58 protein-coding genes (2 of these 58 cut by a window edge) are annotated in these 57,671 nt (G+C 43.5%); 33 read left to right on the forward strand and 25 right to left on the reverse strand.

The features are described 5' to 3' along the window. The 8 genes from CJD36_RS15875 to CJD36_RS15910 form a co-directional block, all read left to right on the forward strand. Positions 1 to 250, forward strand: the final stretch of a protein-coding gene (locus CJD36_RS15875; protein WP_105040181.1) for a Gfo/Idh/MocA family protein. It extends 737 nt beyond the left edge of the window; only the last 250 of its 987 coding nucleotides appear in the window; its start codon lies beyond the left edge, outside the window; the stop codon is at positions 248 to 250. Between the two features lie 35 nt (positions 251 to 285). After that, positions 286 to 1,140, forward strand: a complete 855-nt coding sequence (locus CJD36_RS15880; protein ID WP_105040182.1) for a hypothetical protein — start codon at positions 286 to 288, stop codon at positions 1,138 to 1,140. Between the two features lie 79 nt (positions 1,141 to 1,219). Next, positions 1,220 to 2,068, forward strand: coding sequence for a hypothetical protein (locus CJD36_RS15885; protein WP_133162667.1), 849 nt, complete (start codon positions 1,220 to 1,222; stop codon positions 2,066 to 2,068). 3 nt (positions 2,069 to 2,071) lie between these two features. Further along, the gene (locus CJD36_RS15890; RefSeq protein WP_105040184.1) at positions 2,072 to 3,496 is read left to right on the forward strand and encodes a sugar transferase; all 1,425 of its coding nucleotides are present in this window, start codon (positions 2,072 to 2,074) and stop codon (positions 3,494 to 3,496) included. A gap of 117 nt (positions 3,497 to 3,613) precedes the next feature. Further along, a complete protein-coding gene (locus CJD36_RS15895) occupies positions 3,614 to 4,210 on the forward strand; it encodes a TetR/AcrR family transcriptional regulator (RefSeq protein WP_105040185.1) in 597 nt (198 codons plus the stop codon). A 36-nt stretch (positions 4,211 to 4,246) separates the two neighbouring features. Beyond that, a complete protein-coding gene (locus tag CJD36_RS15900) occupies positions 4,247 to 4,471 on the forward strand; it encodes a hypothetical protein (RefSeq protein ID WP_105040186.1) in 225 nt (74 codons plus the stop codon). 78 nt (positions 4,472 to 4,549) lie between these two features. Then, positions 4,550 to 5,794 carry an MFS transporter gene (locus CJD36_RS15905; RefSeq protein WP_105040329.1) on the forward strand — a complete coding sequence of 415 codons (1,245 nt, stop codon included), beginning with the start codon at positions 4,550 to 4,552 and terminating at the stop codon, positions 5,792 to 5,794. Positions 5,795 to 5,964: 170 nt separating this feature from the next. After that, positions 5,965 to 7,095: an acyltransferase family protein gene (locus CJD36_RS15910; protein WP_105040187.1), complete on the forward strand. Its 1,131-nt coding sequence runs from the start codon at positions 5,965 to 5,967 to the stop codon at positions 7,093 to 7,095. Positions 7,096 to 7,361: 266 nt separating this feature from the next. Here the strand turns inward: CJD36_RS15910 and CJD36_RS15915 are convergent, their stop codons facing one another. The 4 genes from CJD36_RS15915 to bshB1 form a co-directional block, all read right to left on the reverse strand. Further along, positions 7,362 to 8,543, reverse strand: a complete 1,182-nt coding sequence (locus CJD36_RS15915) for a lytic transglycosylase domain-containing protein (protein ID WP_105040188.1) — start codon at positions 8,541 to 8,543, stop codon at positions 7,362 to 7,364. Between the two features lie 104 nt (positions 8,544 to 8,647). Beyond that, complete coding sequence (locus CJD36_RS15920; RefSeq protein ID WP_240609368.1) at positions 8,648 to 8,884, reverse strand: Sec-independent protein translocase subunit TatA/TatB; 237 nt, start codon at positions 8,882 to 8,884, stop codon at positions 8,648 to 8,650. A gap of 189 nt (positions 8,885 to 9,073) precedes the next feature. After that, complete coding sequence (locus tag CJD36_RS15925) at positions 9,074 to 10,162, reverse strand: RluA family pseudouridine synthase (protein WP_105040189.1); 1,089 nt, start codon at positions 10,160 to 10,162, stop codon at positions 9,074 to 9,076. A 256-nt stretch (positions 10,163 to 10,418) separates the two neighbouring features. Then, positions 10,419 to 11,150, reverse strand: a complete 732-nt coding sequence (gene bshB1 / locus CJD36_RS15930) for a bacillithiol biosynthesis deacetylase BshB1 (protein ID WP_105040190.1) — start codon at positions 11,148 to 11,150, stop codon at positions 10,419 to 10,421. Positions 11,151 to 11,258: 108 nt separating this feature from the next. Between bshB1 and CJD36_RS15935 the strand changes: the two genes are divergently transcribed. The 4 genes from CJD36_RS15935 (at position 11,259) to CJD36_RS15950 (ending at position 14,110) form a co-directional block, all read left to right on the forward strand. Then, positions 11,259 to 11,669, forward strand: coding sequence for a hypothetical protein (locus CJD36_RS15935; protein ID WP_105040191.1), 411 nt, complete (start codon positions 11,259 to 11,261; stop codon positions 11,667 to 11,669). Positions 11,670 to 11,674: 5 nt separating this feature from the next. Beyond that, a complete protein-coding gene (locus CJD36_RS15940; RefSeq protein WP_105040192.1) occupies positions 11,675 to 12,640 on the forward strand; it encodes a hypothetical protein in 966 nt (321 codons plus the stop codon). Positions 12,641 to 12,708: 68 nt separating this feature from the next. Further along, entirely contained in the window at positions 12,709 to 13,584 is an 876-nt protein-coding gene (locus CJD36_RS15945) for an SDR family oxidoreductase (RefSeq protein WP_105040193.1), read from the forward strand. Positions 13,585 to 13,684: 100 nt separating this feature from the next. Then, positions 13,685 to 14,110: a hypothetical protein gene (locus CJD36_RS15950; RefSeq protein WP_105040194.1), complete on the forward strand. Its 426-nt coding sequence runs from the start codon at positions 13,685 to 13,687 to the stop codon at positions 14,108 to 14,110. Between the two features lie 82 nt (positions 14,111 to 14,192). Here the strand turns inward: CJD36_RS15950 and CJD36_RS15955 are convergent, their stop codons facing one another. Then, complete coding sequence (locus CJD36_RS15955) at positions 14,193 to 15,296, reverse strand: T9SS type A sorting domain-containing protein (protein ID WP_105040195.1); 1,104 nt, start codon at positions 15,294 to 15,296, stop codon at positions 14,193 to 14,195. Between the two features lie 101 nt (positions 15,297 to 15,397). Further along, on the reverse strand, positions 15,398 to 15,739 hold the full coding sequence (locus CJD36_RS15960) for a hypothetical protein (protein ID WP_133162668.1): 342 nt from the start codon (positions 15,737 to 15,739) through the stop codon (positions 15,398 to 15,400). A gap of 107 nt (positions 15,740 to 15,846) precedes the next feature. On the opposite strand from CJD36_RS15960, the gene CJD36_RS15965 reads away from it, so the two are divergent. The 4 genes from CJD36_RS15965 (at position 15,847) to CJD36_RS15980 (ending at position 20,545) form a co-directional block, all read left to right on the forward strand. Then, positions 15,847 to 16,041, forward strand: a complete 195-nt coding sequence (locus CJD36_RS15965; RefSeq protein WP_105040197.1) for a YqaE/Pmp3 family membrane protein — start codon at positions 15,847 to 15,849, stop codon at positions 16,039 to 16,041. Positions 16,042 to 16,108: 67 nt separating this feature from the next. Further along, positions 16,109 to 17,104, forward strand: coding sequence for a tryptophan--tRNA ligase (trpS, locus tag CJD36_RS15970; protein ID WP_105040198.1), 996 nt, complete (start codon positions 16,109 to 16,111; stop codon positions 17,102 to 17,104). 141 nt (positions 17,105 to 17,245) lie between these two features. After that, positions 17,246 to 17,881: a deoxynucleoside kinase gene (locus tag CJD36_RS15975; RefSeq protein ID WP_105040199.1), complete on the forward strand. Its 636-nt coding sequence runs from the start codon at positions 17,246 to 17,248 to the stop codon at positions 17,879 to 17,881. Between the two features lie 123 nt (positions 17,882 to 18,004). Continuing rightward, complete coding sequence (locus tag CJD36_RS15980) at positions 18,005 to 20,545, forward strand: DUF5686 and carboxypeptidase regulatory-like domain-containing protein (protein ID WP_105040200.1); 2,541 nt, start codon at positions 18,005 to 18,007, stop codon at positions 20,543 to 20,545. A 131-nt stretch (positions 20,546 to 20,676) separates the two neighbouring features. Here the strand turns inward: CJD36_RS15980 and CJD36_RS15985 are convergent, their stop codons facing one another. Then, on the reverse strand, positions 20,677 to 21,396 hold the full coding sequence (locus CJD36_RS15985; protein WP_105040201.1) for a (Fe-S)-binding protein: 720 nt from the start codon (positions 21,394 to 21,396) through the stop codon (positions 20,677 to 20,679). Between the two features lie 141 nt (positions 21,397 to 21,537). Between CJD36_RS15985 and CJD36_RS15990 the strand changes: the two genes are divergently transcribed. After that, a complete protein-coding gene (locus tag CJD36_RS15990; protein WP_105040202.1) occupies positions 21,538 to 22,023 on the forward strand; it encodes a GNAT family N-acetyltransferase in 486 nt (161 codons plus the stop codon). Positions 22,024 to 22,512: 489 nt separating this feature from the next. Here CJD36_RS15990 and CJD36_RS15995 read toward each other — a convergent pair whose 3' ends face one another. From CJD36_RS15995 to CJD36_RS16010, 4 genes are all read right to left on the reverse strand, one after another. Continuing rightward, positions 22,513 to 23,043, reverse strand: a complete 531-nt coding sequence (locus tag CJD36_RS15995) for a hypothetical protein (protein ID WP_105040203.1) — start codon at positions 23,041 to 23,043, stop codon at positions 22,513 to 22,515. A gap of 249 nt (positions 23,044 to 23,292) precedes the next feature. Further along, positions 23,293 to 23,811 (reverse strand): hypothetical protein, encoded by a 519-nt coding sequence (locus CJD36_RS16000; RefSeq protein ID WP_105040204.1) that lies wholly within the window; start codon positions 23,809 to 23,811, stop codon positions 23,293 to 23,295. A 126-nt stretch (positions 23,812 to 23,937) separates the two neighbouring features. Continuing rightward, positions 23,938 to 24,768, reverse strand: coding sequence for a glycosyltransferase family 2 protein (locus CJD36_RS16005; protein ID WP_105040205.1), 831 nt, complete (start codon positions 24,766 to 24,768; stop codon positions 23,938 to 23,940). Between the two features lie 224 nt (positions 24,769 to 24,992). Next, positions 24,993 to 30,617 carry a S8 family serine peptidase gene (locus CJD36_RS16010; protein WP_133162669.1) on the reverse strand — a complete coding sequence of 1,875 codons (5,625 nt, stop codon included), beginning with the start codon at positions 30,615 to 30,617 and terminating at the stop codon, positions 24,993 to 24,995. A gap of 229 nt (positions 30,618 to 30,846) precedes the next feature. Between CJD36_RS16010 and CJD36_RS16015 the strand changes: the two genes are divergently transcribed. Together CJD36_RS16015 and CJD36_RS16020 are read left to right on the forward strand one after the other, a co-directional pair. After that, entirely contained in the window at positions 30,847 to 31,341 is a 495-nt protein-coding gene (locus CJD36_RS16015) for a hypothetical protein (RefSeq protein WP_105040207.1), read from the forward strand. Positions 31,342 to 31,397: 56 nt separating this feature from the next. After that, positions 31,398 to 31,991, forward strand: a complete 594-nt coding sequence (locus CJD36_RS16020) for a GNAT family N-acetyltransferase (protein ID WP_105040208.1) — start codon at positions 31,398 to 31,400, stop codon at positions 31,989 to 31,991. A 156-nt stretch (positions 31,992 to 32,147) separates the two neighbouring features. Here CJD36_RS16020 and CJD36_RS16025 read toward each other — a convergent pair whose 3' ends face one another. Further along, on the reverse strand, positions 32,148 to 34,103 hold the full coding sequence (locus CJD36_RS16025; protein ID WP_105040209.1) for a tetratricopeptide repeat protein: 1,956 nt from the start codon (positions 34,101 to 34,103) through the stop codon (positions 32,148 to 32,150). 167 nt (positions 34,104 to 34,270) lie between these two features. On the opposite strand from CJD36_RS16025, the gene CJD36_RS16030 reads away from it, so the two are divergent. Next, positions 34,271 to 35,242 carry a PAS domain-containing protein gene (locus CJD36_RS16030; protein ID WP_105040210.1) on the forward strand — a complete coding sequence of 324 codons (972 nt, stop codon included), beginning with the start codon at positions 34,271 to 34,273 and terminating at the stop codon, positions 35,240 to 35,242. 47 nt (positions 35,243 to 35,289) lie between these two features. On the opposite strand, the gene CJD36_RS16035 is transcribed toward CJD36_RS16030, so the two are convergent. Both CJD36_RS16035 and CJD36_RS16040 read right to left on the reverse strand, forming a co-directional pair. Beyond that, positions 35,290 to 36,057, reverse strand: a complete 768-nt coding sequence (locus tag CJD36_RS16035) for a Bax inhibitor-1/YccA family protein (RefSeq protein WP_105040211.1) — start codon at positions 36,055 to 36,057, stop codon at positions 35,290 to 35,292. Positions 36,058 to 36,171: 114 nt separating this feature from the next. After that, positions 36,172 to 37,053, reverse strand: a complete 882-nt coding sequence (locus CJD36_RS16040) for a hypothetical protein (protein ID WP_105040212.1) — start codon at positions 37,051 to 37,053, stop codon at positions 36,172 to 36,174. A 501-nt stretch (positions 37,054 to 37,554) separates the two neighbouring features. Between CJD36_RS16040 and rplS the strand changes: the two genes are divergently transcribed. From rplS to CJD36_RS16075, 7 genes are all read left to right on the forward strand, one after another. Next, positions 37,555 to 37,941: a 50S ribosomal protein L19 gene (rplS, locus tag CJD36_RS16045; protein WP_105040213.1), complete on the forward strand. Its 387-nt coding sequence runs from the start codon at positions 37,555 to 37,557 to the stop codon at positions 37,939 to 37,941. A 144-nt stretch (positions 37,942 to 38,085) separates the two neighbouring features. After that, positions 38,086 to 38,772, forward strand: a complete 687-nt coding sequence (locus tag CJD36_RS16050) for an SDR family NAD(P)-dependent oxidoreductase (protein WP_105040214.1) — start codon at positions 38,086 to 38,088, stop codon at positions 38,770 to 38,772. Positions 38,773 to 38,779: 7 nt separating this feature from the next. Continuing rightward, the gene (locus CJD36_RS16055; protein WP_105040215.1) at positions 38,780 to 39,415 is read left to right on the forward strand and encodes a flavin reductase family protein; all 636 of its coding nucleotides are present in this window, start codon (positions 38,780 to 38,782) and stop codon (positions 39,413 to 39,415) included. Beyond that, the gene (locus CJD36_RS16060; protein ID WP_205685623.1) at positions 39,412 to 40,848 is read left to right on the forward strand and encodes an FAD-binding domain-containing protein; all 1,437 of its coding nucleotides are present in this window, start codon (positions 39,412 to 39,414) and stop codon (positions 40,846 to 40,848) included. The genes CJD36_RS16055 and CJD36_RS16060 overlap by 4 nt, the downstream gene beginning before the upstream one ends. Then, positions 40,845 to 41,321: a TspO/MBR family protein gene (locus tag CJD36_RS16065; RefSeq protein ID WP_105040217.1), complete on the forward strand. Its 477-nt coding sequence runs from the start codon at positions 40,845 to 40,847 to the stop codon at positions 41,319 to 41,321. Before CJD36_RS16060 ends, CJD36_RS16065 begins: the two co-directional genes overlap by 4 nt. Positions 41,322 to 41,472: 151 nt before the next feature. Beyond that, entirely contained in the window at positions 41,473 to 41,622 is a 150-nt protein-coding gene (locus CJD36_RS23995) for a DUF2256 domain-containing protein (protein WP_105040218.1), read from the forward strand. 178 nt (positions 41,623 to 41,800) lie between these two features. Beyond that, positions 41,801 to 42,094, forward strand: coding sequence for a TIGR03643 family protein (locus CJD36_RS16075; RefSeq protein WP_105040331.1), 294 nt, complete (start codon positions 41,801 to 41,803; stop codon positions 42,092 to 42,094). A 33-nt stretch (positions 42,095 to 42,127) separates the two neighbouring features. Here CJD36_RS16075 and CJD36_RS16080 read toward each other — a convergent pair whose 3' ends face one another. Further along, positions 42,128 to 42,538 (reverse strand): DoxX family protein, encoded by a 411-nt coding sequence (locus CJD36_RS16080; RefSeq protein WP_105040219.1) that lies wholly within the window; start codon positions 42,536 to 42,538, stop codon positions 42,128 to 42,130. 103 nt (positions 42,539 to 42,641) lie between these two features. Here CJD36_RS16080 and CJD36_RS16085 point away from each other — a divergent pair, with 103 nt between their 5' ends. After that, entirely contained in the window at positions 42,642 to 43,046 is a 405-nt protein-coding gene (locus tag CJD36_RS16085) for a winged helix-turn-helix transcriptional regulator (RefSeq protein ID WP_105040220.1), read from the forward strand. A gap of 62 nt (positions 43,047 to 43,108) precedes the next feature. Further along, positions 43,109 to 43,405, forward strand: coding sequence for a YXWGXW repeat-containing protein (locus tag CJD36_RS16090; protein ID WP_161499339.1), 297 nt, complete (start codon positions 43,109 to 43,111; stop codon positions 43,403 to 43,405). A gap of 647 nt (positions 43,406 to 44,052) precedes the next feature. On the opposite strand, the gene CJD36_RS16095 is transcribed toward CJD36_RS16090, so the two are convergent. After that, positions 44,053 to 44,940 carry an exodeoxyribonuclease III gene (locus CJD36_RS16095; protein WP_240609369.1) on the reverse strand — a complete coding sequence of 296 codons (888 nt, stop codon included), beginning with the start codon at positions 44,938 to 44,940 and terminating at the stop codon, positions 44,053 to 44,055. Between the two features lie 274 nt (positions 44,941 to 45,214). Between CJD36_RS16095 and CJD36_RS16100 the strand changes: the two genes are divergently transcribed. Continuing rightward, the gene (locus CJD36_RS16100; RefSeq protein WP_105040222.1) at positions 45,215 to 46,567 is read left to right on the forward strand and encodes a hypothetical protein; all 1,353 of its coding nucleotides are present in this window, start codon (positions 45,215 to 45,217) and stop codon (positions 46,565 to 46,567) included. 20 nt (positions 46,568 to 46,587) lie between these two features. Here CJD36_RS16100 and radC read toward each other — a convergent pair whose 3' ends face one another. Next, positions 46,588 to 47,277 (reverse strand): RadC family protein, encoded by a 690-nt coding sequence (gene radC, locus CJD36_RS16105; RefSeq protein WP_105040223.1) that lies wholly within the window; start codon positions 47,275 to 47,277, stop codon positions 46,588 to 46,590. Positions 47,278 to 47,472: 195 nt separating this feature from the next. On the opposite strand from radC, the gene CJD36_RS16110 reads away from it, so the two are divergent. Further along, complete coding sequence (locus CJD36_RS16110; protein WP_105040224.1) at positions 47,473 to 48,288, forward strand: DUF3658 domain-containing protein; 816 nt, start codon at positions 47,473 to 47,475, stop codon at positions 48,286 to 48,288. Between the two features lie 9 nt (positions 48,289 to 48,297). Here the strand turns inward: CJD36_RS16110 and CJD36_RS23495 are convergent, their stop codons facing one another. From CJD36_RS23495 to CJD36_RS16130, 3 genes are all read right to left on the reverse strand, one after another. Continuing rightward, entirely contained in the window at positions 48,298 to 49,749 is a 1,452-nt protein-coding gene (locus CJD36_RS23495) for a coiled-coil domain-containing protein (RefSeq protein WP_205685624.1), read from the reverse strand. A gap of 217 nt (positions 49,750 to 49,966) precedes the next feature. Continuing rightward, the gene (locus CJD36_RS16125) at positions 49,967 to 50,455 is read right to left on the reverse strand and encodes a hypothetical protein (protein ID WP_133162670.1); all 489 of its coding nucleotides are present in this window, start codon (positions 50,453 to 50,455) and stop codon (positions 49,967 to 49,969) included. A 127-nt stretch (positions 50,456 to 50,582) separates the two neighbouring features. After that, positions 50,583 to 51,815: a NupC/NupG family nucleoside CNT transporter gene (locus CJD36_RS16130; RefSeq protein ID WP_105040226.1), complete on the reverse strand. Its 1,233-nt coding sequence runs from the start codon at positions 51,813 to 51,815 to the stop codon at positions 50,583 to 50,585. Positions 51,816 to 51,939: 124 nt separating this feature from the next. Here CJD36_RS16130 and rimM point away from each other — a divergent pair, with 124 nt between their 5' ends. Both rimM and trmD read left to right on the forward strand, forming a co-directional pair. Next, positions 51,940 to 52,446: a ribosome maturation factor RimM gene (gene rimM / locus CJD36_RS16135; protein WP_105040227.1), complete on the forward strand. Its 507-nt coding sequence runs from the start codon at positions 51,940 to 51,942 to the stop codon at positions 52,444 to 52,446. A gap of 74 nt (positions 52,447 to 52,520) precedes the next feature. Continuing rightward, positions 52,521 to 53,204 carry a tRNA (guanosine(37)-N1)-methyltransferase TrmD gene (gene trmD / locus CJD36_RS16140; RefSeq protein ID WP_105040228.1) on the forward strand — a complete coding sequence of 228 codons (684 nt, stop codon included), beginning with the start codon at positions 52,521 to 52,523 and terminating at the stop codon, positions 53,202 to 53,204. A 40-nt stretch (positions 53,205 to 53,244) separates the two neighbouring features. Here the strand turns inward: trmD and CJD36_RS16145 are convergent, their stop codons facing one another. From CJD36_RS16145 to CJD36_RS16165, 5 genes are all read right to left on the reverse strand, one after another. Further along, positions 53,245 to 53,895 carry a hypothetical protein gene (locus CJD36_RS16145; protein ID WP_105040229.1) on the reverse strand — a complete coding sequence of 217 codons (651 nt, stop codon included), beginning with the start codon at positions 53,893 to 53,895 and terminating at the stop codon, positions 53,245 to 53,247. Between the two features lie 44 nt (positions 53,896 to 53,939). Continuing rightward, positions 53,940 to 54,935 carry an acyl-CoA reductase gene (locus CJD36_RS16150; protein WP_105040230.1) on the reverse strand — a complete coding sequence of 332 codons (996 nt, stop codon included), beginning with the start codon at positions 54,933 to 54,935 and terminating at the stop codon, positions 53,940 to 53,942. 182 nt (positions 54,936 to 55,117) lie between these two features. Next, entirely contained in the window at positions 55,118 to 55,642 is a 525-nt protein-coding gene (locus CJD36_RS16155; protein ID WP_105040231.1) for an RNA methyltransferase, read from the reverse strand. Between the two features lie 206 nt (positions 55,643 to 55,848). Beyond that, positions 55,849 to 56,589 (reverse strand): formylglycine-generating enzyme family protein, encoded by a 741-nt coding sequence (locus CJD36_RS16160; RefSeq protein ID WP_105040232.1) that lies wholly within the window; start codon positions 56,587 to 56,589, stop codon positions 55,849 to 55,851. A gap of 222 nt (positions 56,590 to 56,811) precedes the next feature. Then, positions 56,812 to 57,671, reverse strand: the 3' portion of a protein-coding gene (locus CJD36_RS16165; RefSeq protein ID WP_105040233.1) for an Mrp/NBP35 family ATP-binding protein. Its footprint extends 238 nt past the window's final position; the window shows 860 of its 1,098 coding nt (coding positions 239–1,098); its start codon lies beyond the right edge, outside the window; its stop codon occupies positions 56,812 to 56,814.

A 57,671-nucleotide genomic window follows, 5' to 3' on the forward strand; every position in this document is an offset into this window, starting at 1 on the left:
TACAGATGTGCCGGAGGGGATGATGGATTTCCCTATTGAGGTAGGAAATGGTGAAAAGAAGATCATATCGGTGCAGATGCCTGAAGTGAGTAACCTGAACGCAATAAGAACCGAGTTGGAGGAATTTGCGTCTGCCATTGTTAATAACAAACCTGTGCGTGTTTCTGTGCTCGACGGTTATCATGCAATGGATGTTGCGCACCAGATCTTGAAAAAAATGAGTTTACACAATGAAATGCACAATGTTTAGCGCTATACTGCGTTATACTGAGTGAAGTAAAAATTATGACAGGTATTTACACTACATCAAGATATTTATTACTGATAGTTATATTAGGTTTAGCAGGGGCAAGTTGTACTAAAAAGGATGCAAGTCTTATACCTACTTACGTGCATATTGACTCATTTGCATTCAATCCGGTAGCGTCATTGCCTGCGGATGTTGCCAATACCCACCAGATCAATTCAGTATGGGCTTTTTATAACAATAGCCCTATTGGCGTTTTCGATCTTCCTGCTAATATACCGGTGATTACCAATGGCAATGGTAAACTCACATTGAGGCCAGGCATATCTGTATCAGGGTTGAATAATTTTCTGGCAACTTATCCTTTTTATACAAGCGATACAAGTACTTTGATTCCACAGCCCGGCAAAACGTTGACTTACTTGCCCAAGACGTCTTATTATACTTCAACCAAGTTCAGTTTTATTTCAAAATTTGAGCCGTCAACCGGTACTCGTTTTAAGTTGGTTAGTGGCTCAGTTCCAATGACTATCAATAGCGATAAAAATGGAGTTATAACGCTTACTGCACCTAACGATACATTGTCTGAAGATAGCTCATACACGCAGTTTGCTATACCTCTTAATAAGGATGCCTATATAGAGTTTGACTATAAATGCACTGTTCCTTTCGCTGTAGGGTTGAGGGCTAATCTGGCATCTATTTTTACAATTTATTATATGGCCGGTATATACCCGAGCGATCATTGGCAGAAGTTCTACTTATCGGTAAAAGACTTTGAGGCACAATACCAGGCTACCAATTACAGCTTTTACATAAAGACAGCTTTACCAGCCGGAGAAACAACGGGGACGGTAATGATTGACAACATTCAATTGGTATATTTCGATTAGGTGTTGGTGAATTGTATTTGTACAAATACCGTACAATGTTTACGATAATATTGCGTTATTAGGGAGTGAAGTAAAAAATATGACAGGGATCTATACCAGATTAATATACTTATTGCTTTGTTTTGTACCGGGTTTCGCCGTTATGAGCTGCAATGCAAGTAAGGATAAAGGGTCGATACCTACTTATGTACATGTAGATTCATTTAAATTCAGTGCTCTTCCTCCATCATTGAAGCATATTGCAACATCTCATCAAATAAACTCCGTATGGGCATATTATAATAACAGCCCTATTGGCGTCTTTGATCTTCCTGCAGATATTCCGGTTTTGGCTAATGGTACAGGAATACTGACACTTAGACCTGGTGTGTCGGTTTCTGGTCTGAATAATTTTCTTGCTACTTACCCCTTTTACCTGAGTGATACCAGCTCTCTAATTAGTCAACCTGGTAAGACCATACATTATAGTCCTACGACTACCTGCTATCCGTCGAGCAGGTGTACTGTAATTGCCAATTTTGATTCTGATCTGGTAACACCTTTTAAGGTGGATGCAGGTACAAAAATTGAGCGCGTGGGTGGAACAGGAAGTGTTACATTAAACGCGAAAGATTCGTTGTCTGAGATAGGATCAATAGCTCAGTTTGCAATTCCACTTGGTAAAGACGCATACATTGAATTTGATTATAAGTGCACGATTCCATTTTCGGTGGGATTGAAAGCCAGCCTAGGAACGCTCTACACAAAATATTACCTAGCCGGCATATACCCGAGCGATCATTGGCAGAAATTCTACTTATCGGTAAAAGACTTTGAAGCGCAATATCAGGCCACAGGCTACAATTTTTATATAAAGACTGAACTCCCCGCAGGACAGTCTTCAGGCACAGTATTAATAGACAACATTCAATTGGTATATTTCGATTAACCCATGCAGTTAAGCCCTGTTAAAAAGAACGCTATAAGGCAGTTGATACTGCTGGATTATGCTGCCTCGGCGCTGGCATGGTTTACCTTTTGGGTATACCGTCAGAATCTGTTGCTGAAGATCGATTATGTAGAAACATTAAAGATCTTCTTATTCAGAGACGTTCTTAACACGCTTGTAATAATACCTATAGGTTGGTTTATTCTCTACCTGCTTTCAGGTACTTATTTCGACCTGTATAGAAAGTCGAGACTTAATGAGATCAACCGTACGCTTATATCTTGCATACTGGGCTGCACACTTGTTTCCGTTATAGTGTTTGCAGATGATAAGGGCGATTATTCCTACTTCACCAATGCCATAGGTCATTATCTGCTGATACAAACAGTAATTACGCTGGTGTTCAGGTTGTTTATTCTCTACAGAGTAAAGGCCAACCTCGTAAAGGGCAAAGTTGGATTTAATACTTTGATCATTGGCGGTAATCAACAAGCCATCAATATTTACAAACAGGTATTAGAGAATCCCAAAGTTTTGGGTAATATTTTCCTTGGCTTTATTTATTCAAATAAAGAAGCCAGCAATGGCATGAGCAAGTTTCTGCCGCAGTTGGGGCATTTGTCTGAGCTGGAAAGCATAATAGATAAACATGAGATAGAAGAGGTAATAGTAGCCGTCGACTCTTCAGAACATCACCTGCTGGAGAATATACTCACCCGCCTATGTTACAGGCCAGTTGTAGTAAAGGTCCTGCCTGATTATTATGATATATTGAGTGGATCGGTAAAGACCAGTAACGTATATGATGCGGTACTGATACACATTCACCCCGACCTTATGCCCGATTGGCAGCGTGTTTGCAAGCGGGTAATAGATATTATTATTTCAAGTTCCGCACTCATAGCATTATCTCCTTTCCTGATATTTACTGCTATTATGGTGCTGCTCTCATCTAAGGGGCCAATCATTTACAAGCAGCAACGCATAGGTCTGTTTGGCCGTCCCTTCTATATTCTTAAGTTCAGATCAATGTTTGTTGATGCGGAGAGCGGTGGTCCTGCATTATCCAGCAAGACTGATAGTCGGATTACCAAGTGGGGTAGATTCATGCGTAAATGGCGCATAGATGAGCTGCCACAATTCTTCAACATTGTGAAGGGGGATATGTCGCTGGTTGGCCCAAGGCCAGAACGCAAGCATTACATAGATATTATCAGCCAGGCACATGCTCACTACAAGTATTTGCATAAAGTAAAGCCGGGACTTACTTCATGGGGTATGGTGCAATTCGGCTATGCCGAAAATGTGGATGAAATGATAGATCGTATGCGTTACGACCTGCTCTATATTGAGAATTGCTCCCTGGCACTCGATATCAAGATCATCCTCTACACCTTTATTGTTATCTTCCAGGGTAGGGGCAAGTAGTTTCACTTCTTTATTGTCCTCGTTTTCAACCTTCAATTGTTATTGTAAAAAATAATATTGCTCTTTTCTTTAAGTAAGCGAACGTTCACTTATCTTTGTTCGAGCTAAATTATTTGGATGAGGGTAAGGAACGAGGAAAAGGTACAGTTAGTAAAGCAAAAGGCCATGGAAATGGTAGTTTCCGATGGCTTTGAAGGCTTCAGTGTCAATAAACTGGCTCGTGCCTGCGGTATATCTGTTGCTACCTTATACATCTATTACAAAGACAAAGACGATCTGATCACAGAAATAGCTTTGGAAGAAGCCAAAAGAATGGGAGAGATTACCTTAGGGGATTTTGATCCTGAGTTGTCTTTTGCAGAGGGCTTGCGTAAACAATGGGAGAACAGATCGAGGTATATACTTGAAAACCCTGTTGCAAGTGCTTTTTTTGAACAGTTGCGTACTTCTACCTACCAGGATAAAGTGATGGAGTGTATTATCTGTGATTTTAAGGCTAAGATGGGTACGTTTATGCAGAAGGCTATAAAGAATAAAGAAGTAGATGCCATGCCCCTTGAAGTATATTGGTCAGTGGCATATGCACCTCTTTATTCACTGTTAAGATTTCATCATGAAGGCCGTAGTCTGGGTGGAAAACCTTTTGTGCTGAACGAGGATATTATGTGGCGCACCTTCGATCTTGTGGTAAAAGCACTTACGCCATCTAAATGAACCTATCTATTACATTACTATTAAAACACACTAACCATGAACACAGAAAACATACTTCTATTCAAGTCCAATATAAAAACAGCCTCCGACAAATTTGCTGTGGAGCGAATTCTCGATATTCATCCGCACATAGAGCAGTGGACGGTAGACCAGCAGGACGAGGATTGTATCCTCAGGGTTATCTCACCAAGGCTTACCCACAATCATGTAATTGATATGGTAAGAGGTTGCGGCTATCATTGCGAAGAGCTGAAAGACTAACATATACTATTCTCCTGATTATTTAATGAACATAGCGGCACCCGTTATGAAATGGGCCGCTATTTAATATCACAAAAAATGAAACAAAACACAGAAAAAATACCATTTTCAGCCTATCAGAAGTTCGTCATTTTTATATTGGCGGTTACTCAATTTACCGTGATACTAGACTTTATGGTCATGTCGCCAATGGGTGACCTTATGATGAAGGCACTGAACCTTAAAACTTCACAGTTTGGTTTCGCAGTATCGGCTTATGCATTTAGTGCAGGTGTATCAGGTTTGCTCACAGCAGGCTTTGCCGATAAGTATGACAGGAAAAAATTGCTGCTCTTTTTCTATACCGGTTTTATACTCGGTACTATTTTTTGCGGGTTAGCCGATTCATACGAATTGCTGATAGCCGCGCGCATTATTACCGGGCTTTTCGGCGGGGTTATTGGCTCAGTATCTATGGCAATAATGGCAGACCTGTTCGATATACATCACAGAGGTAGGGTAATGGGTTTTATACAAATGGGGTTTGGCGCCAGCCAGGTATTGGGTGTGCCTATAAGTCTCTACATTGCCAACTATTGGGGATGGCACCTGCCATTTATAATGGTTGCCGGGTTGGCAGCTCTGGTACTGGTGCTTATAGTAGTGAAGCTGCAACCGGTAACAAAACACCTGGAGGTGAAGAACGATAAGAATGTATTTCTGCACCTGTGGCACACCCTTGCCGACAGGAATTACCGTATAGGGTTTCTTTCCACCGCTTTGTTGTCGATAGGGGGCTTTATGATGATGCCATTTGGCAGCGCGTTTGCGGTAAATAATCTGCATATACCACAAGACAAATTGTTCATATTGTTTATGATGTCGGGTGTAAGTTCACTTGTAATTATGCCGCTGATTGGTAAATTCAGTGACAAAGTCGACAAGTTTATATTGTTTGCCATAGCATCTTCATGGATGGCAGTGATGGTGGTGATCTACACCAACTTGTCTGTAACGCCGCTGTGGCTGGTAATCATCTTCAACGTACTTATGATGATGGGCATAATGAGCCGTATGATACCTTCGAGCGCACTTACCACTTCACTGCCCGAAATGAAAGACAGGGGCGCATTCATGAGTATCAACTCATCTCTGCAGCAGATAGCAGGTGGTATAGCCGCAGCATTTGCCGGAATGGTAGTAGTACAAAAGACCAAGACATCGCCACTAGAGCATTACAATACACTGGGTTACATAATAGTGGGTGTAAGCGTACTGAGCATATTAATGATTTACAGGGTAAGTGTGATCGTAAAGAATAAGCTGAAAGAGAAGGTAGTGTAACCGCTGTAATTAAACTACTTGTTTGTCGTTTCCATACACCGTTAATCACCGGAGTTTGGAAACGACATTCTATTTTTATGAACATAGCGGAAAGGAAGTAGGAGAAGATTATAGTTATGAAAGTGTAGTAAAATAATTGCAGAATTATATCTTTACTGCAAAACCCTCATGTGAAATATATTAAAGGTTTCGACACCCTCAGGGCTTTTGCTGTATTGTTTGTAATGATCGAGCACAAGGGTGTTTGGTTTGATGATACTGTACCCAACGGCCGATTTATTAAAGAGGTTATTATCCCTGACGGTGGTTTTGGTGTGTTCCTTTTTTTTGTGTTGAGCGGGTTTTTGATAACCGGTATATTGCTCAAAGAAAGGGATGAACATGAGGTTGGAACCAAGTCGATGGTAGCTAACTTCTTTATGCGGCGTGCCTTACGCATCTTCCCCATCTATTTCCTGCTACTGTTCTTTCTTTATGCTATCAACTATACTGGTATAAGAGATATTTTCTTCTATCACCTTACTTACACTACTAACATCCTCTGTTACCGCACTAATCAGTGGAATTCATTTTCTCACGTATGGACCCTGTGTGTGGAGGAGCAGTTCTATTTATTCTGGCCATGGCTGATCATTTTTGTCAGTAAAAAATATCTCAAATATGTCTTCCTGTTTTCTATACTCACTGGCATAGTAAGTACCTGGTATTGCATGGATATAAGGGGCCACATGGGCCCGCTACTGGTCTTTAATTGCTTTGATTCATTTGGTATCGGCGGTCTGTTGGCTTACTCTCAGATGAATGAAAAGTACCGTGTCCGTTTTCAACAGTGGCTGAAATGGGCCGGAGGCTTTGCGCTGGCCATCTATTTATATTGGAAGATAGGTGCGTTTATGCGTGTTACCACCCATGGTTTTATTTTCTCAAAGACGATCACCAGCATCTTAGCGGCATGGCTCATAAGCCTTGTGGTCAATGCCAGGCCGTCATTTTTTAGGCGTCACTTTCTTGAGAACAGGCTCCTTACGTTTGTAGGAAGGATCAGTTATGGTATTTACTTGTATCACTACGTGTACAATGCGCTCGTGTATTGCCAGTTGAACGATTTTCTCAGCAAGATAACCACCGGTTTTCCGGCACTTAACTTACTTGTTAACGACTCCCACTTTTTCTATTGGCTGCATATAGTACTGGTAATTGCGCTCTCTGCATGTTCCTACTACATCATAGAGCGGCCATTCTTAAAGCTAAAGAAATTCTTTGGGAATAATGATGAGGTTGTAGTTAAGCCATTGGGTTAGTTTGCAGTTGCGATATTGGATGTTAATTGACTCTCCTTATATCGATTGGAAATTAAAAACATCATTGATTCTAATGGGCGCGAACCTACGGCTCGCGGGTAAGAGAGGGGGCTGCAATGCTACAAACCTTTTGCACCTGCGGTGCAATGATATGTTCTGAACGTAGCATTTTGAGGCCTAAGCGGTGTTATCAGACATACAGCAACAAAAGCAAAATCCCCGCTACACAACGTATAGCGGGGATTTCTTATTGTATCTTTCTTTCCTTATTTACCTGCGAAAAAATCTGCTGACTTCTTGGTGAGGTATAGTTTCTTTTGAAGGAAAACGTCTGTTTTGTCTTTTGGTATGCGTAGCTTGTAAGTGCCACCTGCAAAATTGTGGAAGGCAAACTGGTCGTAGTCAGGATTCCAGCGAGCCATGAGCTTCTTGTCTATGCCCAGCTCTATAGCCAGTACATCGAAAGATATAGGCTGACTGATGCTGAGGATGTTCATGTTCTTCAGCTCATCATCGGTAAATGCTACTACCTTTTTTACTGGAACAGGCGTTGTAGCAGCTACAGTACCTGGTTTGCCCGGTGTAGCAGGTGCTGTACCGTTGGCAGCCATAGTAGCGGCTATCATTTCCTTTATTGCAGCTTCTTCATCTTTGTCTTTGCTGAACTTAAAGTCTACCGGAATACTACCCAGGCTGATGAATTTGCTGAGGTTTTCGAAGATACTTGCAGTAGCTATGAAAGCCAGAACGTGGCCCTGAGTTTCGCGTGGCAGGTATTCCTTGATGTCCCAGAAATTGTGACTACCTGTTTTTTCTATAGCCCTCAGTACCGGTGTAGGACCGCTGTTATAAGCGGCTACAACCAATAACCAGTCATTGAGCTGGCTGTACAAAAGATCGAGATACTTGGTAGCAGCAGCAGTAGATTTGTTCCAGTCTGTACGCTCATCGTTCTTACGATTAACGGTCAGACCCATCATACGGGCTGTTGTTTCCATCATCTGCCAAGGCCCTACGGCGCCGGCATGAGATACTGCTTTATGATTGAGTGCTGATTCTATAACTGCCAGATACTTCAGTTCCTTGGGCATTTTCTTCTGCTCCAGCACATTGTCCATTACAGAGAATGGGGTAGCGCTATTGCTCTGTACGCTGCTGAGGGTGCGGTTATGGATCTCCATGTACTTGCGTACAAAGTCGTTCACATATTCGTCTTTCTCACCAAAGTAAGCTTTTTCGCCTGCCAGGGGAACATGGTTATAAGGTAGTTTTTCCTGAGTGTTGGCGGCAAGCAAACCATTGGTAGTCTTAGGTTTGATGCCGGTTGATAGAGATGAGTCTGCCTTACCTGCTTTTGCAATAGGTTTGGCTATAATTTTCTGCTGAGCCATTGCTGAAGCAGCAGAAAGTGTAATGAAAATACTTGTCAAAAGAACTTTACATTGCATGTTTGATCGTTGTTTAAGCGGTGAAGCATGCAACCCTGTACGAGAAGGGAAGCCTACAAAATGGATGATTCTATTTGGGGTATACCAGCCTGTTAGGTATTGTACTATGCGTTGTTAGTAGTGTTGTTGATCTTTTCTTTTTCTTTCATGCCTGATTCGATCTCAGTTTTGATACCGTCTTTAGCTTCGTTGAACTGACGGATACCCTGACCAAGACCTTTAGCCAATTCCGGTATTTTCTTACCACCAAACAACACAACAATGATCAGCAATAAAACGATCATTTCACCACCCGTAGGCATCCATGTAAGCAAAAGCGGATTAACATTCAATATTGTCATACTAGATTAGATTAAAACTGTTTATAATAATTTCATCAGGGTTTAAGGCAAAGCTAATTCTTTTAGCCGATATAACCCTCTTATAAGGGTCGGATCAGCAATTTTAACACTTAAATGACCTGCTTTTATTGATAAATAGTTGGTTATAAAGTTTATTAATTATTAATGCATTTAGCTTGTCAAACAGGCCTAAGATATAGGTTCGCGGCTCAAAGTACCGGTTGTATATCTCCTCCATTTCTCTAATATCTCTGTCATGTCTGCCGGCAATTCAGAGTCAAATTTCACAAACTCACCTGTTACCGGGTGTTTGAAGCCAAGCTCTTTAGCATGTAGTGCCTGCCTTTTCATTATGCTGAAGCAATTATCTATGAACTGCTTGTATTTACTGAAAACGGTGCCTTTCACAATTCTATCTCCGCCATAGGTCGTATCACCAAACAGAGGATGGCCCAGATGTTTCATGTGGACCCTTATCTGGTGCGTACGGCCGGTTTCAAGCCTTAATTCTACCAAAGTAGTATAGTTGAAGCGCTCCAATACCTTATAGTGGGTTATGGCTTCCTTGCTGCCATGGTCACCATCGGGGAAAGTATCCATTATTTTCCTGAAGCGCACATTGCGGGCAACAGGTACATTGATGGTCCCTTCGTCTTCCTCCAGGTCTCCCCATACCAGTGCTATGTAGCGCCTATGTACCGTATGGGCTTTGAACTGTGCAGAGAGATCTTGCATAGCATGCTCACTCTTAGCTATTACTATCAGTCCGGTGGTGTCCTTGTCTATTCTATGCGCCAGGCCTACACGGGGCAATCCTGTTTCTACATGTGTCTGCTGCAAATACCACGATATACCATTCACCAATGTGCCGCTGTAGTTGCCGCAGGCCGGGTGTACAACCATGCCTGCAGGCTTGTTGATAAGCATTACCGCATCATCTTCGTAAGCAATGTTCAAAGGCATCTCTTCGGGTATGATCTCGGTACTTTCTACACGGCGGGTATCATAAACAACAATATGCTCCAGTGGGCGAACTCTGTAGTTACTCTTTACTTTCTCACCGTTAACCAGTATCATTCCATCGTCAAGTGCCTGCTGCACCTTATTGCGGGTAGCACCAACCAGCCTTACCATAAGAAATTTATCTATGCGCAATGCTTCCTGTTTGGCAGAGGTTGTCATCTCAAACCTGATGACCGGCTCATCACCGGCCTCTATGACGTCTTCTTCGGGTTCTTCGTCATCCCAGGTATCTTCCGGTATAAAATCTTCACTCATACTGCAAAGTTACAATTTTAATGGCTCAATGGCTTAATGGCTCAATTGCTCAATGAGTTTAATGTGGAAATGTGATCAATATGAAAATGTGGAAATTCATGCGGCAATGTGGTGGAATGCGCTGGAGTTCGAATACGAGAATCAATAATGTAGGGGCAATCCCTTGCGGTTGCCCGCCCTATGCCACCACGCGATAGCGTAGACATTAGTTCTCCCTCTTTTTTGGGGAGGGTTGGGGGTGAGGCTTTTACCACTCCTAGGCCAGCACCGGTAACAGCAAACTATTCAGATCATCTATTCCTGGCAGATTTTCGCAGACAAAGCCCTCGGCATACTGGGTACCTATACGCTTGCCACAGAGCATATCGCGAGATTTGATCGTCTCTAAAAAGTTGCCGGTAGATATATAAGTAAGCGGTTCGTTAGAGTTAGGATCATGAAACTGGCTGGTGTAGCACTTTATAGCTTCCATCTTTTCCTCAAAAGTGTCTGATATATCAACTGCAAATGAAGGGTCGAGAGCCCTGTCCTGTATCATATGGAAGACACGTTTAGGGCGCCATGCTTCCTGCGGCTGGCCCTCCCATTCCGTTTCTATCTTGCGCAATCCGGCAAGAAAACAGGCATCAGCTATTAATCTGCCACCCTTGCCATGGTCGGGGTGACGGTCTTCAAGTGCATTGGCTATAACTATTTCGGGGCGGTAATGGCGTATATATGCTATCAGTTTTCTCTGGTTCTCTTCATCATTTCGGAAAAAACCATCGGCCATTTGTGCGTTGTGCCTTACCAGTACGCCCATTGATTTTGCTGCGTTTGCTGCCTCTTCATACCTCGCTGTTACCGATCCACGTGTGCCCAGTTCTCCTTCTGTAAGATCTACTATACCCACAGCATCACCAGCTTTTATATGCTTCAACAAGGTGCCGGCGGCACTTAGTTCTATATCATCGGGATGGGCGGCTATAGCCAGTATGTGCAACTTCATAAGTCTCAGAAATAAATAAGGCTGCAAAGATAGGTACATATATAGTTGTGCCGCTTTTTCCGCCAGAATCAATCTTTTTGTAGATTTAATGATTCATTGCTTAATTCTATGAGACACATTATTATTCTATTTCTTCTGCTCATTTCCATTGGTACATTGGCCCAGATGAAGCAAATGCCTGTACCTAAAGTAAAATTAGGTACCATTATAGGCAATCATATGGATAGCGGCAGGGTAGTGAGGCCGCAGGTCTCATCGGCAGAGATACTGGCTTTTCCTTACCTGGTGGTGGATGAACCGGGATGGAAGGTAGTGGAGTATAAGTGCTCAATGTTGTCATCTGAAAAAGAATACTGGGGGCCATTTGTAATTGGCAACTCCAAACTTGATGACAGAATTATAGAACATGTGAAGAGTGCCGGTTTCAAAAAAGGGCGCATGTTCCTGGAAAACATAAGGATAGAAAAGGATGGGGTAAAGAGTGTGACCAATAATATTATTATTGATTATAGTAATTGAGCTATATGGGGCAGAGAGGAAATTACTTATTGAAAACATCAGATGGAATTACTATTCATTATACACATTGGCGTGCCATATCTATAATGCCTGACCTATATCTGGGTGAAAATCAGTTTATTGAATTTGTACGCGAATGCAAAGTTAATGAGGAGTTGCTCGAACAGCCCTGGATAGAGGGCTGCGTGCTGGTAGATATGCCAGAACGTAAACTGTATTTCTGGTGCGTGGCGTGTACTTTCGAGTCATCGGTGATGGATTATTTTATATCTGCATTGGAAAGGAAATGGCCAGGATGGAAGGTTTCTCAGCTAAAGAAGAGGATGTATGATATTGAAGAACTTTTAAGCATAGACTACACATCGCAACAGGATAGGCATGTAATTGATATGCCGGCACGGGCACAAATAGTTGATGATTCTATTGCCGATTGGGAGACGGCTCTCGTTGTTATAAAACATAATAATGATGCTTTTATTACTAAGACGGGTGATCTTTCGGCGGAACAGATCGTTGCTTATGGGCCGGATGCCATTTCTCTGCTTATTGAAAAGCAGCAATATGTGTTGCCTGCTGAACTTGACATCAAGGCAACAGAGTGTATAGTTATAGACACAGGTCAAAAACAGATTGTAATGAGTTCAAGCTCTTTACATCTGTGGGAGGATAATTCTTACAAGTGGGATGGCTATAGTTGTGTAGTAGGTGATCATGGCTATCCGGGCGTATTAAAAATTGCGGGGTTTGATGTGTCGGAGCTGGTAATGCCAATGGAAGCAGCTGCCCGGAAATGTAACGAACTAACGCAGCCACAGGATGGCTTTGACCCATATGGGTTTGCTGAGAATATGAGAACTCATGCAAGTGACGACATTCAATTTAATCCTGATTTTTTTGATACGGTAAAGCCGAAAAGATCTTGGTTCGACAAATTTAGAGCAATGATGAATAAATTTTTACGTGGAGAGTGAGCATTGGCTGCGATAATTTATCTGTCGTGCTTCTTTCCACTTTTCCCCAATTAACCTATTTTTACTGCATGAAAGTATTCATATCAGGAGCATCAGGATTGGTAGGTGGTAACTGCCTAAAGCATTTTACAGAAATGGGCTGGACGGCTGTCGGCTCTTATTTTTCATACCCTGTAGATGGTACAGTGTTTTATGATACCCTCAATCCTGCTGATGATAAGAACTTTGATGTAGTGGCTTTTGCTCCTGATGTGATCGTGCATTGTGGTGCGCTTACTCATGTTGACTATTGCGAGGCCAACGTGCAGGAGAGTTATGATAAGACCGTGCAGAGCACCATCAACCTTATAGCCCTTGCCAAGCAGTGCAATGCCCGCATGGTATACATCTCAACAGACTATGTGTTTGATGGTCACAATGGCCCTTACAGGGAGGATGCGCCGGTAAATCCGCTGAGTGTATATGCCCGTCATAAGCTGGAAGGCGAAGAAAAGGTTTTGTCTGAGATCGTTGGTGCACTGGTACTGCGTGTTACCAATGTATATGGTAATGAGGTGCGCGGCAAGAACTTTATTGCCCGTATCATAGATCAGGCAAAGAACAAACAAAAACTCACTTTAAAACTGCCATACGACCAGTACGCATCTCCTGCTAATGCATGGGACATAGCCCGCTCTATGTTTGTATTGCTGAGAGATAATAAAGAAGGCATTTACCACATTGCCAGCACCGACTACCTGAACAGAGTAGAGCTGGCGCTGCGTGTACTGTCGTATTTCCCCGATGCTGAGTACGACCTTATACCTATGAGCACGGCGCAGTTGGCGCAACCCGCTGCCCGTCCGCTATTGGCCGGTTTTGTTAAGTCTAAATTCAGTAGTGAATACCCCGATTTCTTGTACGGTAATATAGACTCGTACATGCGGGAAGTGATGAATTCTTAGATTGGTCGTAAGTCGTGGGAAGATTGGATAATCTTGCCATGTGCTGCTTTATGCAATAATTTTAACTGCCAATCGTTTCTGAGTTTAATAGTTTTGAATTATGCGTAAGACATACACAATTGTATTTAGTTCATTAGTGCTTCTGGTGCAGTCGTGCGACAGGCAACAATGTAAGAATACAGATGCGGTATTTGATCAGTTCAAGCCAATTCAGAAAGAATATAAAGCAGAGTTGGTGAAAAAGATCAGTATGGTAGAAAGGGAGAAACTAACCTATTGGATCAGCGAGCGGATAGTGGACGATGGCCGAACTTATATGGTGGTAGATGTACAAGGCGATGGGTTGTGTGCCAAAGCAGTTATCGACATTACCTATGTGCCGCAGACAAGCAGTTTAAAGTCATTCCAGGAATCAACCGGCAAGGGTTATAGTGGTGCAAAACTGGATGGCTTGAAGTACAGTATAAACAATATGGATGGGGAATATAATTTCTTCTTTGTGAATGTTGATAGGATAGTAGATTAGGATAGATTCTTTTTCCCGGTTATAAACAAAAGAGGTTGCCTGTTTCCAGGCAACCTCTTTAAGTATTGTGCAATAAACGTTATTACTTGATAACGCTCATTTTGCTTGCCATACCATCACCTTCCGTAGTGCGGATCAGGTAGATGTATTCGCCGGCAGCCAGTGCAGTTGTGTTCAATTCAACTATCTGCGTACCTGCATTGTAGTTTTCTGTCATTGTCTTAACTACTTTACCAGACATGTCAGTAACAGAGATAGTTACTTCAGTAGCCTTAGCTAAAGCGAACTTGATGTTAGTTACGTTAGTAGCAGGGTTAGGGTAGTTGCCAAAGATAGTAAGGTTGTTACGGGTAACACCTTCTACGCTTGTAGCGGCAGTTCCAACAGTAATGATCGGGAAGATGAAGAAGTGATTAGCTACACCAAAATCTTCTGTGTAGAAATCAACCCATGAACCATTAGCTAACATAGCAACGTTAGCATTGTTGACGATTGTATCACCACCAACCAAACGGTATCCCCATGTATTTCTTTCACCCTGGCTGCTTGTAACCAAACCAATTGTATCACCGCCAAAATTCGCAGCGTTGTAATTGATGGTGTAACCAACGTAGAAATTAGAGATGTATGGGCTTGGTGTAGTGAATGTATACGATTTGATAGTATCGCTTCCACCAGATACTGTAGAAATACCTAAAGCAGTAACAGGAACCGTTACTGAATCAAGTGCGGTACGTGGCAGGCCGCTGTTAAAGTAGTGAGGTCCAAGAACATTTGGACTCTGTGCAGCTACACTCCATGTGTACAACTTAATGGTCTTAGTAGATGCCGGATTAACAACACCAGTAAAATAGGCGATAACGCCTGTTACCTGTGCAGATGTAGTGCCAAAGTTAACATCATAGCGCTCAGCAAAACCTTTGTCGCCAAAAGCGTTCATGCCTGTCATGTAGCCACTGTCGGAGTTTGAACCCGCAGCATAATACAACGCCAGAGTATCTGCAGAAGTGATGTGTCCAAGTGTATCAACGTCACCTACAGCGGTAGTTTTAGCTGCGGGAATATGATCACCTGCTACAGAATGAGACCTGATAGGACTTACTGCGGTAATAGAAGACTTTGCATGCTGTGCGAAAGCCGATAGAGCTACAGTAGTAGCAATAGATAAGAGGAAAACTTTTTTCATAACTTTTTTCTCGTTTAAGAATTTTTAAGTGAGGGATAAAGTTAAGAAGAGCGGCACTGTAGCAACCTTAATTTTACGTTAAAAAGGTAATTTGTTGTTTTTTAGGCAGTTATGTGAAAAATATACATTAGTCCGGTAAAAGCAAGGCCTACGCCAATGCTGGTGAGTCCAAAAAGTCCCCAACTACTTTCTGTCATAGATGCGGCGGTAATGGTGAGCAGGAAGCTGGAAAAACAGCATAATGCTCCGGCTACTATTAGAATCATGCCTATGGTTCGTTTGCGTGCATTGCGTAGCTTCAGGCATTCGTCAATTATCTTCTTTATATAAAATTCTTCCTGTCCCTTGCTCGCCAGTTCTTCTTCCACTTCTTTCCTGGTAAGGCCACGGGCAAACAATTCCATCGTTAAGTCAGTTAATGATTGCTCTTTTTGCTGGGACATACAACGAATTTTAATTAAAATATTTATTGGATTCCCAATATAAATTTCTTCCCGTGGGAATATCATGATATTGGTCATTGGCGGGGAATTGATAAATTTGTACGACCATGACATTAATAGCTATCCTTTTTCCCGCATTGTCTTTTTTTCTCAGAGGACGTATCATTACAGGTATTGTTTGCCTGATCCTGCAGGCTATTCTCATAGGTTGGATACCTGCGGCTATATGGGCCGTTATCAGTCTGCAAAATGCCAGGGAGGATAGAAGGACACGCCGTATCATCAGGGAAATGAGGCGATAATCCGTTTTTATCGCATTCGTCAATTAACCTTTTATCCTTTTAACCCTTTACCTATCTTTGCAGCCTTATGAGTAAGGAAATTGTAGTGAGCGGCATCCGCTCTACCGGCCATTTGCACTTGGGCAACTATTTTGGTGCCATGCAGAACTATGTGAAAATGCAGGACAGTTATGACTGTTATTTTTTCGTAGCCGATTATCATGCACTCACCACTCATCCTGATCCAAAAGAACTGAAGCCGAGTGTATACAGGGTATTGGCAGAAAATATAGCCAGTGGCCTGGATCCTGAAAAGGTTGCCTTGTACGTACAGAGCGATGTGCCGGAAATACCTGAGCTATACCTGATGCTGAATATGCTGGCTTATAAAGGTGAGCTGGAAAAGGTGCCTACATTTAAAGACAAAGTGCGCCAACACCCCGACAACGTTAATGCAGGTTTGCTGACCTATCCGGTATTGATGGCCGCAGATATATTGATACATAGAGCAGTGAAAGTGCCGGTGGGTAAAGACCAGGAGCAGCACCTGGAGATGGCGCGTAATTTTGCCAATCGTTTCAACAGCCGCTACGGAGAGTTTTTCCCTGAGCCGCAGGTATTCCGCTTCAACGACGAGACCGTGAAGATCATGAGTCTGGACGGTAACGGCAAGATGAGCAAGAGCGAGAACGTGAACGCGACCATCTTTCTGAACGATGATGATGATACTATTCGCAAAAAAATAATGAAGGCTAAGACCGATCAGGGGCCAACTGAAGCCAATATGGTAATGCCGGATTACATCCAGAATCTGTTTGCTTTGATGAACGCAGTCTCTAATCCGGGTGTAACGGATACTTTCCGTAAGGCATACAACAACTGCAATGTGCGGTATGGCGATATGAAGAAACAACTGGCGGAAGATATGGTAGCCTTTGTAGCGCCTATACGCGAGCGAGCTGCAGAATTGAATAAAGACGAGGATACACTGAGGAAGATATTGAAGATGGGCGCAGACAAGGCCCGTGCCAGCTCTTCTGAAACAATAAAGGGTGCAAGGAAGCTGATGGGTATCAACTATTAATTTTATTTAATCGGAAGTTGAAAAGCTATTGTAAAATAGAATAGTAAAACAAATGCGAATTTGTTAGTTTTACCTCCCTGAGAGTTCAGCAGGATCATGAACTTTTGAATCTTTACTTTTTAATTTTTTACTTTTTATACAATGCCTCATAAAGTAACTCCCAAGCATATAGCCGTGGCCGGTAATATAGGGTCTGGTAAAACAACGCTTACAGCCATGCTGGCCAAGCATTACAAATGGGAACCTCACTTTGAGGATGTGGAACACAATCCTTACCTCATAGATTTTTATGAGGATATGCACCGCTGGTCGTTCAACCTGCAGATATACTTTCTGAACAATCGTATAAAGCATCTTATAGACATAAGAAGCGGTAAAGACACAGTGATACAGGATCGTACCATATACGAAGATGCCTATATATTCGCGCCCAACCTGTTTGATATGGGATTAATGACCAAGCGCGACTATGAGAACTATACTTCATTCTTCCAGAATCTTAAAACCCTAATTCAGCCACCCGATCTACTGATCTATCTGAAAACATCCATTCCTACATTGGTAGACCAGATACAAAAGCGTGGCCGTGAATATGAGGAGAACATTAGGCTCGACTACCTGAAAAGGCTGAATGAGAATTATAATAAGTGGATAGACGGTTATAATGACGGCCCGCTACTTATAATTGATGTGAATAACTGCAACTTTGCAGAGAAGGAAGAAGACTTTGCGGACGTAGTGCGTCGTATAGATGCCCAGCTGTTTGGCCTGTTCTGATCAGTTAAGTGATCTCCTAAATTAATTTTCTGTTTATTGTAACTTTTAGCGGGTTGCAGCCTATATACTATTGTATATAATCGGTATATTCATTTTATTCTACTAACTACTTCTTTCTATAGCATGAAAAACACTTTACTTTTTCTATTGTTTGCTTTTATGGGTACTCATGCCATGGCCGGCGTTATTAAAGGCCATGCAGCCGATACGAAGGGCGAGGCATTGTCTTATGCTACTATATATGTAGAGGGTACTACAACCGGGGCCAATGCTAATGCCAGTGGCGATTATGAGTTGACCATAGCACCGGGTTTGTATACGGTTATCTGTCAGTATGTAGGGTATAAGCAGGCCCGGTATAGTGTTACTATAAAGGGCGATGAAACGGTTATACACAACTTTTTTTTGGCCACACAGGGGCTGGAAATGAAAGAGGTTGTAGTAAAGGCAAATGCGGAAGACCCGGCTTATGCTATAATGCGTAGTGCCATAAAGAAGCGGAAATTTCATGCCGACCAGATAAGTTCTTTTCAGACCAATATGTACCTGAAATGTATTGGCAGGTCTCGCCAGATGCCAAAGAAGGTAATGGGGCAGAAGATAAATGCACAGGACATAGGCGCCGATAGTAACGGAAAAGGTATCATATACCTGCTGGAAGAAGACGCAGACTACTATGTACAAGGTGAGCACGAGAGAACCGTAGTACACTCTGTAAGAGAGAGTGGTAATCCCGGTGGTGTAGGGTTCTCTCAATTTCCTTCTGTAATCTCTTTTTACGATAATAATGTAAGCTTGTTTGGCAGGTCTTCAAGAGGATATATATCGCCTGTAAATGATTTGGCGCTCAACTACTACAAATACAAATTGGAGGGGCAATTTGAAGAGCAGGGCCATACCGTCTATAAGATAAAAGTAATACAGAAGCGGGCCTATGAGCCATGTTTTAATGGCTACATATACATCACTGAAGGCGAGTGGGCTATTCATAGCATCAACCTGGCACTTACGAAAGAGTCGGGGTTGGATAAAATGGATACCATGAAGGTAGACCAGCTTTACCTGCCCTACAAAGATGATACCTGGGTGATCAAGAGCCAGGTTATTTATGTCACTCTTAAGATCTTCGGTTTTGACATTATCGGGAGTGCGGTTACTGTGTACAACAGACAAAAGGTGAATGAGCCCATTGCAGATACCATGTTCTCTAAAAAGGTGACCAGCTCTTATGATAAAATAGCCAACAAAAAAGATACCGCTTACTGGACCGAGAACCGACCTATACCACTGGAAGCAGATGAGAAGAAGGACTTTGTAGTAAAGGATAGTATCAGGAAGGTCATTGAAGATCCGAGAAGGGTAGACTCCCTGCGAAGGAAAGGTAACAAGCCATCTCCCGTAGGTTTGCTTATATCGGGGTACACATATACCGGTAAGGAAAAGAGGAATGTGTTTACTACCAACTCGGTTTTACTGGGTCTGAGCGAAGACAATATGGTCAACTTTAATGCTGTAGAAGGATTTAACATAGCGCCCAAGGTGAACTGGCGGCATATGGTAGATACCGGAAAATATATCATTACAGATATGGCCGCAAGGTATGGTTTCACCAATACTCATTTCAATGCCATAGGCCGTGTTTACTATACTGCCACAGACCAGGCATGGAGAAGTCGCTCCTGGATGGGCGGGGTAGAAGGGGGCAAATATGTGTTTCAGTACAACCCCGATAATCCCGTGCTGCAGTGGTTCAATACTTATGCTTCATTGTTTTATAAAGAGAACGATCTGCGCATCTATGAAAGATGGGAAGGGTCGGCTTTCCTGAGACGCAATTATGGGAATGGCCTGATATGGTTAGCTAAAGCATCATTTCAGAAAAGACTACCGTTGAGCAATAATACAGAGTACAATTTCAGTAGTGTAGATGCACCATATAAAAGCAACCTGCCTGCTAATTTGCCGGCCGTAGCCACGGCATGGGAAGAGCATAATGCTATGATCCTTTATGGTATGATCTCTTACAAGCCCGGCATTACCTATACGCAGTATCCCGATTATAAAACCCCCAATGGCAGCTCATGGCCACGCCTCACGCTTAGCTATGAAAAGGGTGTAGCCGGCGTACTGGAAAGCAAGACCGATTTTGATAAGTGGCGCTTCAGTATTCAGGACGATGTATCGTTAAGGCTGTTTGGTAGGTTCTCTTATAATTTTGTGGTAGGCGGTTTTCTTAATAGCAAATATGTATCTATTCCAGACCTTATGCACCTGTATGGTAACAGGGGCGTTGGTTACGCCAATCCTTATATGCAGAGCTTCCAGTTTGCGCAGTATTACGACTTTAGCAATAAAGAACCTATATACGGCGAGGCGCATGTGGAGTATCACTTGAACGGATTGTTGAGCAACAAGATCCCATTGCTCAGGCCGGCGCAATGGTACCTGCTGTTTGGTGGTAATGCATTTTACGCCAGCGATCATAACTACTATACTGAGGCCTTTGTGGGTATAGACAATATAGGCTGGAAACTTTTGCGCATACTACGCGTAGATTTCGTTCAGTCCTGGGATAGTAACAGAGGCCACAATTCCGGTATCCGCTTTGGGTTGAGCGGTGCTACTTTTACCCGTGCAGTAAATGTAAGCCACAGCGAATGGTAGGCTGAAAACTAAAAAGTAAAAACTTAAAACTTAAAAGTGTACTATTAGTGCATATACCTTCTATAGAGATGAAATGCACCTCAAAATATGAGTAGTTTTTACTTTTAAGTTTTTATTTTTTACATTACCAATCACCAGCCGCTTGCCAGTACATCGGCAATATGCATGGTTTGAATAGGTAGGTTGTTGCTATCTATGTAGCCTTGCATGTGCATCATACAAGACACATCTGTCGTAATGATGTATTTAGCACCTGTATCTAATGCGTTCTTTACTTTAGACTGTGCCATGCCTATTGAGATAGGCTCGAATTTCACAGCAAACGTTCCACCGAAACCGCAGCAGGTTTCGCTTTCTTTCATCTCTATTAACTCAAGACCATTTACATTACTTAGCAACTTGCGCGGACCTTCTTTTATTTTGCATTCACGGAGTGCGCCGCATGCATCATGATAGGTAGCTTTACCATTGAGTGTAGCACCTACATTCTCTATCTTCAGTATTTCGGTGAGGAATTCAGTAAACTCAAACATATTGCCACTTACCTGGCGGCAGAGCTGCTGGTCTGAGCTGTTCTCAAATATCTTGTCGTAGTAATTGCGGGCAAAGCCTGTGCATGAGCCACTGGGACTAACTATGTAAGAAGGATCTTTAAAATCCTGCAGGAATTTTTGTGCAACTGCCTTTGCTTCGTTCTTATAACCTGCATTGTATGCAGGCTGTCCGCAGCAGGTCTGGGCCGTGTTGTAGCTAACATCGCAGCCGAGTTTCTCCAATACTTTCACCATATTCATCCCCGTTTCAGGATAAAGCTGGTCAACAAAACAAGGTATAAATAATTGTATCTTCAAAGTCTGAATTCAAGTAACTAAGTGAAACCCCGTACAATAGCACAGGTTATTTTATGCAGTTGCAAAGTTAAGAAGGTAATTGGTTTATTTGCAGGCTAAGTTTGTAAGGATATTTGCTGAATTGCATTAAATAATAGTATAATGAGTTTTGAAATAAAAGCAATAAAGATAGCTGACGAATATACCTTGATGGCAGGCTTTATGCATGAGTTACATAAGCATGAGCACCTGTTATTTGATAAAACCGCCGCGTGGCCGGATATTGAGCATGGCTATATGCGCCATGTCATCACTATGCAGGAAGAGTGCCAAGGGGTGTGCCTTGTAGCCTATGTAGACGGAGTGCCTGCCGGCTTTATGTTTGGGTATGTAGAAGAGCAGGATGATAGCCGAACAGAAGTTTACGAGGGACGCGAACTATATGTATCTGACGGATATATTGCTGAGCCTTTTAGAAGAATGGGTATCTATCGCAAGCTGAACGACCACTTGGAGCAGATGTTTGTAAAGGATGGTGTGAAACGAATAACCCGTTTTACCATGGTCAATAACGTTCGCATGCGGCAATTTCTGGAAGAGGAGGGGTATACTGTTACCCGCCTGCTTTATGAGAAGTGGGTAGAGTAGATATTCTCTTCTTTCAATGAATCTTTACGCACATTTATAAAAGTGGCAGTTTTTCTGAAAAGTGGCAGTTTTGAATGAGGTGTTTTGGGTGAAATGCTTTTTGGGTAAGGTTTGCATGAGATTTTAACAAACTGCTACTTTCTGCTACTTTCTGCCACATGTTGCCACTTTTTCTGCTACTTTTTATTTTTACCTCGTCCCTGCAGCGTCCAGCAGCGTCCTGAAATAGGTTTACATTTTGGTTATTCGCTCAGTCGCTGTGGAGACGCAATTATGCGTCTCTACCATAATATAGGTTGTTATTGTTTTTGATAGGGTTCATAATGTCAAAGAGCGTAAAGGTTTTCACCTGATTTGAGTGCAAATTAATGCGTGTATTTGTATCCTGCAAATAAACATATCCAAAAAATTTGCGAAAAAATCGGCTGAAAGGCTTTGTGGGTAAGGCTTTGAGGTGGGTTATTTTCTGTGGATATGTTTTTTTTTGGGTTAGTAGCTTCGGATTGACTCAATACTTTTTAGAAATTCAGTGCCATATTTTACAACTAATTCGCTTGTCATATCCATTATTACCTGAACACCTTTGTCATTATTTATGAGATGTATCCAATATATCGTATGCTCTTTGCCGGTATCATCGTCTATATATGTGCCTTTGTATCCAATAGCATTTTTATAAGTTATTTTTGTTTTGTTTGTATCCCAGCTGAATACTTCTCTAATTTTTAGGCCTCTTCTATCCTTGCTTCTTTTAGCTATTGAATATTGAACAACGTCTGTTCCCGCTGGTATAGTTTCTACAATAAAAGCTATTACCGGAATTATCCGGGCGCCTTGTTTGTCAATTATTGCCTCTCGCTCATAATTGTATATAAAAGCTTGTTTGAATTCATCGTTATTGATCTTCCATTTATTATTAGGTAGTTCAAACTTTAGTTTGGCCAAAGCCACTGTTTCGCTTTGGGCAAAACACGAAAAGAAGGATAATAATGTAAATATAGACAACAAAGCTTTTTTCATAGTTGCGGCAGAATTGAGTGTAATTAATTGCTTGATTCGAAATTAGGAAATTTTTATTGAGTTTGGTTTACTTCGTTATGAGTTCAAAATGAATTAACCCGACGGTTGTTGGTAAGCAGACGCAACAGCGGCAGGGTTGAGGGATGATTAGTGTTCCAAAAAGAATACGTCCCGGTGTGCCGGTCGGGAGACCGGCGGCCGCGCGAGCGTAGTCGGAGACATACGCTCAGCAGCAGGGAGGGTTAACACCTACACTGGCTTCCTCACCTCGGCCTTTATGATCTTCGCCTTCACCAACTGATCCAATAATTCGTTCAGTTCATTGGGTTGTTGGCTACCTATGAGGATCTTTTTGCCGGTGTTCAGTTCCAATTGTAGGCCCATGTTGCCGCTTACATTGTAGGCTTTGCCTTTGCCGCCTAGTCCGTAGCGGATGCCCCAGCCGCCGTAGTCGAGTATGGGGCTATACTGGCGAACGTAGGCTTTTGTTACTTCATCCCAGCTGATGACCAGTACCTGGAAATGTATGGGGAAGAAGCGGTAATAGATGCCTTTCTCGTCGATCTTTGTACGTAGCTGCATGATGTAAAACAGGATCATGATCACCAACGGAACTATAGCGCCAATGAGTATTTCATTCATTACATCAGGACTGTATTTAAAGCCATTGTGGTAAAATGCCAGGGTTACAGGTACCACCAGTACGCCAGCTAAAAGCACCCACAACCACCACTGCCTGAATTTCTGTACTTCTGAAAAGTTGTTCATAATTTATGTCGCCCTCAGGGCTAGTGTTATGTAGTTTTGTTGTCGAGGGGTTGAAACCCCTCGCTATTTATGTCGCCCTTTCAGGGCTTTCTACTGCCTGAATTCAATTGTTAGGTTAGTGAATTTTTAAGCAATTTTGATCTTTAGCCAGGCTCTTAATTTTTGTTTTTTGAGCATTGATTCATCGGGTTCGGGGAGTATGCCTGCGTAGGGCTCGCTGCGGTGGGTAAAGTACTTATTGAAGGTACTTTGTGTGATGCCCCATTTCATCAGGAATTGTTTGCGGCCATCATTCTTCTTTATCCTCAGCGTAGATTTAGATTGGAAGTGGTACACCCGGCTTTTGCCGATACCTTTAAATATCCTACAACCGGCTGCCCACATCTTCATGGCAAAATCATCATCGCTGCTTACGCCAGGGCTCAGTTCTATACTGTAGCCGCCTGTTATATGCCAGTACTTTTTATGTACAATAGTTGGCGGCCAGGTAGATCCGTACCAGTCGGGCATGGTAAAGGTGCTACATTTTTCCAGTAAGCCTTTCTCGTCAAATGTTTCAATGTTGGTGCCAAAGTGTTCGTGTATCACGCATGGGTTGTTGAGCGTCGGCTCTATCATGGTGGAGGAAAACATGAAGTTGTCAGTTCCGGCATTTTTTATTTCCTCCGCCAGGTAGGTGTCCCACTTAGGACATACATACATATCATCGTTCATGTATACTATATAGTCCTGTGTAGCTATGCCGGCGGCCATGTTCACCGCTATGCATATACCTGCATTGTCGGGGGTGCTGGTGAAATCGATACCTTCTTTTTTGGCCCATTCCATCGTGCCATCGCTACCATCGTTGATGTGTAATACCACCTGATGCTGATACGCCGAGTTTTTACGGATGCTTTCCACACATAGCTTTACAAACGGCAGGTTATTCCAGGTAGGTATTATTATTGATAGCATTGGCTGATGTAAGTTAAAAGTCAAAAGTAAAAACCAAAAAGTGTATGACGAGCGCAGATGCCGTCGCTAGTTTTAGCTATTCTTTTGACCTCATTGGTGGCAAAATTAATCATTTGTTTGTTGTGAAGGTAACCTGGTCATCTTGTTGGCTTTATATGCAGGGAATATTAGATTTGACAACTTTCTAAAAAGTTGTCAAATCTATGAATAACATGAATCCTTACCTACTCAAACACCACCTTTGCAGTGTACCGTTTGTCTCCAATCACAGTGCGGAGCAGGTATATGCCTTTAGGGACGTATGGTGCCTGCAGCTGCGTGGTATTTTTCCATTGGCCCGATTGTACAGTAGTTTCAGCAACGTTTTTACCCGTAATATCGAGCAGGGTTACCTGCATCTTTGTGCCGGCTTCGGCATACCATACTATATTCAGCAAGCCATCGGTAGTAGGATTAGGGTAAATGTCTGACACGCTGTTAGGTGCCGTCCATTCCACCGTTCTTACCGGCAAGATCATATTATTGCCATCATCAAATGTGGCCGTCAATCTATAGTGTACCAGGTCTCCTGCTTTTACATCGTCAATGATATCTGTATAGCTATAGTATTGTGCGTAGTGATGAAGAGATGGCAACGTTCTGATAGTTACATAACCACGGTCATTGATCTCCCGCTCCAAAGTATACTGACTAGCCACACCATCTATGTATGAAGTCCAGTCGACCAATACTGCATCCTGACGGATCATGTGCGCATCCAGGTTCACAATGTCGTTTACCGAATCAAGAGGGGAGAGTTTACGAACAGGTGAATAATATATGGTGCTGTTGCCAGTCATTGTCCAACGCAGCCTGTAGTAAATATTTGATGAAGATAACATGCCGATATCATCGGCCTTTCTGTAGATGCCCGGATTGTTGTGTAATGAAGTAAGCTCGGCCACATCGTTAAAATTGTCCCCATCAATAGACCGCTCAATGGTGTATTTAAAGACAGCGGTATCTATAGGTGATGTCCAGTAACACTGTGCCACAATGCCCGACCTGTAGGCTGCAAAGTTGAGGTAGTCGACACCAGTAGGGAAGTTGTTAGTTGGTCCGCCGTCATTGAGCCACATCTCTGAAAGAGATCTTGTTTTGAACTGAGCGTAGTATCCTTTGTCGTAAGGTATCCATTGGATTGATCTGTATGGTATGTAGCTGAAAGCACCGGCTGTGTCATCCACGAGTGTATTATTCTCATTGCCCGGGTGGCTATTGCTGTTGAACTGAGTAACCCCCAGCATATAAGCATCCTTCGGCTTAGTGCATGATGGGCAAGACGTATCTGCGAGCACATTGACAAATTCACTATCGAGCAGGTATAGCCGAACGCCGATACTATCGGTAATTGCTTGAGCAGCTGTTATAGTATAGCTGCGTGGCATTACATATTGTGTAGTGGTAGGGTTAGTGATGTTGGTTTGTGCATACAAGTTTACATTGGTAGCGCCTAGCGACTGCCCCTGCGGATTTACTGCTGCAAGCAGCTGGTTGTTTTGCAGATAGTCAGTCCAATTGCTGCCGCTGAGATCATGGCTTACCAATGTTGTGTTTTCAGCCGGGAATATCTGGTTGGCAAGGTCAAAGACATGCACGTCATCTATTGCAAATCCTTCAAAGGTGGCGCCGGGGTCGGACTGCAATGCGAAACGGAAATTAATAACGGTGCCTGCGCCTACCGGCTTAGGAATAGGTATAGACGCTACGTGCCAGCGGGTAAAGCCATTGCTTGTCCATGCACTGAAGGTAGAATCGTACCAGTTGGTGCCGCGGTTGGCACTGCCCAGTTTCAGCCAGGTTACACCATTGTAGGTGTATTCGATGTAAGCTTTATCGCAAAGCACATTGCCACAGTTTTCAATATCGAGCGCGGCACTAAAGCTAAGCATAGGAGCATTAAGACCGCTGATGTCGAAGCACGGTGAGTAGAGGTATGATTGTTCCAGGTTGTTGTACCTGCCTGCAAGTTTTGTCTTCCAAGCTTTTGTGCCGCTTGCTGCCCTGTTGATATTGGTAGATGCAGGTGTGCCAAATTGCCATGAATTATTGATGCCATCAGCATAATAACCACCATCACCTCCCTCAAAATTTTCGAGATATGGATAGGAAGTAATAATAGGATTGTTGCGGTATTTATAATTCAGTAAGCTGTCATTGGGGAGGTACGTGTCTCCCGCAACACTCAGCCAGATATCGGCACTATGGCTGGTGCCCGCAGGCATATTCAAGAGTTGGGGGAATGTGTATTGTACTGTGTTCTTGGCGGTGATAGAATCGAGTATGCCGCTGAATATTGTGCCCCCATCGGCCCTGTAAAAAAGCTGCACATTATACAATGTGTAATTAACTCCATTGTGCACCTCCACGGTTAGTGGTTGCGCCGCAGACAGCCCGCAGTTGGTAGGCAGCGGACTCACCACGCTCAGTACCTGCGCATCATTGGCAACGGTGTATATTTTCACATTATCAATAGTAATACCATTACCAAAGTTGGCTGCAGCGATCAACGAGGTGTCGTTCTGTCCGAAAGATACCTGCAGGCTACTTGAAAAGTTGAGGTGTTCATTCCTGGCCGCATCTGTTAAAGACAATGAAACAGCTTTCTTAGGGAAACCGGGATAAGCATTCAAGTCGTATGTGAACAGCGGCGTCCAGGATGCGGCGTCATTGGCGCGTGAGTTGACCACATTGCCGGCGGCCACTTTTGGAGTGCCGTGTAATACATAGTCAAAATCCAGTCTTACCTCAGTCTTGCCGGTATCGTAATTAGAAAGATTGAAGGTGCCGGTGAACAGGTTGTTGCTGCCTGAGGACACGCTACGGTCGTCATCGAGACTTATAGATCGAACCCCGCCAATAGTAACGTCTTCATTGACAAATGATCTTATTCTGCCCGCAGTGTCTCCTGTTGCAAAATCCCAATGCCCATTAGGTGCTACGCCAAAGGAATCGCGGCCGGTAATATTCATCTTACCCATTGTTTCAAAATCATCGAGGTAGGGTAGAGAAATAGTATCGTTGGGGATATTAATAACAGTGAAACGTAGGGTGTCATTGCCAACCTGCGGGTCTGTAAGTGCCAGGTTCTGCACCGCTACAGTAAATTGGTAAGTTCCCGTTGCAGACATGTCGATACCCGTAGCGCCAGTTGTAGCAGTGCCATTGGCGGGTATAGGGGGCGTAGACATTGCATTCCACGGGCCGCCATTTAAGCTATAAGATACACTGTAATTATTAGCAATTGTATTATCCAGATTTCTGAGCTGCACCGTTACACTCTCGCTGCTGCCGGGCTGGGTAGAAGTATGCATACGGCCACTTACAGGGCTTATTGCTTTTTCTATCATCAGGTCGCCATTAGAAACAGGGTCGGTACAAGTGCCGTTGTTAGCAATGGTAATGAGTGCTTTGCTGCGGTAGCCGGGAATACCATTGATGACAGGCTTTACAGCTACATAAGATTTTTCTGTCAATGACATTCCGCTGAACGAATAAGTAGTATCGGTAGCCGTACCTACCTGTTGCATGTACAATCCTTTCTTGGCAAAAACCTGGTAAGTTGTTACGCCGGGTACCGGTGACCAGTGTATGTTGATATAGCCCGGACATTGTGTTGCCGCCAGACCAACAATCGGTTGCGTGTTGATAGCAAATCTGCCTGATGTCATTGTCTCAGTAGTGCCATTCTTAGAAAGCTTTATGAGGCAGTTGCCTGAATTGATACCGGCAGGAAAGAAAGAATAGTAACGCTGTGTTGCCGCTATAGTGCTGCTCAATGTTGTCCAACTGCCGCCATTGTTGGTAGACAGTTCTGCGGTAAATGTGTGGGTTCTATCTGCGGTGTTCCAGAAGATGCGAATGGTATCCTGGTTGCCAAGCTGTTCGCCGCCAAGTGGGTACGTGAGTACGGTGCCGGCTGCAATAACATCGTAGGCAACAACATATCGTTGTGCAGGGAAGGGTACATTATAACCTTTTACTTTAATGGCAAATGCGCCTGCGGGTGGATTGTTTATGGTTACCTGCTCCACGTTGTTCAGGTGGTCTGCTTTTTCAACCGCTACGTTGTTGACATTGGCAGGGGTAGGATCGCAGACAAGCGGCAGGTGGGTTGGTGTGGTGCTGCCGGTTACGCTCAGGTCAAGATCGTTGACCAGCTGAGTAGCAGAGGCAGTGCTGGCGGGCATATCATGCCAGTACAACATTACCTTTAGTTGTGCGGTATTAGCAGGTATGGTTATGTTCACGGTTTGCGAATCACCATTGTTTATAGTGTCAAGGTAGAACCTGTTATTGTCCATTATCTGCAAAGAGCGCGATACATCTACAGCACCAAAACCATAGCTGTAGTCAGGGCCGGGGTTGCCCAGGTCCATAGTGCCGCTGAGGAGTATTGTCTTGAGCAGATCACCTCGTGGAGCAGTGCCGCTATGTGTATGCTTGTATCGCTGAGTGAGCACGGCAAGTGCGCCTGTGGCCTGGGGTGCAGCCATGCTTGTGCCGGCTGCCCATATGTAGTCGTCAACACCCACCGTGGAGTAGGCACCAAGGCCAACTGCTATTGTTTCGGGCTTCATGCGGCCATCTTTAGTTGGTCCTCTCGACTCATCGGGCGACTGGCCGAGCAGGTCGGTCATGCTACCCACCACCATGGCGTTCTTTGATGGTTGGTAACCACCACCTACAGTGGCAAAGCCGGTAGGGTAGGGCGAGCAAGACATCCATCCATCATTACCCGATGCAAAGACATGCAATACCTCAGGGTACTGAATTGAAATAGTATCTAAGAAACGGGAGTAGCCGTCGTAGGTGCCGGAGTAATCGCAGTCGCCGAGGAGCACACCATAAGAATTGTTGGTAAGCGTCATGTTGTAATCATGCAGCATGGGGCCGGTAGCTGGTATTACCTGGTCGTACAAATAGTCGAGCAGCAATACATGCGGCGCCATACCCTCAGCCATTGGGTCTACAGTTCCGGCACCACCTATTATGCCATTTACATGTGATCCGTGTGAGCGCATCCGTGCCGGGTTAAAGTTGGTTATCCTTTCTTTTATGTCGGCATGGTATATGCCCGATGCATCATCGCCCACACCTACTGTTACACTATCACCCATTAATCCATAACCGCCAAGCGAAGTCGGTGATATAGAGATGTTCCCCTTAATCGCAGGTCGGCTTTGCAGGTCATACGGAACCATGTTGGTAACCGGGCTTATGTTCTGTACGCCATACCAAGTTGCCAGTCCGTGTATTTTATCGGCGGCAATAACCAGTTTATAGGCGCCATATTGCTCCATTGTGCTGGTGTTGATCTGTGCACCCATGGCCGCTGCAAATTGCTTTATGTCGGCTTTACCTATGCCGGGATAGAACGTGACCAATATTTCCAGATTGCCTTTTGCTTCACTCACTTTTTTCCATACATATTTGTCAGCCTTCCACCTGGGTTGCATGTTGGTGATGCTGTAGGCTGATCTAAGTAGTGCGCCATCGAATGATGATGTTGGCTGAATAAATGCCGAATAAGTATTATCGGGCAAGTAATCCAGCAGGGAAATGCCCTGTTCTTTCAATGCGGTCTTCTGCTGTTGCGTGGGCAGGCTGGCGAAATGAATAAGTGCAAGAACAGGGTCTTTTAACGGTGTTGTTCGAATGCTGTCTATCCACTTGGTAGCATTGTTTTGCAGCGTTATTGTCTCGTTCCTTAATTGCAGTGTATGCCTGCTGTTTTGGGCAAAAGCAATGTTGAGACACAATAGGGCAGTAATTGACAAGGCTACTGTTTTTTGTATATATCTGAGCATATTGGTATTAATTATTTCCCCGCTATTGACAGAGCGGGTTGGTTTATCGTCTTTTCTCACATGTAATTTACGCCAAAAATGTGGTTTAGGTTGTGTCTACTACCTAACGCCTAAGAGAATTTATTATTATCCGTCCAGTCCCGCTCCCTGCTCCTACATCGCTTTCCGCTCCCTCCCCCGCTCCTATCTTACTGGTATGATATTTATGCCATTATAAAAAAGCAATTTTATGAACGCTGCAATCGGAATATACGAAGATCATGATGCCGCCGTTGAGGCTATCTCTAAACTACATGACAAGGGATACCCCGTGGCGCAATTGACCATAATGGGCCTAACTGAAACCGAAGTAATTGATAATGAACTTCGCGTAATGCAGAAGAGCCCGATAAAAGTAGCGGGATTGGGAACAGGTGTTGCATTGGGTACTACCGTCGGACTACTTACTGGTGTCGGTCTGTTCGCCATACCCGGGTTGGGTGTGTTGTTTGGTGCAGGCGCTTTGGTAGGTGCTATTGCCGGTTTCGATTTTGGATTGATAGGCGGTGGTATAGCTTCTGTTTTGGCATCAGTAGGTGTTAAAGACGAGATAGCCGAAAAATATGATACTCTATTAAAAGCGGGCAAATACCTGGTTATCGCCAATGGTTCTAAAGAAGAAGTAGAAAATGCCAAGAAGCATTTACATGACCATGCTACTCATAGTGAGCTGAATATGTATTGATACGAGCATGAAATTTATTTCCCCAACTTCATTAATATTGCGGTAAGCGATTAACTATGAGTTGGATACAGCATCCCGTTGTTTTAGAGGGCGAAAAAGTAAAATTGGTTCCGTTAGATGCGGATCATTTTCATGATCTGTTGCAAATAGGCGGACAGGAAAAGATATGGGAACATATTTCCATTAATGGTGCAGATCAGAATATCTTAGTTACTCACTTGCGCAGTGCATTGCTGAAAAGGGCAACGGGTGAGCAATATCCATTTACTGTGATTGATAAACTGCAGAATAATATCATCGGTAGCACGCTGTTCCATAACATATTTCCACAGCACCATAAACTAGAAATAGGGTGGACCTGGTACGATCCTATTTACTGGCGTACAGGTTATAATCGTGAATGTAAGTTGCTGTTACTCACCTATGCTTTCGAAACATTGAAGGCCGTGAGGGTACAGCTGGTAACTGATGCAACAAATTTTCGCAGCCGCACTGCAATAGAGGGCATTGGTGCCACTTTTGAAGGAGAGCTGCGCAAAGAGCGCATACGTGCCAATGGCGCCTATCGCAATACTGCTATGTACAGTATTATAGATGATGAATGGCCTAAAGTGAAAAAAACATTGCAGCAGAAACTGGCAGCGTATTAGTTTCATCTGCGCGTGGTTAGTAAAAAATAGATCACATAAGCAACAAAATAAACGAGCGTAACTATCCTGAGTGTTTTGCCGATTATCTTGTTTGTTTTAGCTGCAGCGTTGGCTTTGAGGGCCTTTAAGTTGTCTTTTGGATACTTATTGGTCGGGTCAATAGCATGCCTTTTCATACATTTCCTTTGCCTTCTTTTTATCGTTCAGGTGCATGTGTAGCAGGTAGCCATAGTCGTTATAGAGATTAGTATTTTCGGGGTTCAGCGCCAGCGCATTTTCAAAATAAACCGCGGCCTGTTCATGTTCCTCAAACCTATCTGAAAGCAGGTTGGCCAGATTGTAAAAACCGAAAGAATATTCGGGATCAGCCTTTATCGCATTTTCGAGATGACTCCTTGCCGCGTCATAATTATTATAATGGAAGCTCTCCAACAAACCTAAATAATTATGACTACCTGCATGAGCAGGATTAATAGCAATGGCCTTTTCATAATTAACGCGCGCAGCGTCATGGTCTTTTAGCCTGTAATGTAGTAGTAAGGCGTACTCAAAATAGGTGAACTCATTTTCCGGTCTTAGCTCTATAGCGCGGATAAAATGTTGTTGAGACAACTCATATTCATTGAAATGATCGTCGAGCAGGTTGGCCAGGTTGTTATGAGCTATTGCATCGAGTGGGTTGATCTCGATGGCTTTTTCATAGTTCTTCCTGGCGCCCTGTTGGTCGTCCAGATTTTCAGAAAGTAGTAAGCCAAGGTTGTTATAAGCGCCCGAGAAGAGCGGCTCTACTGCGATCGCTTTTTCGTAATAGTACTTCGCCTGTTCGTAATTGTTATAGAAGTTCTTTTCCACGTTGCCCAGGTTAAAGTAGGGCCAGTGCAGCATTGGTGCTACTTCTATTGCCTTCAGATAGCTGCTGCGGGCACCCTCATAGTCTTTAAATTTATCTACCAGTAGCACGGCAAGATCGTTATACGTGTCACCATTGGTGGGTTGTGCGGCTATAGATCGCTCCAGGGCCTCTTTGGCACCTTCATAATCATTGTATTGGTCTTCCAGCAGTTCTGCCAGGTTATTATAGGCATAACTAAAATAGGGGTCTATGTCTGTTGCCAGCTGGTAGTGGTGTTTTGCCAGGTCATATTCCTTCATCCTGTCGCTCAGCAGGTTGGCAAAGTGGTAGTGACCTTCTACATAGAATGGATCTATCTCCAGTGCCTTTTCGTAGTATGTCTTTGCTGTTGGCAGGTCATTAAATTCTACCTCTGCCAATAGCGCCAGGTATTTATACGCTTTCAGATAGTTGGGATCCAGAGCTATTGTCTTCTCGTAGTAGGTGCGTGCCGCTTCATAGTCCTTCAGCCTGAAGTCGTGGAGCAGCGCAAGGTTGTACCAGCCACCGGCAAGGTCGGGCGCTACTTCTGTAACCTTTAGTAAATGTTCTCTTGCGCCCTCGAAATCACCAAAATGATCTTCCAGCAGGAAAGATAGATTGCTGTGATATTCTGCTTCGTCGCTCTTTAGTTCTATGGCTTGTGCATACATAGCCCTTGCTTGTTCCGGGTCTCCCAAATGACGGTACAGCAGTACGCCCAGGCTATTATGGTAATCCGGATCGTCGGGGTTAATGTCAATTGCCATCAGGTAGTGTTGGCGGGCTTTTTCGTATTGGCCTGTATGGTTATGCAGCATGTTGGCGTAGAAATAGTGGGTAACACTATCGTACGGATCTGCATCTATAGCTTTTTCGAAATAGATGGTTGCCTGCTCATAATCGGCATAGCGGTCTTCGTAAAGATTGGCCAGATTGTAGTAGCCAAAAGCATCATCAGGATCATGAGCTATCGCCTGTTCGAAGTAGGCCTTGGCAGCATCGTAGTTGTTGAAGTGCCTGTCCATGAGCAGGCCAAGATCGTTATAGGCATGGGTAGGCTTGTCAGGACTCTTGCTGAGCCCTATCTCATAATGCTGCTTCGCGAGTTCAAACTCGCCAAAATGTGTTCTAAGCAGATTGGCCAGGTCGAAATGCGCATCTGCATCATCCGGGTTTGTGAGTATCTGTCGTTCATAACCCTCCCTTTCCAATTGGTATTCCCAATCCTGTTTTTCCATACGCTACAATGCAAAAATATTGCAAGAACCGCAGATTTCACTTTTTCATCTTACTATAAGTACTTTTTTGATAGGGTTATTCGCAGCAAAGGAGTGTTAACGGCGGTTTGGTATAGTTTTGATATTACCCATTTTACCTGTATTTTTGAAATAGACCATTTTTCTTAATGAACCATTCCGCTGCCGCTGATATTCAAACTATTCTGGACAACATTGTTGACGGCTTTCTCATCCTGGATAAAGAATGGAATATAAAATGGTGCAATAAAGCTTTTGAAAATATTGTCGGATCATACAGTGTAAAGGCTAATGACGGCAATTTTAGAAAAATAGGGCAGTCTATAGATGGACTTGACATAATCGGGCAAATAAAAGATAGTGCCGAAACAGGTGAGCGCCAGGAAATGGAGGTTTACCTTACGCAAACAAAAACATGGTATTCATTGAATATCTATTGCTCTGCCGATAATGTTGTTATCTGTTTTCATGATATTACCTGCAATAAGGCTGATACCAACAATGTGCTTATTGATGAGCAGAACCTACGTATCCTAATGGATATCATCGATCAGCCTGTTTGGTTGGTAGACAGGGAATGCAATATTCTGCTATGTAATGAGGCATTTAAAAGATGGATAGCCTACTTTATTGGTACGCCATTGGCGAAAGGGGATAATGTTCTGGATATTAAGCTGGGGCCAGACTATCTGAATAAATTCAAGATGTGCTATGAGTTGGCACTAAATGGTAAGACGTTTAATACCGTAGAAGACCTGATGGTGAATGGCGAGATGAAATTCTCTACAATCAGCTTCAACCCGGTTTTTGATAAAGACAATAAACTTACAGGCATCAGTTGCCACGCGTCAGACATTACCGATCAGCGCAAAAGCCTTACCCGCATTGATGCGCAGACACAGTTGCTGATGGAGATTGCCAACATACAGTCGCACAAAGTGCGCGGCCCCGTAACCACTATAATGGGCCTGGTCAAAGTGTTTGACTATGACGATCCCGCTAATCCTGAAAATATGGAGGTGCTGCAGGGTATTGCATCAGTAACCGACTCGCTCGATGTGATCGTTCGCGATGTGATCCGTAATATCAATAAACTCAATAAGCACACCAGGAAGTTGTAGCAACAAGAAAGCCTCTGTTGTTATGGAGGCTTTTTGGCTTGAGAATTTTAGTCGTTGTTTCGCTTGTTGCCGAATAATTGAAGTAGCAGCAGGAAAAGATTGATAAAATCAAGATAGAGGCTTAGTGCGCCCATTACGATTAATTTTTGGGTGTCATTGGCAGATATTTCCTGAAATTCGATGCCTGCGCCTATTCGTTTCAGTTTCTGTACATCATATGCAGTAAGACCCAGGAAGACGGCAACACCAACAAAACTGGATATATAACCAAGTAGGGTGCTGTGCAGAAACATATTAACCATGCTGGCAATAATGATGCCCACCAACCCCATGGTAAGAAATGACCCGAATGTGGTCAGGTCTTTATCTGTAGTGTAGCCCATGACTGCCATTACCCCAAACATTATTGACGCTGATGCGAAACAAGTTAGCAACGAGCCAGCAGTATAGGTAATGAAGATGGTACTCAAACTCATGCCCATAACCGCAGCAAACAACACCAGCAACAAGGTTAACACGGGAGAAGACAATTTTCTGAATCCTACAGACATTATTATTACAAACAGTATCGGGGCAAATACAATAAACATGCCTAGGCTAGTAAAGCTAGGTTTGTTAAGTACTACTTTATAAAGACTGCTTTGTAATTCAAGATTTGAAGCGAAAAGTAACGAAACTATAGCTGACACACCAAGCGCAATAAACATCCATAAAAACACCCCGGACATAAATTTCTTAGAGATCGCACCTGCAGGTATCTGTCTGCTCTCTAATACTGTGTAATTTGAAAACGGATGAGAATTATTATTGTTCATGATGTTATTAATCTCCTGTAAAATTAAACAAACTGTGATTGATAAAGAACTACTGAAGTGTTGTTACTACTGCTTTTAACTTAGAATTATACCAAAAGTTAAGGAAGAGTGCCATTACTTTATGAATTGCGACCTTGGCCGTCTGAAACAGGCATCCAGCTCTATAAAAAATGTGTTTTTAAGTTTCTCTGTATAGCCCCCTGAGGGTAGTGTTACCTTGCTTGCGCCAAGCGGTAGAGCATAAGTTGGTATAACAGTAAACATCCACTTGCCGGCATACAGGATTGTTTTTGCACTCAATTCCAGCGCCACCGGCTTTATCTTTCCCGGTGTTTCAATAGCACTGTTGATAACTATATTATCGTTTCTGAGCGTCCTGTTGATGAAGTACTGGTCGTAATAGTGGAGTGTACCCATGTAGAAGCTAAATGCCGGATAAATGTTGAGTTTCTTATCAGCCAGTTGAAAATGGTGGTCCAGCGTAGCCTTGATCACAATGTCCTGTGTGGCTCCGTTGTTGATATCAAATGCAAGAGTGGGCTCTATCAGGTCATTTCTGTATTGGCAGTAAATACCTGCATTTTCTGTAATGGCTGAGCGCACTGCGGGGCTGTTTTTGTAATAAATGTATTTCTCGGCATGTACGCCGGCCAATATGTTAGTACCATAAGTATGGTCGTAGCCTCCACTCAGCGTGGTTAGGTCAAAATGGCCTGTCTTTTTGGTGAACGCATAAGATTCGGCAATATCGAAATAAAATCCCCTGCGATTATAATAGGAAATGTAAGCAGTGAGGTAGGGCACTCTGCTGCCATCTTTACGGCCCAGGTATACATTGTTAGTAACAGAGTTCACTCCCAGGTCCAGGTGAGTAACATCATCCATCGGGTCTTCATTCTCAAACTCCTTGTGCAGGTGGTACAATCCGCTGTTCTGCGCATGCCCCATACCTGCGCCCAGCATCATGATAAAAAATCCTATCCAGCATTTTTTCATTCGTACATCCTGTTTTACCCAAACAAATATATGGAAGTGCAGGTCATGTTGGTAATTCTTCGAAAAGATTGCTGAATATCGTATTTGCACGCCCCCAAATACCTCTGCCGCTGTTGTGTCGCTCCTGTCGCTAGAGTTAGTTCCGATTATTTCGGAACTCTCGTGACGACATAGTTTCCGAGCATCGGGAAGTACTTTTGTAAGCATCCACAAACCAACTTCCGCTGTAGTGTCCCCGTCCAACACCTATCGCCCCGTTTCCTCACTTTATTCTGAACATTCTTGTATTCTGACCGTCCAGATCTAGACAATTACATCAAACTTTATTGAGCCATTGAGCAATTAAGCCATTGAGCAATTTATTTCGTACATTTGCAGTCCAACTCTTATTATAAATCTGGCCGCAGATCAATAATATTTATTTCCTGAATTATTTTTTCTGAAAAATGATTTCTGAAATGAATTTATTATTACCTTTGCAGTCCCAAAATAAATTAACAAATGGAAGCAGTAGCTTTTATACACGAGCAACTAACCGGCAAGAAGGAATTCCCTAAATTCAAAGCAGGTGATAACATCACGGTTAACTATAAAATTATAGAAGGAAACAAAGAACGTATCCAGTCTTTCAAAGGCGATGTTCTTAAGCGTCAGGGAACCGGAGCAACTGCTACTTTCACTGTTCGTAAAATTTCTGACGGTGTAGGCGTTGAGCGTTTATTCCCGATCTTCTCCCCAAATATCGATTCTATCATACTTAACAAGTCTGGTCGTGTTCGTCGTGCTAAGTTGTTCTATCTTCGTGAGCGTTCAGGTAAATCTGCTCGTATCAAGGAAAAGAAGATGCTGGTTGGTGCAGGTAAGAAAGATAAGAAAGCAGCTAAGTAATCTCTTAATAATATTCCGGGAAAGGGTACGTTATACAACGTACCCTTTTCTGTTTTTAGTACATGAGATAATTTTGTTTAAATAAAAAAATAATTATTTAAACAAAAATAACCTAACTTCATATGCCCAATTAAAGAGGGTGATATGAAAACTAACCTCATCATAGGTGCCAGTTCGGGTATAGGTCTTGCACTCGCCAAACAACTGATTGCAAAGGGAGAGAAAGTAATTGCGCTATCCCGCACAGTTCCCGCAATCGACAATATAGAGCATCATTTCTACGATGCTGTATCAACAGATGCCCTTCCCGATCTACAAACAGCCATAGATAGTATAGTGTATTGCCCAGGATCCATCAACCTCCGGCCATTTAGGGCGCTAAAACCTGCCGATTTTTTACAGGAGCTACAGCTCAATGTTATGGGCGCTATCAATTGCATTCAAAAATACTATTCCAATCTTTCGGCATCAGAAAATGCGTCTATACTCATGTTCAGCACAGTGGCTGTACAAACGGGTATGCCTTTTCATGCATCAATAGCCGTTTCTAAGGGGGCTATCGAGGGTCTTACAAGGTCGCTGGCAGCTGAGTTTGCGCCAAAGGTGCGGGTGAACTGCATAGCACCTTCACTTACCAATACACCACTGGCAGATAAGCTCATCAACACACAGGCAAAGCTGGATGTTGCTGCACTTCGCCATCCCCTGAAGAAGATCGGAGATCCTGAGCAAGTAGCAGCTATGGCAGCATTCCTGTTATCTGCCGAAGCCTCATTTATCACCGGTCAGATCATTCACATAGATGGCGGTATGTCTGCCGTAAGATTATAGATAGGCTATGGGGCAATTCAATACAACAGATATACTGGCAATGGAGCAGCGCTACAGGGCTGCTTTCATCAATTCATTAGGTGGGTTTAAAAGTGGGGTGCTGGTCGGTACTGTAAGTAAAGAGGGCAACACCAACCTGGCTATTTTTAATTCATTGTTCCATTTAGGCGCCAATCCCGCCTTGTGCGGATTGATCATCCGGCCCGATTCTGTGGCAAGGCACACGTATGAAAATATACTGGAGACCGGCTCTTACACAATTAATCATATAAACGAAGGCATATATAAGCAGGCGCACCAAACCTCTGCAAGGTATGACCGTGAGGTATCTGAGTTTGATGCAACAGGGCTTACCCTGCAATATGAGCAAGGGGTAATGGCCCCGTTTGTAAAAAAAAGTCATGTGCAATTTGCATTGGAGTTTGCAGAAAAGCATGAGCTGCAGATAAACGGTACTATTTTGGTAATAGGTAAGATTGTCAAGGTTATCCTACCCGATGAATGTATTGGTGCCGACGGGTTTATTGATATTGAGCGGGCAGGTACTATTACTGTGTCCGGCTTAGATAGCTATCATACTACTCAAAGATTATCCCGGCTCAGCTATGCAAAACCCGGAATAGCTATAACAGAAGTATCTTGAAGCAAGCGGTCAACATAGTATGGTATAAGCGCGATCTGAGATTTACAGATCATGAACCGTTATTTAACGCGGCTAAAACGGGCATTCCTATTTTGTTGATCTATTGTTTTGAACCATCATTAATGGCCTACCCCGATTGTGATGTGCGGCATATGCGATTTGTCTGGCAGTCGCTGCAGGAAATGCAGGAACGACTGGATGGTGTTAATGGCAGGCTATATATTTTTCACAACGAGGCAGTGAATATTTTTGAAGAGTTGTCGGGGCTTTTTCACATAAATGGTGTCTACTCTTCAGTTGAAACCGGCAATGCACTCTCTTTCAAACGTGATAAGCATGTTGCATTATTCCTTAAAGAGCATAACATCCTCTGGCATGAATACCAGACATCAGGAGTAATAAGACGATTGCCCAACAGGGCAACCTGGGCAAAGAAATGGGCTGATAAGATGACATCTCAACCCAGTATCGTTGATGAATCTCTGCTCAAATTCGCGGTAATGAATATTGTCGATTATGAGGTAATGGCGGGCGATGCACTACCTGAAACAATTACTACTCCTGATAAAAATTTCCAGCCGGGTGGAGAATCATGGGCCTGGAAGTACCTTGATACGTTTGTAAAAGATAGGGCCGAGAACTACAGCCGCCATATTTCCAAGCCCCAGCTCAGCCGCCGCTCTTGCAGCAGACTATCTCCTTACCTCGCCTGGGGCAACATTTCTATGCGAATGGTATACCAATATACCATGCAGCATCACGATGCCAGCAAGCACAAAAGAGCATTAAGTAATTTTGAATCCCGCCTTTACTGGCACTGTCATTTTATACAAAAGTTCGAAAGTAACTGCAGCATAGAATTCAAAAATATAAACGCGTCATCAGCCGCCATAACTAAAGCAAAGAACGAGGACTACATTGCGGCATGGGAGACCGGGTGTACAGGTTACCCCATTGTTGACGCTTGCATGAGGTGTGTTGTGGCTACCGGGTTCATTAACTTTAGAATGAGGGCTATGGTCGTTTCCTTTTTTGTCTTTAACCTGTGGCAGGATTGGCGCGATGCTGCTCATTTTCTGGCCAGACAGTTTCTCGATTATGAGCCCGGTATTCATTATCCGCAGCTGCAAATGCAGGCAGGCACTACTATTCATAATACCATAAGGATGTATAACCCCGTGAAAAACTCACGTGAGCATGATGCGGAAGGTATCTTTATTAAGAACTGGCTGCCTGAATTGAAAGATGTACCCGCTGACCTCATTCATGAACCGTGGCTACTTACACCTATTGAGCAACAGTTGTATCATTGTGAGATCGGAGTTGACTACCAGGCTCCCTTAGTGCCACTCAATGATAGCCGAAAACATGCAAGTGATATCGTCTATAACAACAGGAAAGTAGCCAAAACATCACTAAAAAACAAGGTATGAACATAACGAAAGTGATCACTTTTATTGCCTGCGTAGCAGCCACTTTAGCTGTGGGTGCCGTAGCCGGTATTGCCACTGCACAGAACATTACCAACTGGTATGTATACATCAATAAGCCCTGGTTCAACCCGCCCAATTACCTTTTCGGGCCTGTATGGACAGTACTTTACCTCTTAATGGGCATCTCTTACTACATGATACTGACAACACTAACAACCGCCCCTAAACGTGCAACTGCAGTTATTGTCTTTGGTGTACAACTGGCACTCAACTTTGCATGGAGTTTCATCTTCTTTAAGTACCATCAGTTAGGTTGGGCATTAGTAGAGATAATTGCCATGTGGGTGAGCATATTTACAATGATCGTTGTGTTCTCCCGCATTAATAAGGTGGCAGCTATCATGCAGATTCCCTACATTTCCTGGGTGTCGTTTGCATCTATACTCAATTTTGCAATCTGGAGATTGAACTAATACAAATGGACATTTATTTCACACTTTTGGCTACAACAACCACTCTCCTCCTTTTAAAGGAGGAGTACCCTGAGTTTCGGCCTTTTCCAGCCGAAACTCAGGGGGAGGTGGTTACAGCGTTTGGTGTATTTTAAAGTCGAAAAGGTATAAGATGAAGACAGTAAAGAAAGCTGATCTGCCAACTAAGATCTGTACAACCTGCGGCAGGCCGTTTACCTGGCGTAAAAAATGGGAAAAAGTGTGGGCCGATGTTAAGTATTGCAGTGACAGGTGCAGGTCCGCAAAGCCCAAAAGTAACTAGAGATTGATATCTAGTAGGTTTATGCCAGTTAGATATCAAAATGCGGCATTCAAAACATGTCCCTGCGCCGTAGGTGCAAAAGGTTTGTAGTATTACAGAAACCCTCCATAACCCGCGAGCCGTAGGTTCGCGCCCAATTGAATCAATGACGTTTCTAAAGTATAATTGGTATTTAAACATGCTTACAATGAAAGACAATATTGCTGAGTTTTCTATAATTGACAAAGACCGCATCATAGAAATGGCCTGGGAAGACAGAACGCCTTTTGAGGCCATTGAGTTTCAATTCGGGCTATCAGAAAAAGAGGTCATTGAGTTCATGCGGGCCAATTCCAAAGCATCCAGTTTCCGCATGTGGCGCAAACGGATGACTGCCCGCACCACCAAACATCAGCATCTGCGCGATACGGATGTACTCCGCTTTAAATGTAGCAGACAAAAGATCAGCGGCAATAAGATCGCTAAACGTTAGTATGTTGAATAAAAATGGCCTAACAGAGTACTGTCAGGCCATGTATGTTTTTACATTAAGATATTGCAAGGCTATCTGAGTACCATTATACTTTTTCTGATAGCTGAAATAGGATATCAGTAACACTACAATTAATACAATGGGGGTTACTACTTTGCTCACCGGATCGCCACTTATAAAATGCGCTAACGACGCAGATACAAATGTCACAAAAAAACCAAAGTAAGCCCACTCCTTTATCCTTCCCGGCACCATTGGCAGGAGTAATGCCATAACGCCTAAAAACTTAGCAATACCAAGTTCTACCCTGAAATATCCCGGAAAACCTAGGTGTTGAAAACCATCTTTTACTTCCTGTGCTCCAAATGACATTAATGAAGACATCAGCATCATCATAGATATCAACCCCGTTGCTACCCAATACGTAATTGTTACTTTTTTCATCTGTTTATTTTTGTTTGTGCAAACTTCGGTACATTTGCTATACTTTAGATAGTGGTTTACTATTGTATAGTAGTATCCTTTTGTATAGTTAACAACTGAGTTTATGTATAGGGAGGCAATTATAGAAGAACAGAGCGCTGAAATTGTGGTGGCAGAAGGTGGGCATGATAAGAACTCACCAACATGTACCAACTATTTACGGTCCATCCACGATACGTTGGATATCATCAGTGGTAAGTGGAAGGTGACCATAATTGGTTCGCTTAGTTTTGGTAAGAAGCGCTTTATGGAGTTGCAGCGGGACGTGGAGGGGATTGGCGCCAAGATGCTGTCTAAAGAGCTGAGAGAGCTGGAGATAAATGGCTTGGTTACCCGTACCGTGTATAACACCAAGCCGGTTACGGTAGAATACGAGATCACAGAATACGGGAAAACCTTACAACCCATAATCTTCGAAATGTCGAAATGGGGTACACAGCACCGCAAACGGATTATGAGTAAAGATTGACAATCAGTACAGTAAACCCGGGCACGATAATTTAGTCTTTATAGTAACTAAATTATATGATCATGAAAGGGTTTAGAAAAAGTTTACTGATACTTGCCATTGCATTGGGTTGCAATATTTATAGCAGTAACGCACAGATCTATATTAAAGTAAGGCCGGCACGCCCGCACTACGAAAGAGTGGTAGCGCCTAGTCCGCGCCACATATGGGTAGACGAAGAATGGGAATCACGTGGAGGAAAATACGTGTTTGTAGGTGGCCGTTGGATGGCACCTCCACGCGAACGAGCGGTATGGGTTCCCGGTCACTGGCGCCAGACTCGCAGAGGTGATATCTGGATAGCCGGCCATTGGAGGTAGTAATTTAATTAAATAAAAGAAATGGGGTGTACTATAAATCGTGCACCCCATTTTACGCTTAGGTCTTTATTGTACCAATAGGCACTGGAAATAGTGCCATCTAATGTCATTGCTATTGACTTAAGCAAAGGAGCAAGCTCTGAAAGAGCGACATAAATAGCGAGGGGTTTTAACCCTCAAGTGTTCGAAACGCTATAAAACAGGTCTGAAAGACCGAAATATAATAGCCCGGGGTGTAGTCCCGGGTATTAAAAAAGGAGGTGATCCTAGCCCTGAAGGGGCGAAAGAAGTTACATTATATGGGGAGTTTGTTACAGATAATGAAGTTTCGAACACTTGTGCGTTTTAACCCTTCGTACTGAAAAAAACAAGACACAAGCCCTGTAGGGGCGGCATAATTGTATAAGCAAAAAATAAAAATCCTTAAGTTAATGACATTAGACGTTGGGTGCAAAAGCCTTGTAGTCTTTATTGATACATCTTTTACATGGCACCCCTTATGACAATGCCATTAAGTGAAGCCTGTAACTACATGTAATGATGCCGAAGGTATCATATGTCTATAGCAAAGCCATATTGAATATGGTGCCGATGCTGAAGGTATCGTATGTATGTATAAGCGAATATATCTTAACTAAATGGCATTATTAATCCACCTCTACATATACCGGGCAATGATCTGAATGCACCACATCGGGCCTTATTTCGGCATGTTTCAGGTTGCCTTTCAATGGTTCTGTTACGTTGATGTAATCTATACGCCAGCCCTTATTACTAGCCCGCGCGCCGCCAAATGCACTCCACCAGCTATATTGGTGTGGATCTTTGTTGATGTGCCTGAAGCCATCTACATAGCCATTGGCAAATAGCTTGGTCATCCACTGTCTTTCTTCTGGAAAGAATCCTGAGTTCTTATTGGTCTTAGGATTATGTACATCCATATCCAGATGGGCAATGTTATAATCGCCGCAGATTATAAGGTTAGGTCGTTCTTTTCTCAGGTTGTTCAGGAACTCAAGAAACTCATCCAACCACTGATACTTATACGTCTGGCGCTCACCGCCCGTTGTGCCGCTTGGGAAGTACGCGTTGATAACCGTCTTGTCTCCAAAATCTGCACGGATCACACGGCCTTCAAAGTCACTCTGCTCTATCTGGCAACCTATCATCACATTATCAGGCTGTATCTTCGTGAGTATTGCCACACCGCTATAACCCTTTTTTTGTGCCGAAAATGAATACACTTTGTACCCGGTGCTTTCAATCTCCTTAACGGGTATATCTTCCTGATTAGCTTTAATTTCCTGCAGGCAAATTACGTCGGCAGGGTCGGTATTCAGCCAGTCTATAAAACCCTTCTTTGCCGCGCTGCGGATGCCATTTACATTATAGGTGATGATACGCATATTCGTCTGCTGTTTTATACCCGCAAGATAAGTAAGGTTGGTAAATAAAACCACACTAAAGACTGCTGAGCGTATGTATCTGATGTAGGTAACTCCGAATGTCACGGTGAGGCCCTCGAACCGCGACATTCGCACGGGACGTACACGTTTTGCATCCACATGCACGTCTGCTGTCGGTGCCTCCTGTCGCGAGAGTTAGCGTAGCGCTCTCGTGACGACATGATTTAACGGGTCTCTGATCCGAACATCATGACTTACTCGTTTTGTATCTACATTAACCTTTACATCTGCCGCTGTTGCGTCTTCTGACCAACAGCCATCGGGCCGGTCCTTTTTGAGATACACGTTTTCATAGTCATCACTTAGTCAAGCGAATCACAGTTCAGACAACTATATTTGCCACATGAAAAACAACAGGTCAACCATTAACTATCTAGTAGCCCTTGTGGCTGGCAGCCTGTTGCTTTTAATTCCTGCGTTATATAATCACTATCCATTGGTAGATCCTGATGCAGGCACCTACATAGCATCAGGCTTTAAGCTGGAAACACCTATGGACAGGCCCATTACTTATGGATTATTGGTAAGGCTTTTCAGTCTCAATGGCTTGTCGTTGTGGGGTGTGGTGGTTGCTCAGGCGCTTATTGTATCGGCACTCATCTTTAGCATCGTAAGAGCGGTAAAGCCCGTTGCCTATGCGAAGTATGGTTTTATTACGGTGCTGTTTTTGTCGCTTTATACATCATTGCCATGGCTGGTGGGCATGATCCATCCAGATATATTTACGTCTGTAGCCTGCATGTGTATTGTGCTGTTACTACTGCCGCCTGTAAGCAAGTTGGGTAGGGTATGTACCTGGCTGTTGTTCTTTGTGGCTATTGCAGTGCATATGTCGCACCCTATACTATTTGTTGGAGTAATTGTATGCCTGTTCCTGCTGAAGAAGATCTATGCATTGCCGACAGCATATAAAAAGCTGAGAACAAATCTCATTGTAATTGCGCTATTATCTATATCGGCCATTGCGGTTATGGGCTCGGCTTTGTCTAAATCCAAGCATGTATTTCTTACCGGTACGCTTCTGGAAAAGGGTGTGCTACAAGTGTACCTGAATGATAATTGCGGTACAAAAGACTACAAACTTTGTGCTTATAAAGACCAATTACCTAAAACATCGGATGAGTTTGTATGGCTCAGCAGCAGCCCGCTCTATAAGATAGGAGACTGGCACGGAACAAAGCAGGAATTTAGTGCAATTGATAAAGACATACTGACTACTCCCAAATATCTTGGTCTGTTTTTAGGTGCCTCTGTAAAACAGTTTCGGCAACAGGCTTTGTCCTTCAATATAGGTACAGGCACGTTTCAATTCCCTACAGGCAGTAATGTAAATAATCAGGTAGTGGCATATCTGCCACATGAGGTAGAACGATTCAACAGTGCCACCCAAAATATAGAAGACCTACCGGCAAAGCTGCACCTGATCAATATGATCTATACTACCATCATTGCGCTAAGTGTGGCTTTGCTGCTCCTCCTTATTATTTCCAGATGGAAGAATACCGGCACTGTACTACGTACGCTTGTTGTGGTGGGCATTACAGTCGTTATACTCAACTGTGCCGACTTTGCCACACTATCTGTGGTAGTAGGCCGCTATGGTGCTAAAATGATCTGGATGCTACCGTTTTGTGCATTGGTGTGGGTAATGAATTTAAAGAGTGAAATGCGCAAGCAACCATCATTGAGCCATTAAGCCATTAAGGAATTGAGCCATTAGATTAATCCCTCATCCCCCATACTCAGGTAATCATTGCCGGCTATAATGATATGATCGAGCAATTTGATATCCATCAGCGTGGCTGATTCCTTCATTTTCCTTGTCAGTACCTTATCGGCTTCACTTGGGTTTTTATTCCCCGACGGGTGATTATGTGCCATTATCAGCTGGGCCGCATTGCACAGCAGTGCATTTTTCAGAATGATGCGGATGTCCGCTACTGTGGCGGTCAATCCGCCGCTGCTGACCATTTCGCTCTTAATCACCTTGCCTGCTTGATTCAGGTACACCGCACAAAAACACTCATGGGTGAGGTCTTGCAATTGCGGCATAACTATTTCTACAGCATCTCTGCTGCTGCGAATGGTGACTCTTTCCAAGCCCTCGGCCAATTGTCTGCGCCTGCCCAGTTCCATGGCTGCCGATATGGTTATAGCTCTTGCTTCGCCAATGCCCTTTATTTGTTGTAGTTCTTTCAGGCTTAGCCGGCCCAGTTCCCTTAGGTTATTGTGTGCCAGTGCCAGTATGTCTTTCGCCAGGTCGAGTGCAGAGCGGTCTTTGGTACCACTTGATATGAGTATAGTGAGTAATTCAGCATCCGTCAACGCGGAAGATCCGCGCTGCATCATCTTCTCGCGCGGCTTATCGTCCTCCAGCCAGTTTTTTATACTCACAAATTCGTTCATGGCGATCAATTAGAACGATAAAAATAGCATAAAACAGGCATAAAAACACCTGTTGGCACCACCACTATTTTTATGCACACCCGGTGAATACTGCAAACCATCTACTGCCTCACTTTTCATTACATTTGCCCGAAAAGTCCCCACTCATTAACAACACACTTTTTGGTTTTAACTTTTGACTTTTAACTTAATTAAATGATCTATCATATAGTTACCGGCGACATGGCTGCTGCACCTCTGGCGCAGGCAATAGAAATGGAGCCCTCAATGGCGGGAACAGTCATCGTTATCAAAGATGTGCTGAGTGTTGGGCCTATACAGAAGGAAGAAGGTCAGAAGTTCTCTGAGCTTCGTTCTGCATTTTGGCAGGATGTGGTACTGAGTGAGAAGAACCCTATTGAAGCTGATGACCTGGAGCGATTGATTCTGGTGGGTAATGAACTATATAAAGATCCTACTGCGCAGATATGGATATGGAATGCACCATCTCCGGCCGATGTGTGCACTTACCATTGGGCTATGAAGTATGTGGGTAAATGGAAGGGTAGGCTATATGTAGTAAATATAGCCGGACTGCCTTTTTTGGATGAAAATGGTAAACTGATCTTCCCTAAGAATATAAGTGAAATACTGCCTAAAGAACTGGTAAAGGCCCGGAAACTGGCCCGGTTGGTTACCCCGGCGGAAGTAGAAATTGATACGGAAGAATGGGATAAGCTTGTCAAAGAAAATGCCGGGATCCGCACCCTGGAAGGTAGTAAGAGATTGACATCCAGAGCAGAAACTTATTATGATAATCAATTGATGGCCTACGTGACCCCTCAGTTTCAAAAGGCATCTAAGGTGATCAACAATCTTTTAGCTAAGGTAAGCGTACCTACCGGCGATCTTTACCTGGGCTGGCGCCTGCGTAAGATGGGCGAGGCTGGGCTGGTACACATGCAGGGTGAGGTTAATAAAGGGCTTAAGGATTTTGAAGTAAAGCAGAATGACGGTACATTGTTGTTGTAGAAAGTGGGCTCAGACCTGCAGATTGATCTCCTTACTTTTTTGCTCCAGACTACTCATGAATTGAGCTAGTTCCGTTGTAAATGCATCAAGTGTTTCGGCCGATGTTTTGATGTGGGCAAGCAGTGTTTTCAATTGTACTGGCGAGTCCATAAAGTCGTCTATTATATTCGATATACCCAGTATGTTAGCCACCGGTATCCTCACTTTATGAGAAGTGATGAACATCATTTCCTCAAGGCCCACAATATGCTCTTTCAGTTGACCTTCGGCTCTTTTCAGCTCTTTATAAGCGCTATCTAATTCAGAGGCTCTTTTTTCCTTTTCTTCAAACTGGTATGCCAGCTCCTGATTGGCAATTATTAATTCAGCTGCCCTGTCTTCTTTCTCGTAATTCTGAAACTCCAGTTCTTTGTTGGCTATGATCAGCTCCGCTGCGCGTTTTCCTTTTTCTGTACTCTGGTAGGCAAGCTCTTTATTGGCAATGATCAATTCTGCGGCACGTTTTTCTTTTTCATTATTTTGAAATGCTAATTCTCTGTTGGCCAGTATCAGCTCTGCTGCACGCATTTCTTTTTCTGTATTCTGGTACGATAGTTCTTTATTGGCAATGATCAACTCGGCTGCACGCTTTTCTTTTTCTGAGTTTTGGAAGGCCAATTCCTTATTCGCTAATATCAATTCTGCAGCGCGATTCTCTTTTTCTTCATTTTGTACCACCAGTTCTTTATTGGCAAATATCAGTTCCGCGGCTCTGCTTTCCTTTTCTTTATTTTGAAAAGCCAGCTCTTTATTGGCAGATGCAAGTGCTGAAGCCGTCTTCTCTTTTTCCTTGTTTTGAAAGGCTAGTTCCTTGTTCGCAATGCCTAATTCCGCAGCTCTCTTTTCTTTTTCTGTGTTCTGGAAAGCCAATTCTATATTTGCAATTACCAGTTCAGATGCTCTTTTTTCCTTTTCAATATTATGAAACACTAAGGCCTTATTAGCCAGTATCAGCTCAGCTGCTCTGCACTCTTTTTCTACATTCAGGAAGGCTAATTCTTTGTTGGCAATGATTAACTCAGCTGCCCTGTTTTCCTTTTCAATATTCTGGAAAGCCAGTTCTTTATTGGCAATGATCAACTCAGCTGCCCTGTTTTCTTTCTCTGTATTTTGGAATGCCAGTTCTTTATTGGCTATGATCAATTCGGCAGCCCTATTTTCTTTCTCTGTATTCTGAAAAGCCAGTTCTATGTTGGCAATGACCATCTCAGCAGCCCGTCTTTCTTTCTCATCATTATTAAACTGAAGGTCTTCATTGGCGCGTGTCAATGCGGCGGATCTTATTTCCCGTTCTGCATTTTCATGTGTTAAGTCTTTATTCGCCAACATTAAGTTATACGCCTTCTGTTCTTTTTCAGAGATCTGTAGAATGAGATCCTGGTTGGTAGCAATTAGTTCAGCTGACTTTTTGTGGTTGTTCATAAGAATATATTTATTGAGTGTAATGCCCTGATCAAATTCGGCATACCACCCTCATTTATCCAATTATAAACATCATGCCAAAGTATATTTTATTTTAATTCTATTATTTGCAAACAAATACGCATATAAAAATATGATATAATTAAAAATTCCTCAACAAGGGGCATAAAAAAAGGTGCAACATTGTTGCACCTTTTTTTAAAATATTTTATAACTACTAATAGTCAGAAAGCAAAGCATAGATCTCTATCATGTAGTATGGCTTGCTATCGTCTTTGTAAGAAATGTCGAACAGGTGGATAGAAACTTCTTCGTTCCTGTACAGATGCTCCAGATATTCCTTCTGAGAAGTTCTGCGCATTCTTGTCTTAGAATATTTTGCACTTGCTTCTACCTGGCGCTTCAATGATTCGTAAGTTTCAAGGCTCTGTGTTTCAAACTTGATAGCCACATAACGCTTGTAGCGGATGCTAGAATTGTCGTAGAATGTGTTGTAAGTAATTACGTTAGTACCATTCCTAAATACAGATGAACGTTCAGTGCTTTCCAGGTGATTCAACACATAACCTTTACCATGTACCAGTGACTCGAAAGTAGGGTAGTTTGATTTCCTTGACTGCAGTAATTCATCAAGTGAAAAACCCTGGGCCATACTCAGTGTACAAAAGCATAGAGAGAAGAAAGCAAGGAATAATAGTTTTTTCATGTTTATCTGTTTTTTATGACGTTGAGACAAAGATAATTTCTTTTGGTTAACTGTGAAATATTTGTAAAGATATTTTATAAGCCCCAATCTGGTGATTCTGACCACGTTTCGGAGCGTCGCTACAACATTAATTAGATATGATAATACCCGCAATGGTGGCAGACAGGTAAGATGCCAGCGTACCACACAACAGCGCCTTCATACCCAACTTGGCAAGATCTACACGGCGCTCAGGAGCCAATGCCCCAATACCACCTATCTGCATACCTACGCTGCTGAAATTGGCAAAGCCGCATATGGCAACAGTAACAATGGTTAGTCCTTTCGGGGTAACTACGTTTACGGTGTGTGTTGTAAGGTTTTTAAAGGCAAAGAACTCATTGATGGTAAGCTTCTGGCCAAGCAACGTAGCCACATTCTTTACGTCTTCACCAGGTACGCCCATTACCCATGCAAAAGGGCGGAATATAACGCCGAATATAGCATCTAATGAAAGCGCAGGATTGATACAGCCCAACAAGAAGTTGATAAGGGCAAACAATGCTATAAAGCCTATAAGCATAGCTATAACATTCATGGCTATCTTAAAACCATCAGCGGCGCCATGTGATATGGCATCAATCAGATTGGTATATCCGCTGTCCACACTTAGTTTCACTTTGCCCATAGTGGGCGATACCTCAGTTTCGGGGAAGACAATCTTTGAGATCACCAACGCACCGGGAGCCGCCATAAGGCTGGCTGCCATCAAGTAGTCGGGGCGGGCACCCATATTAGCATACACTATCAATATACCACCTGCTATACACGCAAGGCTACCACTCATTGACGCAAGTAATTCGCTTTTGGTCATAGTTGGCAGATAGGCGCGTATCATTACCTGGGCTTCCACTTGTCCTACAAATGCACTGGCCACATTACTCAACGCTTCCGCACCGCTTACGCGCATTACAAAGTTCATGGCTTTAGCAATTATAGACACTATAAACTGCATCACCTTTAGATAGTATAGAATAGCCACCAATACACACACCAGTATTATAGTAGCCGTTACATTGAATGCAAATACAAAACCACCTGCGGCGTAGTCAGTCACTTTGTCGCCCTGCACAATGCCTACTCCCCTGTACACAAACCCTGCACCTTCCTGCGCAAAGCCTTCCAGCTTTTGCATACCGTGGCCCAGCATCTGGAAGAAGTCATTGACGGGCTTTACCTTAAGTACCAGCAAAGCAATGACCAATTGTAGGCCCAGCCCACTGCATACCAGCCTGTAATTAATGCGTTTTTTGTTGTTGGAGAACAAAAAAGCAACACCAAGGATAACAACTATACCTATCAGTCCCGTAAAACGATCCATCTATAAATTCAGGTTAATTAAACTGCAAGATATAAATGTATGTGATACTGACCGCTACATTTTCTAAATTTGCACCTTTAGAGCAAAAAAAGTTACCACAAAAAGTGGTGTTTATTTATACAGAATGATAAGAGTAGGAAAAATTGTTGCCACTCATGGCATACAGGGTGCGGTGATCATGACCCATGTGGCGGGAGATGGCCGCTGGATGAAGAAGGGGCATGCCCTGATGGTGGAGATGCAAAAGGGTAGTTACATACCCTATTTCGTATCCGAATTCAGGATAGTGAATGATAAGGAGTTTAATATAAACCTGGAGGAGCTGAACATGGTGGAGAACGCCAAAAAGCTGGTGGGCAAGGCGGTATTTGTTGATGAAGCATTGCTGGTGGGGTATGCCAAAGAATCTCCCCTGTTGTGGATAGGCTTTACGGTTACTGACGTGCATGTAGGCCTGTTGGGTGTGATGGAAGACGTAATGCAGACTCCTAACCAATGGCTGGGCAAGATCATGTATAATGATAAGGAAGTATTGATACCATTATTGCACCAATTTATAAAGGATATACAGGTAAAACAGAAGCGCCTTATCATGGAGCTGCCTGCCGGCTTAATGGACGTTTACATGTAAAAATACACACTGGTCGAAGCATCTCGCTTCGTCCGGAACAATGCAAGCGACGCGCTTGCGAAAACAACAACACAATGCGCATAGATATAATTACTGTAGTACCTGAATTGCTGGAAAGCCCGTTTAACCACTCTATACTCAAAAGAGCCAAGGAAAGGGGGTTGCTGGAGATACACATTCATAATCCACGCGAGACCACTCCTTACAAACAGGGCCAGGTGGATGACTACCAGTTTGGCGGTGGGGCTGGTATGGTAATGATGGCTGAGCCATTGGCTATAGTAATTGACAAGCTTAAAGAAGAGCGTACTTATGATGAGGTTATCTTCATGACCCCTGATGGTGTGTTGTTTGACCAAAAGACTGCCAACAGGCTGTCAATGAAGGGCAACCTGATCATTATCTGTGGCCACTACAAGGGCATTGACGACCGTATTCGCCAGCACTATGTGACCATGGAGATATCTGTAGGGGACTATGTACTGAGTGGCGGGGAACTGGGCGCAGCAATAGTAGTAGATGCAGTTGGTCGCCTGCTGCCGGGTGTACTCAATGATGAAACCTCTGCCTTATTCGACTCCTTCCAGGATGGGTTATTGGCACCACCTGTATATACCCGCCCAGCCGACTTTCGCGGATGGAAGATACCCGATATCCTACTTTGCGGGGACCCTAAAAAAGTAGACCAGTGGCGCCACGAACAGTCTATAAAACGCACCGGTGAGCGCCGGCCGGAGTTGTTGAAGGGGATGGAGTAGGGAGGTACTTCGTTACTTGCACCAATTTATACGGCAATCGTCAATCCAAGAAGTAGAAGAGACTATCGCTATATCCTGGTTTTCCAAGAATTAATTCGCAACTCTTAAGTTTAAAGGGGAACTTATATTCACCATCTATTTGCCTGATAAAAACAAATGACAGCGTCAGCAGGTTTTGGTACATCCTAACCCGATGCAGAAATAGATGCCTCGTGTTTGTGTTGTCAACAAACTGTTTGTAGATCTTTTTGTATTTCATTTTGTTACCATCACCAATCCCATATAAGTCGTAATTGTGGAGAGCTATTTTGAAAAAATGTCCTCCACTTTCAAATGAGTATTCGTTGTTTAAAAATCCATTAGTGTCGACGATATATATGGTATCTGCTAAAGGTAAATATGGGAATGATTGACCGCTCAAGATATTTATTCGATCATTTTTACTGTAACTATCGAAAACTGTTGTTGTTTTTGAGTCAGATGTATCAATGTACTTTATCCACTGATAGCCAGAAACAGGATCAGCCACAAGTACTACTTTGTTTTTCAGTTTTTGAGCAATGGTGTTAAATGAATCCTGGTGAATAAGGTTCATGCAAATGGACTGGAACATTTGCTCATCCATGCTTTGAGCGAAAGAACAATTAGGCAACAGAAATATCAAAGTGATAAGAATAAAGACCTTTTTCATCTGTCAAAATTATGGTGATTAGAAATAGGTAGCTGCAAGCCTAGTTACAACCCACACAAAAACGCCATAGTATCCACATTATCGGCATAGGCGCTGAGAGCGGGTTTCTGGGAGTCTCCGAAGGGTATGAAGTCGTGCCCTATTATGGCTTGTATAGCGTCATTTGTCTTTAGTTCTTCCTTCATAGCAGCAATGTCATCGTAGTATTTGTAGTGGAGCACGCTTACTGCTGAGAATGGTAAATCGTTCTCAACCATCAGTATCGATTCATTGCTCATATACGGTACGCGGTTGAGCAGGTATATGGCCAGGTGATAGTCGAAATTGTTCTTGTACTTGTTCAGATCTGCATAGCTGTTGTGCCTGGTGAAAGCTTTAAGCAGGCGCTCAAACGGGAATTCGCGGGGAACACATACCTGCGTAACATTGCGGCAGCCCAGGCCATAGTACAGGTACACATCATCGGCCAGCAGTGCTAGTTCTTCATCAGTTTCACTGCCATCAAGGATAGCAACTGATGTCCTGTTCTTGCGGATGATATTCGGGTATTTTGCAAAATATTGCTCGAAATAGCGGGCGGTATTATTGCTACCTGTGGCTATGTAGGCATCGCATCCATTCAGTCTTTCTTTTATCTCTACCTGCTCTAACACTTCCGGCTCCCATTCGCCTAAAAGTCTAAGTATATAAGTAAGTAACACATCGTCTTTAGACGACAGCTTCATGTGCACGTAGTGCCCGCTGATGAAACCGCACAAAAAATCGTGAAAGCCCACCAGTGGTATGTTGCCGGCCATTACAATGCCCACGATCTTTGGTTCTGCAGGTAGTTGGTAATTGGCCAGCCATGCTGTCAGTTTATCCCTTTGCAGAAACTGCGATACAATATTGTTTATAGCCAATGATATATGCTCGGGAGTAAACCATGCGTTGGCACTTACCGCCCTGTATTGCGCTTCCATCCAGCCATCGTCATTACTCATCATCCAGGTTCCCAGGTTGCAAAGCAGGTCTATTCTTCTATTTGTATCTATGGTCATTTGTTTATTCTTTTTCGCAAGCGAGACGCTTGCATGTTTCAGGACGAAGCGAGCCGCTTCGACCAGTGTTATTTTTTAATCGGTACAAAGATATTTACGATTTTTGGCATTGAACCATAATTGCGTAACTCAATGAAATCCCAAAATTTGCACATGTAGTTGGGTATTGAGCAATTCAGCCATTACGCCATTCCTCGTGCTATTTCCCAAAGCACCACGCCAACGGCTACCGATATGTTCAGCGAGTGTTTAGAGCCCCATTGAGGGATCTCTATGCAGGCATCAGCTGCTTTTATGGCTTCTTCGTTTACGCCGGCTACTTCATTGCCAAATACAAGGGCTATCTTCTCATTGTTGGTTTGCAGGTTTTGCAGGCTTATGCTGTTGTGTGCCTGCTCTACCGCCAGTATCTTATAGCCTTCTGCTTTGCAATGGTTGATTGCTTCCATGGTAGTTGCAAAGTGTTGCCATGTTACAGACTCTGTTGCGCCCAAGGCTGTTTTGTGGATGTCGCGGTGAGGGGGGAGTGGGGTATAGCCGCACAAATAGAGCGCTTCCACGGCAAAGCCGTCGCAGGTGCGGAAGACAGAGCCTACGTTGTGCATGCTGCGTACTTCGTCCAGTATTACTATTATGGGGTGTTTAGTAGCCTGGCGCATATCTTCTGCGCTTAGTCGGCCAAGTTCCTCCATTGTTTTTTTTTGCATTTGCATAAACAGTTATGTCGCCCTTACAGGGCTTGCGTCTTTGGTTGTCTCTTTACAAGGGGTTAAAACCCCTCGCTATTGATGTCGTCCTTTCAGGACTTATTATTTTAGCAAATAATGCGAATTCCCGGACTACAAACTCCCCTAAATATATTCGTCCCGATAAGATACCGGGACGAATGTTGTAATTAGTATGTTGTATGTTTCTATTCTGCCAAACGGAAGCCCAAGGAAGTGCTTTTAGTGGTTGGTACGTAAGCGGCACGGCGGGTAACTGATACTTCGTCTTTAAGGCTCTTCCATGATCCGCCACGAACTACTTTAGAGTTGCCGCCATCTGGTCCTTGCGGGTTAGATACGTTTTTCTTTGAAAAGTAGTCTTTGCTGTACCAGTCGTTTACCCACTCTTCTACGTTGCCGGTCATGTCAAACAGGCCCAGTTCGTTAGCCCTCTTCTTACCTACAGGGTGCTGGTGGTCGTTGGCATTACGCTCGAACCATGCAATATACTGCAACACCTTACGGCCGCTGTATTTGCTCATGTTCTCTTTATTCTCGCGGGTACCGCCACGTGCTGCAAATTCCCATTCTGCTTCTGTAGGCAGGCGGTAATGCTTGCCTGTCATGCTATTGAGTTTGGTAATAAATTCCTGTATGTCGTTGAAGGTGACGTTTGTAACAGGGCAATCAGCACACTGGTACTTAGATGGGTTGTTACCCATCACTGCCTCCCACTGTGCCTGAGTAACCTCGGTAGCACCAATGGAGAAGTCTTTAAGCATTACAGTGTGGTTCGGCCTTCTGTCCATTGCCGCGCTGTCGTCTCCCATATCAAACTTGCCGCCTTTCACCGTGACCATGTCAACAGATACCTGCTTTGTATCCTGGTGTGCAAAAGCTGACTGTAACGATAACAGCAGAACAACAGGCAATAAAATTTTCTTCATAGACTACTTTTATTTATTCTGTACTCAAAAGTATAATTCAAAAATAAAAAATTCCAATCAGTTTTCGCAATCTACTTTGCCTACAGCAGTTTCCTGCTTTGAGCCTCACCCCAGCCCTCTCCAAAGGAGAGGGAGAATGATGTCTGCGCTGTCGCGCAGGATTTAAAAGACAACGGCAATTTGATCCGCATTTGACGCCCTTTTTTGCTTTAGCCGTAAGCGCTAGCTTACTATTTCCAGTATCTTGGTTGGTGCCATATTAGCATTTCTCATTGCCACCGCACGCGCTACAGCCTGTGCCAGCACTGTAAAGGCTTCTTTGGTTACCTGGTCGTCGTTAATAACTGCCGGTATACCCTTGTCGCCACCTTCGCGTATGCTCTGTACCAATGGTATCTCACCGAGGAATGGCAGCTCAAACTGATCAGCCATCTGCGATGCGCCGCCCTTGCCAAAGATGTAATATTTGTTGTCCGGCAATTCTGCGGGAGTAAAATAAGCCATATTCTCTACAATGCCAAGTATCGGCACATTGATCTGTGCCTGTTTGAGCATCATAATGGCTTTTCTCGCGTCTGCTGCTGCTACCGCCTGAGGTGTAGAAACGATCAAAGCGCCGGTTACCGGAATGGTCTGGCAAAGGGTGAGGTGTACATCACCTGTTCCCGGTGGCATATCTACTACCAGGTAGTCCAACTCATCCCAATACACATCGGTAATGAACTGCTTGATAGCCGAGCTGGCCATAGGTCCGCGCCAGATAACAGCCTGCTTTTCATCGATAAGCAAGCCTATAGACATAGCCTTGATACCGAAACGCTCAATAGGAACGATCATATTCTTGCCGTCTACATCGGTCATCTTAGGGCGCTCCTCGCGAATGCCGAGCATAATAGGAATAGAAGGGCCATATATGTCGGCATCGAGCAAGCCTACTTTGGCACCTTCCTGCGCAAGGCCCAGTGCCAGGTTCACTGCTACAGTAGATTTACCTACGCCGCCCTTGCCTGAGGCCACCACTATAATATTCTTTACACCCGGAAGTACAGATTTATTGTCTTTACGGTTGGTATTTACATTGG

Source organism: Flavipsychrobacter stenotrophus (assembly GCF_002954265.1).
Classification (GTDB): Bacteria; Bacteroidota; Bacteroidia; order Chitinophagales; family Chitinophagaceae; genus Flavipsychrobacter; species Flavipsychrobacter stenotrophus.

Bases quoted from the DNA above. Each gene is read 5' to 3' on its own strand.
- CJD36_RS16010 (WP_133162669.1), bottom strand. From the start codon at position 30,617: ATGCTCAGATATATACAAAAAACAGTAGCCTTGTCAATTACTGCCCTA.
- CJD36_RS16160 (WP_105040232.1), bottom strand. From the start codon at position 56,589: ATGAAGAAAATTTTATTGCCTGTTGTTCTGCTGTTATCGTTACAGTCA.
- CJD36_RS15995 (WP_105040203.1), bottom strand. From the start codon at position 23,043: ATGAAAAAAGCTTTGTTGTCTATATTTACATTATTATCCTTCTTTTCG.
- CJD36_RS16030 (WP_105040210.1), top strand. From the start codon at position 34,271: ATGAACCATTCCGCTGCCGCTGATATTCAAACTATTCTGGACAACATT.
- CJD36_RS16080 (WP_105040219.1), bottom strand. From the start codon at position 42,538: ATGAAAAAAGTAACAATTACGTATTGGGTAGCAACGGGGTTGATATCT.
- CJD36_RS15955 (WP_105040195.1), bottom strand. From the start codon at position 15,296: ATGAAAAAAGTTTTCCTCTTATCTATTGCTACTACTGTAGCTCTATCG.
- CJD36_RS15905 (WP_105040329.1), top strand. From the start codon at position 4,550: ATGAAACAAAACACAGAAAAAATACCATTTTCAGCCTATCAGAAGTTC.
- CJD36_RS16050 (WP_105040214.1), top strand. From the start codon at position 38,086: ATGAAAACTAACCTCATCATAGGTGCCAGTTCGGGTATAGGTCTTGCA.
- CJD36_RS15935 (WP_105040191.1), top strand. From the start codon at position 11,259: ATGAGACACATTATTATTCTATTTCTTCTGCTCATTTCCATTGGTACA.
- CJD36_RS16040 (WP_105040212.1), bottom strand. From the start codon at position 37,053: ATGAAAAAATGCTGGATAGGATTTTTTATCATGATGCTGGGCGCAGGT.
- CJD36_RS15925 (WP_105040189.1), bottom strand. From the start codon at position 10,162: ATGAGTGAAGATTTTATACCGGAAGATACCTGGGATGACGAAGAACCC.
- CJD36_RS16150 (WP_105040230.1), bottom strand. From the start codon at position 54,935: ATGACCATAGATACAAATAGAAGAATAGACCTGCTTTGCAACCTGGGA.
- CJD36_RS16000 (WP_105040204.1), bottom strand. From the start codon at position 23,811: ATGAACAACTTTTCAGAAGTACAGAAATTCAGGCAGTGGTGGTTGTGG.
- CJD36_RS15885 (WP_133162667.1), top strand. From the start codon at position 1,220: ATGACAGGGATCTATACCAGATTAATATACTTATTGCTTTGTTTTGTA.
- CJD36_RS16130 (WP_105040226.1), bottom strand. From the start codon at position 51,815: ATGGATCGTTTTACGGGACTGATAGGTATAGTTGTTATCCTTGGTGTT.
- CJD36_RS23495 (WP_205685624.1), bottom strand. From the start codon at position 49,749: ATGAACAACCACAAAAAGTCAGCTGAACTAATTGCTACCAACCAGGAT.
- radC (WP_105040223.1), bottom strand. From the start codon at position 47,277: ATGAACGAATTTGTGAGTATAAAAAACTGGCTGGAGGACGATAAGCCG.
- CJD36_RS15920 (WP_240609368.1), bottom strand. From the start codon at position 8,884: ATGACAATATTGAATGTTAATCCGCTTTTGCTTACATGGATGCCTACG.
- CJD36_RS16085 (WP_105040220.1), top strand. From the start codon at position 42,642: ATGTATAGGGAGGCAATTATAGAAGAACAGAGCGCTGAAATTGTGGTG.
- CJD36_RS16055 (WP_105040215.1), top strand. From the start codon at position 38,780: ATGGGGCAATTCAATACAACAGATATACTGGCAATGGAGCAGCGCTAC.
- CJD36_RS16095 (WP_240609369.1), bottom strand. From the start codon at position 44,940: ATGTCGCGGTTCGAGGGCCTCACCGTGACATTCGGAGTTACCTACATC.
- CJD36_RS15980 (WP_105040200.1), top strand. From the start codon at position 18,005: ATGAAAAACACTTTACTTTTTCTATTGTTTGCTTTTATGGGTACTCAT.
- rimM (WP_105040227.1), top strand. From the start codon at position 51,940: ATGATAAGAGTAGGAAAAATTGTTGCCACTCATGGCATACAGGGTGCG.
- CJD36_RS16145 (WP_105040229.1), bottom strand. From the start codon at position 53,895: ATGAAAAAGGTCTTTATTCTTATCACTTTGATATTTCTGTTGCCTAAT.
- CJD36_RS15950 (WP_105040194.1), top strand. From the start codon at position 13,685: ATGCGTAAGACATACACAATTGTATTTAGTTCATTAGTGCTTCTGGTG.
- CJD36_RS16015 (WP_105040207.1), top strand. From the start codon at position 30,847: ATGAACGCTGCAATCGGAATATACGAAGATCATGATGCCGCCGTTGAG.
- CJD36_RS15945 (WP_105040193.1), top strand. From the start codon at position 12,709: ATGAAAGTATTCATATCAGGAGCATCAGGATTGGTAGGTGGTAACTGC.
- CJD36_RS16005 (WP_105040205.1), bottom strand. From the start codon at position 24,768: ATGCTATCAATAATAATACCTACCTGGAATAACCTGCCGTTTGTAAAG.
- CJD36_RS16110 (WP_105040224.1), top strand. From the start codon at position 47,473: ATGATCTATCATATAGTTACCGGCGACATGGCTGCTGCACCTCTGGCG.
- rplS (WP_105040213.1), top strand. From the start codon at position 37,555: ATGGAAGCAGTAGCTTTTATACACGAGCAACTAACCGGCAAGAAGGAA.
- trpS (WP_105040198.1), top strand. From the start codon at position 16,109: ATGAGTAAGGAAATTGTAGTGAGCGGCATCCGCTCTACCGGCCATTTG.
- CJD36_RS16155 (WP_105040231.1), bottom strand. From the start codon at position 55,642: ATGCAAAAAAAAACAATGGAGGAACTTGGCCGACTAAGCGCAGAAGAT.
- trmD (WP_105040228.1), top strand. From the start codon at position 52,521: ATGCGCATAGATATAATTACTGTAGTACCTGAATTGCTGGAAAGCCCG.
- CJD36_RS15975 (WP_105040199.1), top strand. From the start codon at position 17,246: ATGCCTCATAAAGTAACTCCCAAGCATATAGCCGTGGCCGGTAATATA.
- CJD36_RS16020 (WP_105040208.1), top strand. From the start codon at position 31,398: ATGAGTTGGATACAGCATCCCGTTGTTTTAGAGGGCGAAAAAGTAAAA.
- CJD36_RS15940 (WP_105040192.1), top strand. From the start codon at position 11,675: ATGGGGCAGAGAGGAAATTACTTATTGAAAACATCAGATGGAATTACT.
- CJD36_RS15890 (WP_105040184.1), top strand. From the start codon at position 2,072: ATGCAGTTAAGCCCTGTTAAAAAGAACGCTATAAGGCAGTTGATACTG.
- CJD36_RS16065 (WP_105040217.1), top strand. From the start codon at position 40,845: ATGAACATAACGAAAGTGATCACTTTTATTGCCTGCGTAGCAGCCACT.
- CJD36_RS16125 (WP_133162670.1), bottom strand. From the start codon at position 50,455: ATGAAAAAACTATTATTCCTTGCTTTCTTCTCTCTATGCTTTTGTACA.
- CJD36_RS15915 (WP_105040188.1), bottom strand. From the start codon at position 8,543: ATGCAATGTAAAGTTCTTTTGACAAGTATTTTCATTACACTTTCTGCT.
- CJD36_RS15990 (WP_105040202.1), top strand. From the start codon at position 21,538: ATGAGTTTTGAAATAAAAGCAATAAAGATAGCTGACGAATATACCTTG.
- CJD36_RS16025 (WP_105040209.1), bottom strand. From the start codon at position 34,103: ATGGAAAAACAGGATTGGGAATACCAATTGGAAAGGGAGGGTTATGAA.
- CJD36_RS15895 (WP_105040185.1), top strand. From the start codon at position 3,614: ATGAGGGTAAGGAACGAGGAAAAGGTACAGTTAGTAAAGCAAAAGGCC.
- CJD36_RS16075 (WP_105040331.1), top strand. From the start codon at position 41,801: ATGCTTACAATGAAAGACAATATTGCTGAGTTTTCTATAATTGACAAA.
- CJD36_RS15965 (WP_105040197.1), top strand. From the start codon at position 15,847: ATGACATTAATAGCTATCCTTTTTCCCGCATTGTCTTTTTTTCTCAGA.
- CJD36_RS15960 (WP_133162668.1), bottom strand. From the start codon at position 15,739: ATGTCCCAGCAAAAAGAGCAATCATTAACTGACTTAACGATGGAATTG.
- CJD36_RS16100 (WP_105040222.1), top strand. From the start codon at position 45,215: ATGAAAAACAACAGGTCAACCATTAACTATCTAGTAGCCCTTGTGGCT.
- CJD36_RS15880 (WP_105040182.1), top strand. From the start codon at position 286: ATGACAGGTATTTACACTACATCAAGATATTTATTACTGATAGTTATA.
- CJD36_RS15900 (WP_105040186.1), top strand. From the start codon at position 4,247: ATGAACACAGAAAACATACTTCTATTCAAGTCCAATATAAAAACAGCC.
- CJD36_RS16090 (WP_161499339.1), top strand. From the start codon at position 43,109: ATGAAAGGGTTTAGAAAAAGTTTACTGATACTTGCCATTGCATTGGGT.
- bshB1 (WP_105040190.1), bottom strand. From the start codon at position 11,150: ATGAAGTTGCACATACTGGCTATAGCCGCCCATCCCGATGATATAGAA.
- CJD36_RS23995 (WP_105040218.1), top strand. From the start codon at position 41,473: ATGAAGACAGTAAAGAAAGCTGATCTGCCAACTAAGATCTGTACAACC.
- CJD36_RS16035 (WP_105040211.1), bottom strand. From the start codon at position 36,057: ATGAACAATAATAATTCTCATCCGTTTTCAAATTACACAGTATTAGAG.